This is a genomic window from Geminocystis sp. CENA526 (assembly GCF_050753365.1).
Classification (GTDB): Bacteria; Cyanobacteriota; Cyanobacteriia; order Cyanobacteriales; family Cyanobacteriaceae; genus Geminocystis.
The window spans coordinates 1-46,014 of sequence record NZ_JBLZFY010000024.1; the positions used below are offsets into that span (position 1 = coordinate 1).

Annotated in this window: 41 protein-coding genes and 1 tRNA gene; 21 read left to right on the plus strand and 21 right to left on the minus strand. The window is 35.0% G+C overall.

The window, feature by feature from the left end; translation table 11 throughout:
• Positions 1–264: 264 nt before the first annotated feature.
• Positions 265–2,046: an ABC transporter ATP-binding protein gene (locus ACN4EE_RS08930; protein ID WP_431706082.1), complete on the minus strand. Its 1,782-nt coding sequence runs from the start codon at positions 2,044–2,046 to the stop codon at positions 265–267.
• 256 nt (positions 2,047–2,302) lie between these two features.
• Between ACN4EE_RS08930 and ACN4EE_RS08935 the strand changes: the two genes are divergently transcribed.
• From ACN4EE_RS08935 to ACN4EE_RS08945, 3 genes are all read left to right on the plus strand, one after another.
• Positions 2,303–2,545 carry a hypothetical protein gene (locus ACN4EE_RS08935; RefSeq protein ID WP_431706083.1) on the plus strand — a complete coding sequence of 81 codons (243 nt, stop codon included), beginning with the start codon at positions 2,303–2,305 and terminating at the stop codon, positions 2,543–2,545.
• A 135-nt stretch (positions 2,546–2,680) separates the two neighbouring features.
• Complete coding sequence (locus ACN4EE_RS08940) at positions 2,681–3,178, plus strand: DUF3122 domain-containing protein (protein WP_431706084.1); 498 nt, start codon at positions 2,681–2,683, stop codon at positions 3,176–3,178.
• Between the two features lie 214 nt (positions 3,179–3,392).
• Positions 3,393–3,911: a carbonic anhydrase gene (locus tag ACN4EE_RS08945; RefSeq protein WP_431706085.1), complete on the plus strand. Its 519-nt coding sequence runs from the start codon at positions 3,393–3,395 to the stop codon at positions 3,909–3,911.
• Between the two features lie 394 nt (positions 3,912–4,305).
• Here ACN4EE_RS08945 and ACN4EE_RS08950 read toward each other — a convergent pair whose 3' ends face one another.
• On the minus strand, positions 4,306–5,067 hold the full coding sequence (locus tag ACN4EE_RS08950; protein WP_431706086.1) for a hypothetical protein: 762 nt from the start codon (positions 5,065–5,067) through the stop codon (positions 4,306–4,308).
• 283 nt (positions 5,068–5,350) lie between these two features.
• On the opposite strand from ACN4EE_RS08950, the gene ACN4EE_RS08955 reads away from it, so the two are divergent.
• Both ACN4EE_RS08955 and pedR read left to right on the plus strand, forming a co-directional pair.
• Positions 5,351–5,995, plus strand: a complete 645-nt coding sequence (locus tag ACN4EE_RS08955) for a class I SAM-dependent methyltransferase (RefSeq protein WP_431706119.1) — start codon at positions 5,351–5,353, stop codon at positions 5,993–5,995.
• Between the two features lie 76 nt (positions 5,996–6,071).
• Positions 6,072–6,335 carry a photosynthetic electron transport-dependent transcriptional regulator PedR gene (gene pedR, locus ACN4EE_RS08960; RefSeq protein ID WP_431706087.1) on the plus strand — a complete coding sequence of 88 codons (264 nt, stop codon included), beginning with the start codon at positions 6,072–6,074 and terminating at the stop codon, positions 6,333–6,335.
• A 103-nt stretch (positions 6,336–6,438) separates the two neighbouring features.
• Here pedR and ACN4EE_RS08965 read toward each other — a convergent pair whose 3' ends face one another.
• Both ACN4EE_RS08965 and ACN4EE_RS08970 read right to left on the minus strand, forming a co-directional pair.
• Positions 6,439–7,350 (minus strand): Rpn family recombination-promoting nuclease/putative transposase, encoded by a 912-nt coding sequence (locus ACN4EE_RS08965; protein ID WP_431706088.1) that lies wholly within the window; start codon positions 7,348–7,350, stop codon positions 6,439–6,441.
• Positions 7,351–7,718: 368 nt separating this feature from the next.
• Positions 7,719–9,287, minus strand: coding sequence for a cation:proton antiporter (locus tag ACN4EE_RS08970; protein ID WP_458575032.1), 1,569 nt, complete (start codon positions 9,285–9,287; stop codon positions 7,719–7,721).
• 373 nt (positions 9,288–9,660) lie between these two features.
• Here ACN4EE_RS08970 and lpdA point away from each other — a divergent pair, with 373 nt between their 5' ends.
• Positions 9,661–11,079: a dihydrolipoyl dehydrogenase gene (gene lpdA / locus ACN4EE_RS08975; RefSeq protein ID WP_431706090.1), complete on the plus strand. Its 1,419-nt coding sequence runs from the start codon at positions 9,661–9,663 to the stop codon at positions 11,077–11,079.
• Positions 11,080–11,212: 133 nt separating this feature from the next.
• On the opposite strand, the gene ACN4EE_RS08980 is transcribed toward lpdA, so the two are convergent.
• A complete protein-coding gene (locus tag ACN4EE_RS08980; protein ID WP_431706091.1) occupies positions 11,213–12,175 on the minus strand; it encodes a glycosyltransferase family 9 protein in 963 nt (320 codons plus the stop codon).
• Positions 12,176–12,379: 204 nt separating this feature from the next.
• Between ACN4EE_RS08980 and ACN4EE_RS08985 the strand changes: the two genes are divergently transcribed.
• On the plus strand, positions 12,380–13,600 hold the full coding sequence (locus ACN4EE_RS08985) for an L-lactate MFS transporter (protein WP_431706093.1): 1,221 nt from the start codon (positions 12,380–12,382) through the stop codon (positions 13,598–13,600).
• A 149-nt stretch (positions 13,601–13,749) separates the two neighbouring features.
• Positions 13,750–14,478 (plus strand): dienelactone hydrolase family protein, encoded by a 729-nt coding sequence (locus ACN4EE_RS08990; protein WP_431706094.1) that lies wholly within the window; start codon positions 13,750–13,752, stop codon positions 14,476–14,478.
• A gap of 119 nt (positions 14,479–14,597) precedes the next feature.
• On the opposite strand, the gene ACN4EE_RS08995 is transcribed toward ACN4EE_RS08990, so the two are convergent.
• The 4 genes from ACN4EE_RS08995 to ACN4EE_RS09010 form a co-directional block, all read right to left on the minus strand.
• A complete protein-coding gene (locus tag ACN4EE_RS08995; protein WP_431706095.1) occupies positions 14,598–14,777 on the minus strand; it encodes a hypothetical protein in 180 nt (59 codons plus the stop codon).
• The gene (locus ACN4EE_RS09000; protein ID WP_431706096.1) at positions 14,770–15,051 is read right to left on the minus strand and encodes a BrnT family toxin; all 282 of its coding nucleotides are present in this window, start codon (positions 15,049–15,051) and stop codon (positions 14,770–14,772) included. The genes ACN4EE_RS08995 and ACN4EE_RS09000 overlap by 8 nt, the downstream gene beginning before the upstream one ends.
• A gap of 80 nt (positions 15,052–15,131) precedes the next feature.
• Positions 15,132–15,770, minus strand: a complete 639-nt coding sequence (locus ACN4EE_RS09005; protein WP_431706097.1) for a TVP38/TMEM64 family protein — start codon at positions 15,768–15,770, stop codon at positions 15,132–15,134.
• Between the two features lie 86 nt (positions 15,771–15,856).
• Positions 15,857–16,978, minus strand: coding sequence for a glycosyltransferase family 4 protein (locus tag ACN4EE_RS09010; RefSeq protein WP_431706098.1), 1,122 nt, complete (start codon positions 16,976–16,978; stop codon positions 15,857–15,859).
• A gap of 401 nt (positions 16,979–17,379) precedes the next feature.
• Between ACN4EE_RS09010 and ACN4EE_RS09015 the strand changes: the two genes are divergently transcribed.
• The 4 genes from ACN4EE_RS09015 (at position 17,380) to ACN4EE_RS09030 (ending at position 22,087) form a co-directional block, all read left to right on the plus strand.
• A complete protein-coding gene (locus tag ACN4EE_RS09015; protein ID WP_431706099.1) occupies positions 17,380–19,221 on the plus strand; it encodes an FAD-binding protein in 1,842 nt (613 codons plus the stop codon).
• A 150-nt stretch (positions 19,222–19,371) separates the two neighbouring features.
• Positions 19,372–20,055 (plus strand): serine O-acetyltransferase, encoded by a 684-nt coding sequence (cysE, locus tag ACN4EE_RS09020; protein WP_431706100.1) that lies wholly within the window; start codon positions 19,372–19,374, stop codon positions 20,053–20,055.
• A gap of 158 nt (positions 20,056–20,213) precedes the next feature.
• Positions 20,214–20,411, plus strand: a complete 198-nt coding sequence (locus tag ACN4EE_RS09025; RefSeq protein WP_431706101.1) for a heavy-metal-associated domain-containing protein — start codon at positions 20,214–20,216, stop codon at positions 20,409–20,411.
• Positions 20,412–20,521: 110 nt separating this feature from the next.
• Complete coding sequence (locus ACN4EE_RS09030; RefSeq protein ID WP_431706120.1) at positions 20,522–22,087, plus strand: S8 family serine peptidase; 1,566 nt, start codon at positions 20,522–20,524, stop codon at positions 22,085–22,087.
• 115 nt (positions 22,088–22,202) lie between these two features.
• Here the strand turns inward: ACN4EE_RS09030 and ACN4EE_RS09035 are convergent, their stop codons facing one another.
• The 4 genes from ACN4EE_RS09035 to ACN4EE_RS09050 all read right to left on the minus strand — a co-directional run bounded on the left by ACN4EE_RS09035 (position 22,203) and on the right by ACN4EE_RS09050 (position 25,342).
• Entirely contained in the window at positions 22,203–24,356 is a 2,154-nt protein-coding gene (locus ACN4EE_RS09035) for a polyribonucleotide nucleotidyltransferase (RefSeq protein ID WP_431706102.1), read from the minus strand.
• Between the two features lie 178 nt (positions 24,357–24,534).
• Entirely contained in the window at positions 24,535–24,738 is a 204-nt protein-coding gene (locus ACN4EE_RS09040; RefSeq protein WP_431706103.1) for a hypothetical protein, read from the minus strand.
• Between the two features lie 62 nt (positions 24,739–24,800).
• On the minus strand, positions 24,801–25,031 hold the full coding sequence (locus ACN4EE_RS09045) for a DUF433 domain-containing protein (RefSeq protein ID WP_431706104.1): 231 nt from the start codon (positions 25,029–25,031) through the stop codon (positions 24,801–24,803).
• A gap of 158 nt (positions 25,032–25,189) precedes the next feature.
• Positions 25,190–25,342, minus strand: a complete 153-nt coding sequence (locus ACN4EE_RS09050) for a DUF6888 family protein (protein ID WP_431706121.1) — start codon at positions 25,340–25,342, stop codon at positions 25,190–25,192.
• A gap of 826 nt (positions 25,343–26,168) precedes the next feature.
• On the opposite strand from ACN4EE_RS09050, the gene ltrA reads away from it, so the two are divergent.
• The 4 genes from ltrA (at position 26,169) to ACN4EE_RS09070 (ending at position 30,925) form a co-directional block, all read left to right on the plus strand.
• Positions 26,169–27,635, plus strand: a complete 1,467-nt coding sequence (gene ltrA, locus ACN4EE_RS09055; protein WP_431706105.1) for a group II intron reverse transcriptase/maturase — start codon at positions 26,169–26,171, stop codon at positions 27,633–27,635.
• A 137-nt stretch (positions 27,636–27,772) separates the two neighbouring features.
• Complete coding sequence (locus tag ACN4EE_RS09060; protein ID WP_431706122.1) at positions 27,773–28,039, plus strand: HNH endonuclease; 267 nt, start codon at positions 27,773–27,775, stop codon at positions 28,037–28,039.
• A gap of 196 nt (positions 28,040–28,235) precedes the next feature.
• Positions 28,236–30,125, plus strand: a complete 1,890-nt coding sequence (locus ACN4EE_RS09065; RefSeq protein ID WP_431706106.1) for a DNA-directed RNA polymerase subunit gamma — start codon at positions 28,236–28,238, stop codon at positions 30,123–30,125.
• A gap of 143 nt (positions 30,126–30,268) precedes the next feature.
• Positions 30,269–30,925, plus strand: coding sequence for a phosphate ABC transporter permease (locus ACN4EE_RS09070; protein WP_431706107.1), 657 nt, complete (start codon positions 30,269–30,271; stop codon positions 30,923–30,925).
• 27 nt (positions 30,926–30,952) lie between these two features.
• Here the strand turns inward: ACN4EE_RS09070 and ACN4EE_RS09075 are convergent, their stop codons facing one another.
• The 6 genes from ACN4EE_RS09075 to ACN4EE_RS09100 form a co-directional block, all read right to left on the minus strand.
• On the minus strand, positions 30,953–31,942 hold the full coding sequence (locus ACN4EE_RS09075) for a glycerate kinase (RefSeq protein ID WP_431706108.1): 990 nt from the start codon (positions 31,940–31,942) through the stop codon (positions 30,953–30,955).
• Between the two features lie 77 nt (positions 31,943–32,019).
• Positions 32,020–34,542, minus strand: coding sequence for an exonuclease domain-containing protein (locus ACN4EE_RS09080; RefSeq protein ID WP_431706109.1), 2,523 nt, complete (start codon positions 34,540–34,542; stop codon positions 32,020–32,022).
• Positions 34,543–34,668: 126 nt separating this feature from the next.
• Positions 34,669–35,004 carry a XisI protein gene (locus ACN4EE_RS09085; RefSeq protein WP_431706110.1) on the minus strand — a complete coding sequence of 112 codons (336 nt, stop codon included), beginning with the start codon at positions 35,002–35,004 and terminating at the stop codon, positions 34,669–34,671.
• Complete coding sequence (locus ACN4EE_RS09090) at positions 34,992–35,411, minus strand: XisH family protein (RefSeq protein WP_431706111.1); 420 nt, start codon at positions 35,409–35,411, stop codon at positions 34,992–34,994. The genes ACN4EE_RS09085 and ACN4EE_RS09090 overlap by 13 nt, the downstream gene beginning before the upstream one ends.
• A 321-nt stretch (positions 35,412–35,732) precedes the next feature.
• Entirely contained in the window at positions 35,733–36,251 is a 519-nt protein-coding gene (locus ACN4EE_RS09095; RefSeq protein WP_431706112.1) for a hypothetical protein, read from the minus strand.
• 179 nt (positions 36,252–36,430) lie between these two features.
• Entirely contained in the window at positions 36,431–37,447 is a 1,017-nt protein-coding gene (locus tag ACN4EE_RS09100) for a hypothetical protein (protein ID WP_431706113.1), read from the minus strand.
• An 83-nt stretch (positions 37,448–37,530) separates the two neighbouring features.
• On the opposite strand from ACN4EE_RS09100, the gene ACN4EE_RS09105 reads away from it, so the two are divergent.
• Both ACN4EE_RS09105 and ACN4EE_RS09110 read left to right on the plus strand, forming a co-directional pair.
• Positions 37,531–38,757 (plus strand): hypothetical protein, encoded by a 1,227-nt coding sequence (locus ACN4EE_RS09105; protein WP_431706114.1) that lies wholly within the window; start codon positions 37,531–37,533, stop codon positions 38,755–38,757.
• Between the two features lie 648 nt (positions 38,758–39,405).
• The gene (locus ACN4EE_RS09110; protein ID WP_431706115.1) at positions 39,406–40,887 is read left to right on the plus strand and encodes a glutamate synthase subunit beta; all 1,482 of its coding nucleotides are present in this window, start codon (positions 39,406–39,408) and stop codon (positions 40,885–40,887) included.
• 81 nt (positions 40,888–40,968) lie between these two features.
• Here ACN4EE_RS09110 and lipA read toward each other — a convergent pair whose 3' ends face one another.
• A complete protein-coding gene (gene lipA / locus ACN4EE_RS09115) occupies positions 40,969–41,847 on the minus strand; it encodes a lipoyl synthase (protein WP_431706116.1) in 879 nt (292 codons plus the stop codon).
• Between the two features lie 165 nt (positions 41,848–42,012).
• Here lipA and ACN4EE_RS09120 point away from each other — a divergent pair.
• A tRNA-Ser gene (locus ACN4EE_RS09120) sits at positions 42,013–42,099 on the plus strand.
• Between the two features lie 178 nt (positions 42,100–42,277).
• Here ACN4EE_RS09120 and ACN4EE_RS09125 read toward each other — a convergent pair.
• Positions 42,278–43,852 carry a virulence-associated E family protein gene (locus ACN4EE_RS09125; RefSeq protein ID WP_431706117.1) on the minus strand — a complete coding sequence of 525 codons (1,575 nt, stop codon included), beginning with the start codon at positions 43,850–43,852 and terminating at the stop codon, positions 42,278–42,280.
• 397 nt (positions 43,853–44,249) lie between these two features.
• On the opposite strand from ACN4EE_RS09125, the gene ACN4EE_RS09130 reads away from it, so the two are divergent.
• Together ACN4EE_RS09130 and ACN4EE_RS09135 are read left to right on the plus strand one after the other, a co-directional pair.
• Complete coding sequence (locus ACN4EE_RS09130; protein ID WP_431706118.1) at positions 44,250–44,441, plus strand: transposase DNA-binding-containing protein; 192 nt, start codon at positions 44,250–44,252, stop codon at positions 44,439–44,441.
• Entirely contained in the window at positions 44,441–45,631 is a 1,191-nt protein-coding gene (locus ACN4EE_RS09135; protein WP_431706123.1) for an IS4 family transposase, read from the plus strand. The genes ACN4EE_RS09130 and ACN4EE_RS09135 overlap by 1 nt, the downstream gene beginning before the upstream one ends.
• Positions 45,632–46,014 lie beyond the last annotated feature (383 nt).

Consider the following 46,014-nt stretch of genomic DNA (forward strand, 5'->3'; position numbering starts at 1 on the left):
TGATTAAAATATTGATATAGCGAAGTTTTGTGGCTCTTCTACAGTAATGATAAATTAGGAGAAAATAAATGCTATAACTTTTATTAAATAAGGCTTACATCAGAATCAAAATTTAATTTTTATAAACTATTAATTTTGAAATTCTTGCATGAGTGCCTCTTGCATGAGTGCCTACCTTCATCAATAATTTATCACGACGAGAAGTAAAAGAACCAGTTTTGTTGGGTTACGCTTCTCTAACCCAACCTACAAGTTAGGTGTATTCTAGTCAAAATGTGCATTTCCTGTTTGCACTTGCCATAAACCATAATAAATACCTTGTTTTTCTACTAATTCTTCATGTTTTCCAGCCTCAACAATTTTACCTTTTTCTACCACATAAATACAGTCAGCGTGACGTATAGTTGACAATCTATGCGCAATCATAATGGTAGTACGATTTTCTGTAATATGTTCTAAGGATTTGGCGATCGCAGCTTCGGTGTCATTATCTACGGCAGAAGTCGCTTCATCCAGTATCAAAATAGGCGGATTTTTGAGAATTGCCCTGGCAATAGAAAGTCTTTGTCGTTGCCCTCCTGAAAGTTTTTGACCTCTTTCCCCCACGATCGTATCATATCCTTGGGGTAACTCCATGATAAAATCGTGGGCTTCTGCCATTTTCGCAGAGTGAATAATATCACTTTCCCTAGCGTTGGCGTTACCATAGGCGATATTTTCTCTGACGCTACCGTGAAATAAAAAGACATCTTGACTAACTAAACCAATGGCACGGCGCAAGTCGTACAGTACAATATCTTTAAGATTGATGCCGTCAAGGGTGATGTTTCCTGACTGAATCTCATAGAATCTCAGTAATAACTTAACAATAGTGCTTTTTCCCGAACCTGTCGAGCCAACAATGGCAATGGTAGAAGTGGCAGGAATCCTCAAGTTGAAATTCTCGATAACTGGCTCTCGATCGAAATAGGCAAAACTGATATTATTAAACTCAATCTCCCCTTTCACACTATGTAAAGGTAAAGGCAAATCTCCCGAATGAATCGTCATAGGAGTATCTAAAACATCCATCACCCTTGCAGTGGAAGCCATCGCCCGTTGATACAAGTCGAGGGTTTGCCCTAATCTAGTCAGAGGCCAAAGTAACCGTTGCGTCATAAAAACCAATACGCTATAAGTACCCACCGCCAAGTTACCCTTTTCTACTTCCAAACCGCCAAAAAGCAATATTCCCGTAAATCCTGCCAAGATGATAAACCGAATCAATGGCACAAAACCTGCACTCAGTACGATCGCTTTTTGATTACTTTGCAGATACGCTTCACTATCTTTGCGGATACGTTCAATTTCGTATTGTTCTGTGGTAAAACTCTTAATAGTGGTGATACCCGTCAAATTATTAGCTAGACGACTATTCAACAAACTGACTTTTTCCCTAACTTCTGCATAACGAGGAGTTAACAATTTTTGAAATGCGATCGCACCCCAAATAATAATGGGGATAGGAATTATCGTCATCCATGCCGTATTAGGAGTCAAAAAGAAAAAAGCACCACTGATAACAACAACAGTAGTTAAAACCTGTAAAATTTCATTCGCCCCAACATCCAAAAACCTTTCTAACTGGTTAACATCATCATTAAGAATAGCTAAAAGCCTTCCCGTGCTGTTATTTTCAAAGTATTCTAACTCTAAATTTTGGATATGACGATAAGCATTCAGCCTTAAATCGTGTTGAATATTTTGGGCAAGGTTACGCCATAACCTCTCATAAGCGTACTCAAAAACCGATTCTAAAGTCCATATTAACACCGAGAACAGGGTTAAAACTAATAATTGGTCAAAAATCTCCTTAACACCCAACTTAGCGATAAAAGAGTCTTCTCGTTGGACTACCACATCCACAGCCGTACCAATTAACACAGGGGGGGCTAAATCAAATAACTTATTCAAAACCGAACAAGTTACAGCTTGATAAATAGAAGTTTTATACTTATGAGAATACTTCAGTAAACGGGATAGAGGATGAATAGTTTGAGATGTCATCAAGGTTAAGTAATAAATAAAAAATAAAAGTGCGATTTGTTTAGGAATGCGAATTTAATAACTTATTAAAGTTTATCGTCATTGCGAGGTCACGAAGCAATCTCTAACATCAAACTTGTCTATTTTACTTAATCTTCATTCCTTATGAGAAACTAGATTGATAATCTAAGGGTTAACTGATCAACTATTTTAATCTTGAGTTCGACATTTAGGTTAAAATGGAAAATAAACATATTAGCTTTAATATACATTTATTATGCCTCCACGTTGGCCTCGTCAACCCGATCGACAAAATGACCCAGAATATCGTAAACTAGACGATCGAATGAATTTTGCTGTTCATGTTGCCTTATTTATTGCCTGTAATTCTGGGGTGTGGTTTTTCCACATTTTCAATCATCCCGAATGGCTATGGGCGAATCAATTTAGCTTCATCTGGGGTGGATTTTTATTACTTCATCTTATTTATATCACTTCGATCGCTGATTATTCTAAATAAGATAAATTTACTAATTGAGAGAGGGAAAAGGGAAGAGTTGTTTTCAAACATTCGTCAAAATACAAGTTAAATGCGTGTTAACTGACAACGAAATTTGATGAAGATTGAAGGAAAAAGTAACATTATAATTATAAGATGATGAAAAAAAATTTTTTTAAAATAATTATCGTCAGTTTTTTATTAATAATTACTATCAATTTTAGTTTTATTAATCCTTCTTTTGCGACAATTAAATCCCCTATAGAAGACAATGGAGGCATAGTTTATCAAGCACGAAATCGCCTTACGGATAATGATGGTAATGTTTGGCAATTAGTGCTATTTAAACGCTTAGAAACGGGCAAAAATCCTGAGATAAATTTAAGATTAATTGCTTTTCCTGATAGTGTTAACTTTATTCATCCTCAAGAATTAATTGTCTCTACTCTTAATAAAGAAGATATAAAAGCACAAGATGAATTTGCCGAAAAAGCTCCTAATAATAGTGTAGGGCAATATGATTTTACCGAAATTTTACCTAAAATTAAGGATGAAAAATCTATCTATTTATTACTCCCTTTAAAAGAAAAATCTCTGAGTTTAAAAATTCCTTATCCTATATTATTAGAGTGGCAAGAAATTTCTAATAAATGATATGTTAAGAGGTTCGATCGAACTCTCATTTATAAGATAATAATAATAGGGAAAAAATGTTTGATGATTTTTACTTAGAATTAATAAATTTGTAGATTGGGTTGGCTATAGCGTAACCCAACAAAAAAGCCCTTTAATTCATTAATAACTAATCCAAAATCTGATATGAATTAACACTTCAAAACCTCTAAAGAGGTTACTACCAACATTAAAAATGAGCAATATTTGTAATTGTCAAAGAAGAAATTTTATTAAGTTATTCTTAACAGGAAGTGTCGGCTTATCTTATTGGTTATCATCTTCTTTATTAGCTCAAGCTGATTATAAAGCAAAGGCTTTAGTATTGAGTTGTATCGATTTTCGTTTTATCGATTTTGAGCAAAATTTTTTAAAAGATAACAACTTAAATCATCAATTTGATTGGTTAAGTTTAGCAGGGGCATCTTTAGCTTTAGCAGATTTTCCTAGTCATGCTGATACAGTAGTTTTTTGGGAACAATTAGACTTATCTTATCAGTTACATCATATCGAAAAAGTGATCATTTTAGATCATCAAGATTGTGGTGCTTATGGCACTAAATTTGATGTTAAATTATCGGAAAATCCTGTACAAGAATTGTCTATTCATCAGCAATATTTAAGTAAAGCAAAGTCTGGGATTCAAGAAAAATATCCTAATTTAGAGGTAGAATTATATTTTGTTTATCTTGATGGAAAATTTAAAAAATTATAAATAGAGTCTGCAAAAAAAGTATGTTAATGAAGCAAGATTTTTTATTTTTTCATTCTCAAAAATGTTAATTTACGAAATTAATTAGACGTACAAAATTCATAGGTTTTTGACTAGCAATTAATCAATTAATATGCAAAAATCTGATTTTTTAAGGCAAAGGCAAAAAATGTACCTCATAATTTTTAAAAACGCTATAAGTATAGGTTTAATTTAGTCGCTTTAGCAGACTTAAGCTATGAGCCATGAAATTTATTTCTTGGCAGTTTATGATACACTACTAACTTTTTGTCTATTCACAAATTATTAATTTTGTCAAATTTTCTGTAACAAATTAACAAAGCTAATAGCTAAAATCGGCTAAAACGATTAAATAAAATTTAATTTAGCATTCTGATTAATTTTCAATCATTTTTGTCATTAAAGTAGATAAATCTTCTTCTCTGATATTGATATTTTTTAAAATATTGTTAGTAAAATAAGTTAACTTTTCATTATCAAAAGGAATAAAATCTTTAGGATTAAATAACAAAAAATCGTCATAACTCATTTTTTCTACATATTTCCAAAATCTTTTCATCACAAAATAACAAAAAATTAACGGTAATTGTTGCTCTATGGTTTCCACTTCTGAATTACTATTATTAATAGTTTTAATCTCTAAAAAATAATCATTTCGATCGAAAAAAGTTAAACTGCATTTAGGTTCATTTTCATCAAAACAAATCGACATTTTACGCCAACAATCCCATTCAATAAATTGATATTTATTTTGATTTAAGTCTTGAAAAATATCATCATTTTCTAAAATTAACCCCTGTTGAGTAAAGATTAAAAAAGTTTCGATCGAATCCGTAACAACTTTTTGATTACCAAATTTTTGTCCTAATAATACTTGAAAATGAGAACCATAAAATAAGACAAAATTAGTTTTCAAAAAACAACAATTAAGGATATTAGCAACAGAAAGATGTTGATTATTTTTATCAATTACAAAAGCCGAAAGAGATTTATTTTGCCCAGAATTATCACGAATTTTAAACAAAGGAATTAATTGCTCAGTTTCCAATACTAACAAAAACTTAATTACAAAACTAGGATATTGAGACACATCAGCGAAAATCGAAGTCAAAAGATGGTGAGAAATAGACTTAATCATTGTCATAACTGGTTTTTAGTAGTTTCTATCGGTTTATCCAGTCAGTTATGCTGATTTATGCCATTCTCGAAAAAAATTTTTTTCCCTTTTCCCTCTCTCAAAAAAATGTGATCTCGATCGAAATTCCCTATCTATAATTAATTCATCAAGACTTACCCAGATAATAGAAGCGATTGAGATTGCTTAAGATTGCTTCGTAACCTCGCAACGCAAAGCGCCTTGCAATGACATCTTATTTATGCGTAAGTCTAATTTATTCAGAATCCCCAATCATTCCCACAATATGCTATTACAACCTCATCAAAGAACCAAATTAGATGATAGTGAAGATACCCTATTTTATTCTTATCCTCGTTTAGTTAACCATGTGGATGATCACTTTATCAATCAATTAACACAATTATATCGGCGAGAATTGCGAGAAGGAACAAAAATACTAGACTTAATGAGTAGTTGGGTATCTCACCTACCACCAGAAATGAAATTCAGCCATATAGAAGGGCATGGTATGAATGAAGAAGAATTAAAGAATAATCCTCGTTTAGATCACTATTTTACCCAGAATTTGAACAAAAATCTGCAATTACCCCTAGAAGATCAAGATTTTGATGCGGTTTTGTGCGCCGTTTCGGTACAATATTTACAATATCCCGAAGCGATATTTAGTGAAATTGCTAGGATTTTAAAACCCAATGGGGTGGCTATTTTCAGCTTTTCCAATCGAATGTTTTATCAAAAAGCTATTTCTGTATGGAGAGATGCGACCGATCGACAAAGACTACACCTAGTAAGATCATATTTTAAATCAATACCTGATTTTCAAGAAACGCAAATAGTAGCCACACAACCAGAATTACCAGCTATCTTACAAATGTTTGGTATAGGTGGCAAAGATCCATTTTATGGGGTTTTTGCCCGAAAAAAATAATTTATTTTTTCTCTGACGTTTTTCGTTACAATTTAGATATAAGACTGTCGGTAAAATCACGGGGTGAGAAATATTTATGAATAGTGGCAAAACGTCAGAATCCACTACTCTTTCCGAAAGAGAACAAGAAATATTAGAATTAGTTGCGATTGGTTTAACTAATAACGAAATTGGAGAAAAATTAGAAATCAGTAAACGTACTGTTGACAATCATATTAGCAATATTTTAACTAAGACAAAAACCGATAATCGAGTAGAATTGGTGCGTTGGGCTTTACAATGGGGTAAAATTTGCCTTGATGAAGTGAATTGTTGCGTTTTACCCGAAACTTCTGATTAACAACTCAAAAAATTGTCGAAATTGTTGAAACATTCTCACAAAAAAGAATATAATCCTCTTTTGTCAGTTTCTGATTCTAACTATTATTAAATAGTGGGTGCAATTAAGTGTTAATTTCTAACCAATGAATAACATCATCCAAAGATTGAAAATCAAAAATAGCATCCGCTAAACTTTCAATTTGAGGTAAAGATAAACCGTTAATTTTATCTTCTAATTCTTGAGAAAGATGATTAAATCGCCTTTTAATTTGACGATTAATTAATTTTTTGCCCTCTCTTTCTTCTCCTATTTCAATGCCTTCCTCCATCCAACTGGTGACGATTTCCATAACTTTTTCCTCCTTGTTTATTTCTGTTTGTTTTAATTCGGTATCAAATTCTTGTTTTTCTGTGGGATTTAATTTTAAATAGGTATCAATGAATCCTGAAATTAACTTTATTCTAGCAGGATCTAAACTTAAAGTTGCTAACATTCTCAGGCATTCTAATTTTACCTTAACTCTTTCTTCTGGTTTAAAATCCATTTTTGCCATTAAAGCCGAAGCAATGGGGTTAGGTTGAGACAAAAATTGTCGCCAAGGCAGTCGATTTAATTGGATAGTGGTAAAGTTAAATTCGAGAATTTTTTTATCAGGAAAAACAACTTGATATTGATTTTTTTCTTCTCTTTTTGGTTTATCATAAGAGAAAAGAACGATCGGATAAATGGGTAAACGATATTTTTGATCTAAACGGGCAAAATAATGAAACATTCGCCGTTCAAATTCTTTTTGATTATGGGCTTGATTCTCTATATGAATGAGGAAAAAACCATCTTCTTCTTGCCATTTTACTTGGGCTAAAAGATCAATTTTTCGTTTTTCTCCTGCGGTAACATCGGTAAAAACTTCTTCGGGAAAAAAGGTTAAAATTTCTTTTGATACAAATTGCAAAACTTCGGGAATAAATAATTCAATAAATTCCCAAAAAAATGTTTGTATTAGTTCTTTAAAAAGTCGATCGTGATCTACCATAGATGATAATTTAGATTTGTGGCTACTTTAGATTGCTTCGTTACCTCGCAATGACAGAATATCATTAGTAATAGTTAGGCTATCCCCCGTGATTTGGGCTTGGTTAACTAAGTTTTGGATAGTTTCGGGTAAGAATGATAGCGAAAAATTCTTATTTGTTTCCTATTCATATTTTGTCTGTTTAGATTGTTGAGTTATTAAGTTTTTAAACCTCACCAAGAAATAAACTTCATGGAATCAACCCCACAAAACCTACTTTTTGTCAAACTTTATGTTAAGATTTATTTCGCCAACGGCTTCATTCATTTCACCTATTACCTATTCTCTTTATCTCTCTCTAGACGACTTAGATGCGTTCTAGCTTATCATTAATCATCTTTTAAAGATAATAATTTCTCATTCAACTCTTGTAAGTAAGATTCTGCAAGATTATTAGGCAATAATCCTTTAAAGATAGCATCGTTGATAGCACTTTTTTCTGCTAAATAAAGACGGCGGCGCACCCCTTCTAAATAATCTTCTTCTTTTTCACTAGATTGTTTTAATCGTTGGTTATACATCTCTCGTAGGGTGGTTTCTGAGGAGGCAATTCGGGCTTGATAGGATGCAAATAATTCTTCATAGACAAACCTAGGCAAAATACCAGATTCTAAGAGAATTTTCAACTCTTCTTGGGCGGCTTTGGCAGTGATTAAATTTAGTTGCAATACTTCTAATTTTTGTCGTAAAGGGGAGGGTTGAGCAAGGTTTAACTTTTTGACAAACCAAGGCAGACTAAGCCCTTGCCCAATCAGAGATACAAATACAGTGGTAAATACTAGGGCAATGACGGACGATCGAGCTGGGAGATCATAGGGTAAACTTAAAGCTAAAGCCATAGATAATGAGCCTTTAACATTGCCTATAATCAAAACGTGTTGCCATTTTAACGGTAAAGGTCGATCGAACCATCGTAGAATAGCTAAAAGAGGATAAATTGAGAAAATCCGTCCAATTTGATAGGCAATAATAGCAATGAAAGCCGATGAAAGCCCCATAAAAATAAGACGAGGTTCAACTTCAAGACCTAAAAGTAGGAAAATAAAAGTATTAACCCCAAATCCTGCATATTCCCAAAAATTGAGTAGAGTCACCCTAATAGTAGCCGAAGTTTTGCGAAAACCTAGATTACTGATGACTAAACCAGCCGTTAAAACAGCGATAGCACTAGAAACTCCCAAAATTTGCCCAATTTGAAAAGTGCCTAAAGAAATGGCTACCGTGAGTAAAGTATTACTAAGGGCATCATCTAACTGTTTAAATAAACCAACACATAAATAACCCAATCCTAAACCTAAAACCCCACCTCCGATAAAAGCAATGAGGAATTGTACTACTCCTTGAAACAGAGAAAAAGAGCCAACCGTATTAATAGTTGTAATAATACTAATTAAAACTAAAGCTACCCCATCATTAAAAAGACTTTCCCCTTCTACAATGGTAGCTAATCGAGCAGGTACTGGTACAGTTCTAAAAGCCGCAATGACTGATACAGTATCAGTAATAGTTAAAATCACTGCCACCGCCGAAGCGGTAATCCATACTAAACCTAAACTAAATTTCAGTAAAACCGCCGTAATCGCCGCCGACAAGATCACTCCGGGACCTGCTAATAATAAAATAACTTTTATGCTGCTGCTTAATTTGCGAATATCGGTATTGATTGCCGCCTCAAAAATTAGGATAGGTAAAAACAGATTTAAAATAACTTCGGGATTTAAGCCAATGGATTCGGGTAAAGCGTCTTTAGGAATAATTAACCCGGCTAAAACTAAGCCAATAACATAGGGCATTCGCAACCACCTACTCACTAGAGCGACAAAAGTAGCTACTAATAATAAGATAATTGAAGTGGTAACTAAACCTGTAAAATGATCTTCGGTAAAAGATGTCGGTATATAAAAAAATTCTTCTTGAAAATATTGAATGAGTAGATAATTAGTCACAGTTTTGAATAGTTAATAGTTAATAGTTAATAGTTAATAGTTAATAGTTAATAGTTAATAGTTAATAATGAATACTAGGATTATCTATATTTTGTGTCAATTCTTTTTTAGTTTGTCAAAAATTATCTTCTGATTGTGCCTTTGCGTCTTTGCTAGATATATATAATTTACAAACTAGGAAAAAATAGTTATATAGCGTATTTCATGGTTACGAGGTACAAAAATCAAATTAAAGTTTGCCTGAAATTATTTTTTGCGTCAAATATCCCCTAAACCTTACAATAGAAAGGTTATCTAAGCATAATTTTTATACGAAAGAACGATTATGAGTAAGTTTGATTATGATTTAATCATTATTGGTGCTGGTGTTGGTGGCCATGGTGCCGCCCTCCATGCTGTTAAAATGGGTTTAAAAACTGCTATCATTGAGGCTGGTGATATGGGTGGTACTTGTGTTAATCGTGGTTGTATCCCTTCTAAAGCCTTATTAGCCGCTTCGGGTAAGGTAAGAGAGTTATCCCATAATGAGCATTTACAGAGTATGGGAGTTAATGTTGGTGGTGTTAGTTTCGATCGAAAACTCATTGCTGATCATGCTAACGATTTAGTGGCAAAAATTCAAGGGGATTTAACTAATAGTTTAAAACGTCTGAAAGTTGATATTATCAAGGGTTGGGGTAAAGTATTAGCATCCCAAAAAGTGGGAGTTATCACCGATAACGGCGAAAAAGTATTCACTACGAAAGAGATTATGTTATGCCCCGGCTCGACTCCTTTTGTACCTAGGGGAGTGGAAGTGGACGGTAAAACCGTTTATACTAGCGATCAAGCTGTCAAATTAGAATCTTTACCCCAGTGGATAGCCATTATTGGTAGTGGTTACATCGGTTTAGAATTTGCGGATGTTTATACCGCCTTGGGTAGTGAAATTACCATGATTGAGGCGTTAGATCAATTAATGCCCACTTTTGATCCAGATATTGCTAAAATTGCGGAAAAAGTTTTAATCAATAGTCGTGACATCGAAACCTATACAGGAGTTTTTGCCACCAAAGTCACCCCCGGTAATCCTGTTTCGATCGAACTAACTGATGCTAAAACAAAGGAAGTAGTAGAAATATTAGAAGTGGATGCTTGTTTAGTGGCAACGGGTAGAATCCCCGCTACCAAAAACTTAGGCTTAGAAAACTTAGGAGTCGAAACGGAAAGAGGCTTTATTCCCGTCAACGACAAAATGCAGGTATTGAAAAACGGTGAAGTTGTACCTCATCTTTGGGCAGTGGGTGACGCTAACGGTAAAATGATGTTAGCCCATGCCGCATCAGGACAAGGTATCATTGCAGTAGAAAATATGTGCGGTAATGAAAAATCGATCGATTATCGTAGTATTCCTGCGGCGGCTTTCACCCATCCCGAAATCAGCTATGTGGGATTAAGTGAGCCTCAAGCGAAGGAATTAGGCAAAAATGAAGGTTTTGAGGTAGCAACGGCTAAAACCTTCTTCAAGGGCAATTCTAAGGCATTAGCAGAGAAAGAAACCGACGGCATCGCCAAAGTAATTTATCGCAAAGATACAGGGGAGTTACTCGGTGTCCATATCATCGGGATTCATGCTTCAGACTTAATTCAAGAAGCGGCAAATGCGATCGCTAATAGAGAGTCAGTGCATCAATTAGCCTTTAATATTCATGCTCATCCCACTCTTTCAGAAGTACTAGACGAGGCTTATAAACGAGCGTCTTAAGTGAATAGTGGATAGTGTATAGTGGATAGTGTATAGTGGATAGTGTATAGTGGATAGTTTTTATTTTGCATTCTTAATTCTTAATTCTTAATTCTTAATTCTTAATTCTTAATTCTTAATTCCTCATTCTTTCTTAATTCTTCCAGATTTGCTCTAAAATCTTATCTGTAGGAATATCCCCAATCTTATCACTCAATGATTGAAGTCCAATAAATCGATCGAGCTTCTGAGGTAAGAGTTTTTTGGCTTGGGTAGGACCAAAAAGTGCGATCGTATAAGTACCCACCGCCACAGATAACTGCATCGGGGCGCTATCAGTACACAACATCAAATTAGCTCCAGCAATCACTGCCGCCAATTTCCCCATATCAGGAGGGCTAATAACTTTAACAGTAGGACATAAACTTAACACTTCATTCGTCCAAGTAATGTCATCAGGACCACATAATAAGACAATGGGTAAATCAGGTTGTCTCATCTGAATATCCTCAATCACCCGTTGCCATTTCGGTACAGGATAAATTTTATTGATACCCTGACGCACCGTTAAAGGACTTGCCCCCCCATGAATTAAAATATAACCAGTATCTTTAATGTTGAGACGTTTTTGCTCCGCTTCTGCCCATTCAATATCTTCTTTTGGTACATTAATACTAAGTTCAGGACAAGGAGTATGAATATTTAAAGCACTGAGAAGATCATGATACATTGAGGCAGTATATTGTTCGGTTTTCTTGGGTACGGTATTGTTAAGAAACCATGAACTATTAGTTTTATAACCGACACGAGTGGGAATACCATCAAGCCACAATAAGAAACTAACTGCCCAATTTTCCTCAAGGGTGATAGCTAATTCATACTCTCTATCTCTAATCATACCTAATAAATTCAGATAGTCAGCTAATCCATTACGATCTTGAAAATCGAATACCAGTACTTCTTGTACATATTTACACACACGATAGGTATTTTTCGATCGAGGTTCAACAATAACATCTATAATCGCCTCTGGATATTCTTCTTTCAGAGTTTTAAGGGTAGGAAAGAAAAGAATTTGATCACTAATTCCCCCCGGAATAAGAGCTAAAATGCGCATAACGATAACTAATCTAAATTATTTATATCAGCTTAATTCTAAAAGATTTACGCTCGATCGACCTATTTTGTTAAGATTATTTAGTGATTGAGATAGGGAATAGGGAATAGGGAATAGAGTTATTTGAAATACTGAAATTATGACGTAAAACTAACAATAATATAATTGATAGTAATTAAAAATAAGCTGAATTTTCCATTAAAAATGAATACTTCCGATTTAAAAGTTTTAGGATTTCCTGCACATCTTGGGCGATGGTTACTGATTCCAGCCGGTATGATGATTTTACTGTGTCTCGGTAGTGTTTATTCTTGGAGTATTTTTAGAAAACCCTTAGAAGAAGAATTAAATATTACTGCAACAGCGAGTTTACTACCTTATACGATCGCACTGCTTTTTTATGCCATATTAATGCCTATAGCGGGGTTTTATGTGCAAAAAATCGGCTCTCGAATCATGACGGCAATAGGTGCTGTTATCGTTGGTTTAGGGTATATTATGGCTAGTTTTGCTCCAAATGTAGGAATGATTACTTTAGCCTATGGGGTTATAGCAGGAAGTGGTGTGGGCATTGCTTATGGTGTACCGATGGCGGTGGTAGCTAAGTGGTTTCCTGATAAAAAGGGGTTAGCGGTGGGGTTAACCATTGTTGGTTTTGGGCTTTCTCCTCTAGTAACAGCACCTTTAGCGAATTGGTTAATCAATTTATACTCCGTTAGAAAAACCTTGAGAATTTTAGGTATTGCTTTTACTATCATTATTTTGCTTTTAGCTACCACATTAAAAATGCCTCCTGTTTCGTGGAATCCCTTAAAAGATAATAATGGAGGCAATGTTACGGCAGTCAAATCTTATCCCGTCACTATGGTAAAAAGTAGGGCATTTTATGGGTTATGGATTTGTTATGCCATTGGGGCATTAGTAGGGTTGAGTGCTATTGGTATCTCTAGCCCAGTAGGAGAAGAAATTATTAATATTGAGGCTAATGTAGCGGCTTTTAGTGTGTCTCTTTTTGCTTTTTTTAACGGTATTAGTCGCCCTCTCTTTGGTTGGTTGTGCGATCGATTTGCACCTCGCTATATTGCCATGACATCCTATACTTTAATTATCATCGCCAGTATATTAATGATTTCTGCCAAATCAGGTCAAATTACCACTTATTTAATCGCTTTTAGTATTTTTTGGTTTTGTCTCGGAGGATGGTTAGCCATGGCACCCACTATCACCCTGAGATTTTTCAATCCTGATAACTACGCCCAAAATTATGGTATCGTCTTTACTGCTTATGGTATCGGGGCTTTAGTAGGCACTCTATCCGTAGGACAACTGCGAGACTGGTTTGGTAGTTATACCTATGGATTTTATCCCATGGTGATACTAGCAGGAATAGGAATTTTTGTTGCCCAAAAAATGCTTAAAGAATAATGAATAATGAATAATTATAGGACTTACGCACCAATAACGATATTCTGTCATTCCGAGCGTAGCGAAGGAATCTCAATCCCTTGATTTTTGGTACAAATTCGTAACTTCCAAATTAATAAGGTGATTCAACAAACCCCTATTGAATATATATGAATATTACAACATCGATCGAAACTATTCCCAATCAAGAATTACTGATTAAGGGATTTTTAGCACAACCTGACAGCAATGAAATACTACCTGCGATTATTGTTGTGCAAGAAATCTTTGGAGTCAATGAGCATATCAAAGACGTTACTTGTCGTATAGCCAAAGAAGGCTATATTGCCATCGCCCCTGCTATATATCAACGTCAAGCCCCGAATTTTTCTGTGGGATATACCCCTGAAGATATTACCATCGGCAGAGTGTATAAAAATCAGACAAAAGCAGAAGAATTATTAAGTGATATACAGGCAACGATCGATTACTTATATACTTTACCTAATGTCAAAAAAACAGGAGTAGGTAGTATTGGTTTTTGTTTTGGTGGTCATGTAACATATTTAACCGCCACATTGCCCGATATTAAAGTCACAGCCTCATTCTATGGTGCAGGAATCACGGATTGGTGTCCCAATGAAAAAAATGCCACAATGACTCGCACAAAGGATATAAAGGGCAAAATTTATGGTTTCTTTGGAGAAAAAGATGCTAGTATTCCCTTTGAGCAGATCGATCGAATCGAAAATGAGCTACAGAAATATAACAAAGACTATCGTATCTTCCGTTATCCTAACGCAGATCATGGCTTTTTTTGCGATCGAAGGGCTAGTTATCATGAAGAATCGGCAAAAGACTCATGGGAAAAAGTTTTAGAATTGTTTAGTTTTCTCTAAGAAATAGAAATTGAATAATTGAGTTGAGTTGGATTGTCATTGCGAGGTTACGAAGCAATCCCTGAGATAGCTATGACAGAGGGATTATGGATTGATGCTAAATATAGTTTTCAAGAACATTATTTATTTCTAACGGTATTTGTCTTGGATTTGCGAGGATGTTCGATTCTTTTTGCTATCTTGAAAAAATCTTCATTAATTTCAGGTATATCGCTAAAATCAATATCCTCATCAGACATTTCCCAGACAATTTTTTGTCTTTCTTCTTTTGACATATCCGAAAAATTTTTCTTACTCATATAGTTTTCTTTCCTGTTTAGAGGCTTTTCTCGCTGAAATAATCCGAATTTTGTCTGCTCTTTCAGTATAAACTACAATACCTAAAATATACTTATTGATAGTTTCTAAATATATTTGACCTATTATGATAAATCGAGATTCACCATAAGCAAATCGATCGTCTTCAAAAATAATAGCGGATAAATCATCAAAAATTGACTGTGCTTCTTCAAAAGTGATTCCATGTTTTTGTTGATTACTAATATTTTTATTTATATCCCATTCAAAATTCATGTTTATTTTATCTAGTTTCTAGCGAACAAATCGCACTATTACCTATTACTTCCCTTCATCAAAATACTATGAGACAACGCCTAATTATTTCGATCGATCCTTTTTTTATACCATGTTGCACCACCAATTAACAAGCCAATTAATCCTAAAGAAAAAGTGATAGTTAACATATCTCCTTTACCTAAAGAAGAAAATCCAGCCCCCATCATTACAAAAGGTAAAATACCGGGTATAGTACCGAATATTGTGCCGACAAAATAGTCTCTTTCTTTAATAGAAGTTAAACCTGCACCAAAGTTAACAATTCCATAGGGAATAAGAGGTAATAAACGAATGGCAAAGATATAACCCATTCCCCCTTGTTTAATTTCTTTGTCTAACTTTTGCAGATGAATACCAAATCTTTTTTTAACCCAATTTCTTCCTAAATATCTAGCGTATGCAAAACTTACCACAGCCGCTATAATAGCTGCGATCGAAGTCCAAATCAACCCCCCCCAAAAACCAAAGATTAAACCGCCACTAAGATTTAAAGGAGTAGAAGGAAGAAGTAAGATAGTAGCTAAAATATAGAGAAAAATATAAATAATTGGAGCAAAAATGCCTAATTTTATTAAAATATTTTCCAATAATTGAGGATTAATTCCTCCCATAAAAAAAATAGTAATTCCTGAAATAATGATACAAATTAAAGTTAATATAATGAGTTTATTTTTCACAAATATAGCAATTATAAATATTTTTTTCTAATAAATTCAGAGGGAGAGGGGGAGAGAAAATAACAAAAATTCTTAATTTTTAATTCTTAATTCTTAATTCCTAATTGTGCATAAAGTTTTTCTAATTTCGTGAGATTATCCTTAAGAGTATATTTTTGTAAAACTCTATGTCTGGCTTTATTTCCTAATAGTTTAATCATTTCTGGATGATGGACAAACAAGGGTAAAATAGTTTTTAATTGACTTGTAACCTCATTTGTATCTATAACAATTCCTGCATGGGATAACACTTCACCATCGGCACCAGCATCAGTGGCTACACAGGCTAAACCACAAGCCATTGCCTCTAATAATGAGAGAGATAAGCCTTCCACTAAAGAGGGCAAAATGAAAACATCCGCCCCCCTTAAAATGTCGATACGTTTTTCATCATCGAGAATCGCCCCTAACCAAATTACTCCATCTTGCTCATTATATAAGGGTTTTAATGTGGGTGTTAAGTTACCATCTCCAATAATGATTAATTTACCATGAAGGTTCATATCGGCGTGTTTCCATGCCTTGAGTAAGGATTCCACATTTTTCTCTGTGGCAATTCTTCCCTGATATACATAAATTTGCTCTTGGGGATATTTTTGTTTAAAGTAAGAGTCTCCCTGACTATATTTTTGGCTATCCACGCCGTTGGGTATTATTGCTAATTTCTCAAAAGGTACTCCTAATTTCACTAATAAATCTCTTTGTAATTCAGAAAATACGATCGTACAGTCATATTTAGCTAAACAGGGGGCATAAAGTTGATAGGTTAAGTATTGAGTGCCAGATTTAATATTGCGCCAACGACTATCAAAAGGAGGATGAAAAGTAGCTACGAGGGGAATGTTTAATTTTTGACAAACTTCGGGCAGGGTAAAATCAAGGGGTGATAAGGTTAGGGAAGCATGAACTAAGTCTGGTTTTAATTCTTGGAGCGATCGTAATAGAATTTTACTAGATTTAGGTGCATGAATAGTATAAATTTGAGACTTGTAAAGAAAGGGAAGATTGACTTCTGCTAGATAATTTTCAGGGCTTGACTCTTCATTTTCTTGGCTAAAGTGAAGAAAACTAACTTGATAACCCCTATCTAACAGAGCGTTTGTAATTTCTCTGCTATAGGTAACGTTGCCACAAAAGGGAGATTTTTTTCCTAGCCAAGCAATGTGCATTCAATTGATCTTTTTTAATAAATGTTAACTTAAACAAAATTTTATTAAAGTTTGTCACTAATTATGACCTTAATTCCCTCATTGGTCAAATTATCATTCTTAACCATAGAAATTCAATAATTCAGTTAAGTTGAATTGTCATTGCGAGGTACGAAGCAATCTATAATATCAAACTTCTTTATTTTATTTAATCTTGATTCCTTAAAATAAACTCGTCTATTTTAGAAGTTACAGACTTGCACCAAAAATCAAAGGATTGAGATTCCTTCGCTACTCTCGGAATGACAGAATATCGTTAAAGGTGCGTAAGTTCCATATTTTATTAAATTCTCATTTCTTATTCCTGTCTTGAGCAAAACATTTTATTCTAAAATAGATAATTATTGTTGACGGGAAAAAAAATGTTAGAACATGATGTAATTATCGTGGGTGGTGGTTTAGCAGGATGTCGTGCCGCTCTGGAAATTAAAAAGCTCAATCCTTCTGCTGATGTGGCTTTAGTGGCAAAAACTCACCCCATTCGATCGCACTCTGTAGCCGCCCAAGGGGGTATTGCGGCAAGTTTACAAAATGTCGATCGAGATGATGATTGGAAAGCCCACGCCTTCGATACCGTCAAGGGTTCAGATTATTTAGCAGATCAAGATGCTGTAGAATTTTTAACAAAGGAAGCCCCAGAAGTTATTATCGAATTGGAACATTTAGGGGTGTTATTTTCTCGTTTAGAAGATGGTAAAATTGCTCAACGGGCATTTGGAGGACATTCTCACAAACGCACCTGTTACGCCGCAGACAAAACAGGTCATGCCATGCTACATGAATTAGTCAATAATTTACGCCGAAATCACGTCAAAATCTACGAGGAATGGTATGTAATGGAGTTGATTTTGGAAGACTCCCCTCTTATTAATCCCCCCCAACCCCCCTTCGTAAGGGGGGAGATAGAAAAGCCTTTAGTAAGGGGGGAGATAGAAAAGCCCTTCGTAAGGGAGGAGATGGAAAAGCCGACTAAAGAAGCCAAAGGGGTGGTAATGTTTAACATCCATGATGGACATTTACAGGTAGTTCGATCGAAAGCCGTAATGTTTGCCACTGGTGGTTATGGTAGGGTATTCAATACCACCTCTAATGACTATGCCTCCAGTGGAGACGGATTAGCCATGACGGCAAAGGCTGGTTTACCCTTAGAAGATATGGAATTTGTGCAGTTTCATCCCACTGGTTTATATCCCGTTGGAGTTTTAATTTCCGAAGCGGTGAGGGGAGAGGGTGCTTATTTGCGCAACAGCGAAGGAGAAAGATTCATGGCACGTTATGCCCCCAATCAGATGGAGTTAGCCCCTAGAGATATTACTTCAAGGGCGATTGTAACTGAAATACGAGCAGGAAGGGGAATCAATGCCGATGGTAGTGCTGGAGGGGTTTATGTGCATTTGGATTTAACCCACATGGGCAAAGAAAAAATCATGTCTCGTGTGCCGTTTTGTTGGGAAGAAGCCCATCGTTTAGTGGGTGTCGATGCGATATATGAGCCGATGCCCGTGCGTCCTACTGCCCATTATTGTATGGGGGGGATTCCTGTTAACACCGATGGTAGAGTGAGAATGAATGGAAATAAACTCACAGAGGGCTTTTTTGCGGGAGGAGAGTGTGCTTGTGTGTCGGTACATGGTGCTAATCGTCTTGGTAGTAATTCCCTCTTAGAATGCGTAGTTTATGGGCGTAGAGTGGGACGATCGATCGCCAATTATATTCTCGATCGAACTATGCCAGAAATAGACGAAGAAAAGTACTTACAAGCTAATGAAAAACGCATCCAAGATTTATTAAATCAAGAGGGGGATACAAGAATCAATAGTTTAAGACAAAACTTTCAAGACGCTATGACAGAGCATTGTGGCGTATTTCGTACAGAGGAAGTGATGACGGAAGGATTAAAGCAAATTCGACAACTTATAGCTAAATATGGGCAAATTTTCCTTGATGACAAACAAAGACAGTGGAATACCGAATTAGTGGAAGCACTGGAATTGCAAAACATTATTATAGTAGGGGAAATGATTTTAACCTCCGCTATCCACCGTCAAGAAAGTCGGGGGGCTCACTCTAGGGAAGATTATCCCACCAGAGACGATCGAAATTTCTTACAACATACCCTTGCTTCCTATTCTCCTGAAGGCGTAACCGTTGAATATATGCCCGTTGTGGTGACAATGTTTGAACCCAAAGAGAGAAAATATTAAGCTAGTTTGCATTAATTAGTAAAATAAGGGCTGAAGCCCTTACTACGAACAGATAAACTCTGTTGAAGCGATAATTTTCGATCGAACTCAGACAGATAAAAAGCTATGGTATAATGAAAAGACTAAAACCTTAATAAAAACTAGCTGATCGTGTTTTCATCACTTATCGCTGATTATAAAATTATATTTGAAAGAGATCCCGCCGCTCGTAACTGGTTAGAAGTTATACTTTGCTATCCCGGATTACAAGCCCTTGTCCTTCATCGTTTTTCCCATTGGCTCTATAATATGGGATTACCCGTTATACCCCGTTTAATGTCTCATTTTGGACGTTTTTTTACAGGTATTGAAATTCACCCAGGGGCGACTATTGGTAAAGGTGTCTTTATTGATCATGGTATGGGTGTAGTCATCGGAGAAACCACTATTATCGGTGATTATTGTCTTATCTATCAAGGTGTAACTCTTGGAGGTACGGGAAAACAAAGCGGTAAACGTCATCCCACTTTAGGGGAAAATGTGGTTGTGGGTGGCGGTGCAAAAGTTTTAGGAAATATCCTCATCGGTAGCAATGTCCGTATTGGTGCTGGTTCTGTAGTTTTAAAGGATGTTCCTTCTGATTCTACGGTGGTGGGTATTCCGGGGCGAGTAGTATATCGATCGGGCGTAAAAGTTGATCCTCTTGATCATAGCAATTTACCTGATTCGGAAGCTGTAGTTATTAAAACCCTTTTAGAAAGAATTGAGCAGTTAGAAAAACAAGTTACAGAGTTACAACAACAAGCCCTTGAAAAACAATTTTACGCTCCTGATAATTCTTTCATTGGAAAATAAGCAAAAATATAATAAATTAAACATCTTCAAAAAACAGGTTTGTAGTAAGGGCTTTAGCCCTCTTTACCATAAAATACAATCTATAAAATAAAAATTAAAACTTCATCAGGGTTGAATATTATTCAACCCCTACAACAAAATCTTGATATTTCTTACCTATGACAATTACTTTTAATGTGCCTTCCATTGCCTGTGATGTTTGTGCAAATACCATTACTAAAGCTATTCAAAATTATGATCCTAGTTCGATCGTACGGATTGATGTAAGCTCAAAGGTAGTAGAAATTGACACTAACAAAACATCTGAGGAAATGAAACAAGTTATCACCGATGTTGGTCATGAAATTAGTAATTAAGATAAAAAATGAATGTAGGGGTTTAATACATTAAACCCACCCCCATCAAAAAATATAATTATTTCCTCCCTCTCTCCCCCATTCTCGTCTTCATCATTTTTCCTATGGCGATGAAACAACAATTATTCTGGTTAACGGCTTTCAACGTGCTGACTTTTACCCTTCCTGTATGGAGTTTAAATGATTCTCTTTCGGAAAAAGGTATTGATGTTTTAAGATTGCACGAAGCCCCTTATAACTTACAAGGGCGTAAAATTGGTATCGGTCAAGTGGAAATTGGTCGTCCGAAAAAATTTTCTTTAGATAAAGTTAGTCCACTACATAAAAGATTGCCGATCGCACGGCTTTTTTACCGCAATCAACCTGCTCAACCCAATGCCCATATTGATAATCATGCCATGATGGTGGCTTCAGTGATGGTAAATAATCACAAAAATTTGCGAGGTGTTGCACCCTTAGCTAATCTATATTCTGGGGCGATTGGTTCTCTCAAAACGGCGGCACAACCTGAAGAATGTTTGACTACTCAACATATAGCCTTACAAAATAATGTTCGATCGATCAACTTGAGTTTCGGGGAGTCTTTGGCAAGAGATACAAGGGAAAATGCTCAATTAGATGGTAACGCATTACTTACTCAATGTTTAGATTGGTCTGCAAGAGTTCATAATATTTTATATGTGGTGGCAGGAAATCAAGGCTTGGGGGGGATTCCCATTCCTACAGACAATTATAATGGTATTACCACCGCCTATAGTATGCGCAAAGGAGGAATTTTTAGTAAAGTTGATTTTGCTAATTTGAGTGTTTCTCCTGTGGGCATTGCAAAGGGCTTGATTCGTCAAGAGATTAATGTAGGAGGCAGAAGGGGGGTTAGTTTACTCGCCCCGGGTAGTAAAATTGATGTTTATAATGTGGATGGTAGAATAGAACGGGTAAGTGGTAGTAGTTTCGCCGCTCCTCACATCACGGGTTCGATCGCACTGTTACAGGAAGCAGGTAATAATTTTTTACGACAAAACCCTAATACATGGACAAGGGATTTTCGTAATCATCAAGTAATGAAAGCAATTTTACTTAATTCTGCTGATAAATTGAAGGATCAAGGAGATGATAAATTATTAGGTATGACTCGTAATGTTTATACCCAAAAAAATCAAACTTGGTTAGAAAGTGATGCCTATAAAAATCCTGAAATTCCCTTAGATATGCAGATGGGAACAGGACATTTAAACACCATGAGAGCTTATTATCAATTAAAAGCAGGTCAATATAACTATGATGAAAAAGTACCTATTATGGGGTGGAACTATACTCAAATTGAAGAAAACAATTTTCAAGATTATATTATTAAACAACCTTTAAAAGCTGATCATTTTATCTCTATAACTTTAGCATGGAATCGTTTAGTCGAATTAGATGATGTGAATAATAATCAACAATATGATATAGGAGAAAAATTTATCGATCGAGGTTTAAATAACTTAGATTTAAAGTTAATTACCAATGATCAAGAAGAAAAAATAGTTTGTTCATCTGTGAGTAAAGTGGATAGTGTAGAGCATATTTTTTGCCCCATACCCAAAACAGGAGAATATAAAATTCGAGTGCAATTCACCGAAAAAGTCAATAATCCGATGCAATCCTATGGTTTAGCATGGCAATCATCTAAATAGGCGTTGCCGAAAAAGTCTTTTGATAAGGATAGTTAATAGTTAATATTTGTTAACTACGCTAGTCTCCTAGTCTCTATCCCTCATTCCTGATTCCTGATTCCTCATTACCTTGAGGTTAAATTTGGGATTCTTGACGGGCGATCGCAGCCTGTTCGGGGTGAATGCCTAAACGGGTTAAGTTTAAACGTCCTTTTTGATCAAAGCCACGAATTTTGACGACAATTTCATCTCCAATACTGACTTCATCCTCCACTTTACCGACACGATGATCAGCTAATTGAGAAATGTGAATCATTCCTTCTTTACCTGGTAATACTTCCACAAAAGCACCAATATCGATGATACGAGTTACCCGTCCTAAATACACATCCCCCTCGTTGAGTTTACGAGTCATGGTTTGAATGATGCGTTTTGCTTCTTGCGCCCGTTCGGCTTGTACGGCACAAATGGTGACTGTACCATCATCGCTGATGTCGATTTTTGAGCCTGTTTGTTCTGTAATACCTTTGATGGTTTTACCACCCGGTCCGATGACTAAACCAATCATTTCAGGATCGATTTTCATTGTCATTAAACGAGGTGCGTAAGGAGATAATTCTTTGCGGGGAGTGCTGATGGTTTTCATCATTTCGCCGAGAATATGCAAACGGGCTTCTTTTGCTTGTTTCACTGCCGATGCGATCGTCTCAATTTTTAGCCCCGTAATTTTCATATCCATTTGTAAAGCAGTGATACCGCTATCTGTACCTGCTACTTTAAAGTCCATATCCCCTAAAAAGTCCTCGATACCTTGAATATCCGTTAAGATGCGAATTTCGTCACCTTCTTTGATTAATCCCATAGCAGCACCACTAACGGGCTTGGTGATAGGTACTCCAGCATCCATTAAAGCTAACGTTGAACCACAAACAGACCCCATAGAAGTAGAACCATTAGAAGACAATACTTCGGATACAACTCGAATTACATAAGGAAAATCTTGTTGAGGGGGTAAAACAGGGGTGATAGCCCTTTCTGCTAAAGCACCGTGACCGATTTCTCGTCTGCCGGGGGGGCGCAGAGGTTTGGTTTCTCCCACAGAATAAGGGGGGAAATTATAGTGGTGGAGGTAACGTTTCTCAAAGTCGGGATGTAAGTCGTCCGCTAAGTCTTGAGCGTCTCCAGATGTGCCTAAAGTTGCGATCGAAAGTACCTGAGTTAAACCTCTTTGGAATAAACCGCTACCATGAACCCGTGCAGGTAATAAACCGATACGGGAAGAAATAGGACGTACTTGATCTAATTTTCGTCCATCGACTCTCACACCATCTTCAATAATTTGACGACGCATGAGTTTTTTGGTCAGTTTTTTAAACAAATTGGCAAGAAGTTTAGCATCTTCGGTGATGGCTACTTTAATTTCATCTTCATCGGATAAAGCGTTAATAGCTTCTTCCACACTAGCTTGAATAGCGTCTAAGGCTTCATCCCGTGCGGTTTTATCGTAATCAAAATGAGTGAGAACTTGTTTAATTTCTTCGGTGGCTTTTTCGTTAATAAAATTAACTACCAAAGGATTATCTTCTTCTTTATTTTCGACTTTGATGTCAATGCCCAATTCTTGAATTAAATCTTTTTGAGCTTGAATTAACTCTAAAATTGCCTCATAACCAAATTCGATCGCTTCGATAATATCCTGTTCAGGTAACTGATTAGCACCTGCTTCTACCATCACAACGCCATCAGGTGTACCTGCTACCACTAAATCAAGATCACCGTTTTCGATTTCTCGGAAGGTGGGGTTAATGATAAACTCATCATGAACTAATCCTACCCTTACCGCCGCCATAGGTCCACAGAAAGGAATTTGAGCCACTAGAGTTGCGATCGAAGCCCCTGTAACCGCTAACACATCGGGGGGTACTTCTTCATCCATAGACAAAGTTGTAGCAACGATTTGCAAATCATCCCTTAACCAAGAGGGAAAAAGAGGACGTAAAGGTCGATCGATCAAGCGACTGGTAAGGATTGCCCGTTCTGGAGGTCTGCCTTCTCGGCGTAAAAACCCACCAGGGATACGTCCTGCCGCATACAATCTTTCTTCATAGTCCACCGTGAGAGGTAAAAAATCAATACCTTCTCTGCCTTTAGTACGAGTGGCAGTCACTAAAACTGCGGTTTCACCAGCTTGAATTAAAACCGTTCCACCAGCTTGAGGAGCAAATAATCCGACTTTAATTTTTATATCTCTTCCTTCAAAAAAAGAAATTGACTTATTATATTCTTCCATTCAACTTTTTTCCTTATTCTTCGCTTTTCTCTATACAGGATGTAATTCTAACATTTTTAGGTCAATGAACATCAATAATTTATTGTCGATTTGTAACAACCTACCTCAAGTTAATTAACTGACGTTACCCACCATAAACCTTCAAGTACTAAATTTTCTAAAAATAAAGCAGTAGAAACTATAATTTTTGTTCAAATTCTGCCAGTTTAAAGTCGGTTTCTGTGGATTGGTTTTTTCCAGCAAACATACCGAAATAAATTATATGTTTTGACTTTTTTTCTAAGATATTTTTATTACTAGATAAAAAAGTTATTAAAACCTCACTTTGTGATATATCTTCGGGAATTTCTTTTACCTTTACCGTTTTTATATATTCCTTCAATAGTTTTAAACATTTTTTTGATTAAAAATACTTTCACAAATTTATTTTATCAATAAACCAGATTAGATTAAACATGGAGGGATCATCAAACGACGTTCACGATCGACCGCATAAGCAATACAAGCCTTTAAATCTTCTCTTGTTAAATCGGGAAAATCATCAAGAATTTCTGCTTCCGTCATGTCAGAAGCCAGATATTCAAGTACCTCATAAACTGTAATCCGTAAACCACGCACACAAGGCTTACCTCCTCTTTTATTAGGTTCGATCGTAATATAGTTTTTATAATTCATGGTTATTTTTTCATAACAAATAATTGGTCTATGTTTTCAGCAAAGTTTTTTAATCCCCATAGAATGATTAATATTAATTTCGTTGGGTTTCGTGTCTCAACCCAACCTACGATCTCCTTTAAAATTAATTATTTTCTTTGTTGATTTTAGTAATAACATCAGCTGTCAATTAAAATTTGGATATTTTCACTTGCCAAAATGAAAATCTGACCTATTCTCTCATCTAAACGAACTATATAAATAGGCAAATACATTGTGGTTAAAGTTTGACAAGCAATAAAACAACTGAGAGTTTGTAATTCAGTAGGAATATAGTTTTCCTTCTATATAATTTGATAATCGTATAACTATAAATAATATGGCAAAATTTCAATCCTTAGGCTCAAAAATCGATCGAACTTTTAATAATCCCACTTCTCTAAAATCAAGTAGGTTGGGTTAAACGAAGTGCAACCCAAACATCCACAAAATAATCCTATTAAAAACTCGATATTGCATAAGTCTAGTCAAAAAATGATATTATAAGTATTTGTGACGTGCGACCTGCAAAGTTGCATTTAAGAGTCTTGAGTAATCAAGCTAGGGAGTCATCCCCTACGTTATCGCCCGAAGGTGCGTTCCGAGTAATTGGAAGGTATCACAGCTAGAGGGTTAAAGGTCATTATAGCGAAAAATCTAACAATCAAAATAATGGCTAGATAAAGGTGAGCATGAAGTCGAATAATGTGTCCGAAGCCTCGTTAATCTATGCTCTCTCGTTAAGGTTAGATTAGGGAGAGAATGAGAGAAAGGTACATGGCTGTTACAACTATGTACAAAAAGTGTATAATCTAGTTTATGTTATACATTGATGACCATAATCTCTTCGGGGTAAAGCATTCTTCTAAACTCATCGTATCTCAAAAATGCGGAACAGGGTAAACCCTATATGTTCTTATCTTTGATAAGTAAGGAGTTAGCAATAATGAATGACGACATAGAGGGCAGAAGATGTTAGAAAAAGCGAACGCCGTTATCCCGCAAGGGGGGGGGGAATAAATAACCCAACGGATAGAGAATATACTTAATCCGAAAGGATGCTGACTTCTAACAGGTGTTTATCGCTCTATTTACAGTCGGAGAAAGTTTTGAATTATTATGGAAAAGATAGATAAAGGTCAACCTTTAATCGTAACTAATAAGGATATAATCTGGAATGACATTAATTGGAAAATACAGATTAACAACGTCCAAAGACTCAGAAACCGTATCTTTAGAGCAACTACTGAACTAAGAAATACCTTATCAGTAAAACGGAATCGTGGACAGAGAAAACTGCCACCACCTACTAAGGAACAACTTGTGAAAGCCAAGTCCTTAAAAAGAAAAATCGGAAACCTTCAAAAGTTATTAACTCGTAGCTTATCAAATATACTGGTATCAGTCAGAAAAGTTACACAGGTTAATAATGGCAAGAATACAGCAGGAGTAGATAAAATTTTAATCACTACACCTGAAAAGAGGGAGGAACTAATCAAAATAATACAAGGAAACTTGAGAAAAGGTTACACCCCCAAAGCCATACTTCGTAAGTTTATACCCAAGAAGAATGGGAAAGTCAGACCACTAGGGATACCCACAGTATATGACCGTTGTATTCAAAACATGGTGAGAAACTCATTAGAACCCTATTGGGAAGCTCACTTCGAAGGAAGCAGTTACGGTTTTAGACCATGTAGGAGTACCCATGATGCTATTGCCAAGATTTACTCTTTGGCAAGACCCAACAAGACAAAAAAATGGATTGTTGATGCAGACATAGAGAAATGTTTCGACAAAATCACACATGAAACATTATTAGATATTGTAGGTAATTTCCCCTACAGGAAATATATCGAACAATGGCTCAAATGTGGAGTTATGAATAATAACACTCTCGAAATGTCTCAATCAGGTACACCTCAAGGGGGTGTTATTAGCCCCCTTTTGGCAAATATAGCACTACATGGTATGGAAGAAGCACTCGGTATTAAATACAATAATCGAGGAGAGATAATAGGCAATAGGGCAATAGTCCGATATGCCGATGACTTTGTAATCTTCTGTGAAAGCAGGTTAGATGCCGAACTATCCATTAAGGATTTAAAACCCTTTTTGAGCAAAAGAGGATTAAACCTGTCGGAAGCGAAGACCAACATTGTACATATAACAGAAGGATTTGATTTCTTAGGTTATAATATCAGACAATACAAAGTCAATAACACGAAAACGGGTTATAAATGTCTCACAAAACCTTCCAAAGAATCAATTAAAAACGTAAAATATAAAATCAAACAGATATTCAAGGAATGTCTCAGTAAACCATTAGACCTACTTATTCAAAAAATTAATGAATTAATAAGAGGTTGGGGAAACTATTACCGAAATGCAGTAAGAAAGTCTTTTCACATCTTGACAATTACATCTTCAAAAGATGTATTCGATATGTTAAAAGGACTCACCCGACAAAACCTAAGAAGTTTACTAAACAAAAATACTGGGGGAGATTCCAACCCAGTAGGGATGACAAATGGGTCTTTGGCAATAAAGTCAATGGTAACTACATTACAAAGTTTTCATGGATAGAAATAAAACGCCATGAACTTATTGAGAAAACCAACTCACCAGATAACCCAGAATTAAGGGAGTATTTTGCCAAAAGGAAAAAGAAACTAGACAAGCTGGAATCTGAAAAATTCAACGCAAGATGGAGAAAAATTGCACTGCAACAAAACTTCACTTGTCCACACTGCCAACAGTCGTTGTTTAACGGTGAGTCAACGGAAACCCATCACATCATCCCAAGAGCTTTAGGAGGAAGTGACAACACTAGAAACCTAGTAATACTGCATTATTACTGCCATAAGGCTCAACACAAAGTCGCTGTGAGGGCAACACAGAGACCTAAAACGGACACACCCAAAGAACAATACTCTAAGGAGAATTTAACAAAGGAAATGTCAATCAACAAGCAACTTAGTTTATTCTAAAAGATGAACATAGATAATATTCATCACTGAGATAAACAGTAGTTTAAATGCTTGAGCCGAGTGCTTGGAAACTTGCACGCTCGGTTCTTAGGGGAGAAAAGGGGAGTAATCCCCTCTACTTACCCGATTAATAATTGCATATCACATTATCAACTAACAGAATACAATAAAAAGGTTGAGTAAGCTCGGAAATCCCATGAATGATCAACAACAGAGACAGTTCGACTACGTTAAAATAGGCATCGCATCCCCCGATCGAATTAGAGAATGGGGACAAAGAACATTACCTAATGGTATTGTGGTGGGGGAAGTAACCACTCCCGAAACCATTAACTATCGTACCCAAAAACCAGAAATGGATGGGTTATTTTGTGAAAAAATATTTGGTCCTTCTAAAGATTGGGAATGTTGGTGTGGAAAATATAAAAGAGTTCGTCACAGAGGTATCGTATGTGAACGTTGCGGTGTAGAAGTAACAGAATCGAGAGTTCGTCGTCATCGCATGGGTTATATTAAATTAGCCGCCCCCGTCACCCATGTTTGGTATTTAAAAGGTATTCCCAGCTACCTGAGTATTTTGTTGGATATGCCTTTAAGGGATGTAGAACAAGTAGTTTATTTTAATTCCCATGTGGTTCTTGATCCGGGTAATGCCACTAACTTGAGTTATCGTCAATTACTATCTGAAGATCAATGGATGGAAATTGAAGAACAAATTTATGCCGAAGATTCCGAGTTAGAAGGTATTGAAGTGGGTATCGGTGCTGAAGCCGTAGAGCGTCTTTTACAAGACATTAACTTAGAGGAAGAAGCAGAAAAATTAAGGGAAGAAATTGTAAACAGTAAAGGGCAAAAAAGAGCAAAATTAATTAAAAGATTAAGGTTAATTGATAATTTTGTCGCTACGGGTTCTAAACCAGAATGGATGGTTTTAAGCGTGATTCCCGTGATCCCTCCTGATTTGCGTCCTATGGTACAGTTAGATGGTGGTCGTTTTGCTACTTCTGATCTTAATGATTTGTACCGCCGTGTTATCAATAGAAATAATCGTTTAAATCGTTTAAAAGAAATTCTTGCTCCTGAAATTATCATTCGTAACGAAAAAAGAATGTTACAAGAAGCGGTGGACGCTTTAATTGATAATGGCAGACGAGGACGCACGGTAGTAGGTGCTAACGGCAGAGCGCTCAAATCTCTTTCTGACATTATTGAAGGTAAACAAGGACGTTTCCGTCAAAACTTACTCGGTAAAAGGGTTGACTATTCTGGACGTTCTGTAATTGTAGTCGGTCCTAATTTGGAGATATACCAGTGTGGTTTACCCCGTGAAATGGCGATCGAACTATTCCAACCCTTTGTCATTAACCGTTTAATCCGTTTAGGTATCGTCAATAATATCAAAGCGGCGAAAAAATTGATTCAAAAAGCTGATCCAAGTATTTGGAAAGTATTAGAAGAAGTTATCGCAGGACATCCCGTCTTGTTAAACCGTGCGCCTACCCTTCACCGTCTAGGTATTCAGGCTTTTGAACCTGTATTAGTAGAAGGTAGAGCGATTCAGTTACATCCTTTAGTTTGTCCTCCTTTTAACGCTGACTTTGACGGAGATCAAATGGCGGTACACGTTCCCCTTTCGATCGAAGCACAATCGGAAGCAAGATTGTTAATGATGGCTTGTCATAACATTTTATCTCCTGCGACGGGTAAACCAATTATTGCGCCTTCCCAAGACATGGTATTAGGTTGTTATTACTTAACCGCCGAAAATCCTGACGCTGTGAAAGGAAAAGATACTTATTACGGTAACTTAGATGATGCTTTACGAGCTTATGAGCAAGGTTTAGTGGATTTACACGCCTATATCTGGGTACGTTTTGAGGGTGAAGTCGATAGCGGTAAAGATAGTTACGAGTTGCAAAAAGAAGAAACCTTAAGCGATGGTAGCGTCTGGAAATATTATAAAGGACATAAAGTAAGAGAAACCGCCGATGGTGAGCAAATTGCCCAATATGTTCATACCACTCCGGGGCGAATCATTTACAATAAAACTATCATTGATGCTTTAGACTTCGATGTAGTCCATTAAGAATGAAGAATGAAGAATGAAGAATGAAGAATGAAGAATTAAAAATAAACATATTTTACCCATTACCCATTACCCATTACCCATTACCCATTACCTATTACCTATTACTTCCCCTCATCTAAAAATCTACATTCCGCCTATTTATGTTGATTCCATTGAAACAAGAAGCTATTAACGATTTAATTCCACCTATAGCCACGGGTAGTCAATATAGTCACTATTGGGCTAATTTTCCGACTTTTTTAAAGAATTTATTTATCTCCTTTGTGGGGGTTTTGTTTTTTTGGCTTTTAGGCTCTTTTTTTGGACGCTCTGGAGATAATCTATCTTTAATATTTAGAATTATTGCAGGATTTTATTGGTTATGGAGTCCAATATATTGGGCAAGTGTTCGCAATGGCAAATTTCGCAGTTATCGTTATATCAGTTTTTGGCGTGGCAAGGTTTTAGATGTTTTTTTAACAGAAGAATTGGTAAAGGAAGAATCGGCGATCGATCGACTGGGAAGGGCTATTATTGTAGAGAATCGCCGTAAAATGTTTAATATTGAGATAGGGGATAAAAGCGGATTTCGGGCAACCATTACCACCCCAAGACAAAGGATTCATAAAGTAGTCGATCGAGGTCAAGCCGTAGAAGGGTTATTATTATCTAATGATCCAGATTTTATGCGTATTGCTCAAATTACCGATGTTTATATACCTCGTCATAAACTGTGGTTAGGAGAGTATCCTTACATTCGTAAAGATATTTTTTTAGATTTGCGCTTACAATTAATGAAAATATATGCCCGTTATTAACCTCAGTAAATCATAAAATAATCGAATTTATTCTACAGCAAAACGTTGAATAGATTTGATGGTTCGATCGAACTTAATATTAACAATTAAATTGGCATGATTTAACAGAGGCGGAATATAAATTTCTGGATGTAAAGCCTTCCAAAAATAGTGAACAAATTGTTCAATTTCTGAGTCAGTCATACCCATTTTTGTTTTTTGTATCATTTTATGTTCAGCTTCTTTTCGCCAAGGTAAACTATAGCGATAATCTTCAGGTTTAAGTATCAAAAAATAATCTAATTTTTGCCAAAGGGGGAGATATTCTTTCAATCTTTGATTGTTGTCTAAGGCGAATTGTTTATCTTCCTCTGTCACGATGGGATAAGGAGGATTGATAAAAGCCGTTTCCTCTACTGGTTGCATCCCCACAAGCCAACCTTCAAACAGAATTATATCAGCTTGGGTGACAATTTTTGGGGAGATTCGATCGCCCATACCGTTATACAAAGACTTGTCAAAACGAGGAATTTCAAGGGGATAATCTTCCATTGCAATGCGATGAAAAATATCCAATCCTAATAATACATCATGGGTACTTGGTACACCACGCCAAATTAAGCGGGAATCTGTCTTTAATAATTCTTGACGTTCATGATAAGTTTTATATAAATCATCGATAGAAAGCTCGATCGAACTTAATTCTAAACATTGCCAAATATGAGTTAAAATTTTAGTTAAAGTGGTTTTTCCCGTGCCTTGTCCTCCTAATATCCCCACAATTAAAGGAGTTAATTGTTTTTGTTTTTTATCTGCTAAATCTAAAGCTAAAGGAAGCCAAAAATACCAACAAGTTTTGATAATATTTAGATTATTATTTATTGTTAATTCTGATAATAATTTTTTAATTTTTGGATAAATAACAGGAAATAAACTTATTTTTTTTGTCAATAATTCTTCAGAAATATAACATTTTAAAGGTGAAGAATAATTTAATTCATCATCAATTAAAAATTGTAATAATTGTTCAGTTTCCATACCATTCGATCGAATTTTTCTATATGAGTTGTCAGAATTTTATCCATTTTACTTCCCTTAAACAAAGGAAGAGTATTTTAGTTTGTAGCAAAAATTTCCTTTATTAACCAATAATTTGCATACTTATTTAAAACAACTTTAATAGCATCAACTATACTAACTTCTAAATCATTTTGATTAATGGCTACTATCATTTTATAGATTGATTCAAAGATAACTCTTGCTTCTTTATCTATTGTCAAAAATTGACCATTATTTGTATAATTTAATTGTGCGATTCTATTTCTACCACCTGTAGCAGTAATTTCGCCTTCTTTTTCATCTCTTAATAAATAAAATTTTATTTGAGGGTAAGAAATAACTAATTCATTAAAATTTTTAATTCTATTGGTAAAAACTGAACCACCACTATTGAGAAAACCTACGGCTAATTTTAGCTTATTTTTGACTATTAATAAATGTTGAGGAATTACCCTTTTACCTAAAGCCAAATGATCTAAATCTATACTTGAATCATAGCGTTTAAATGCCTCCATAATTCTTACTAATTTTCCATACTCATCATCATCGGTAATAATATAAGGATTGTGATAATTGTCAGCAATTAAACGTTCATTTTCTTCTAGGTAATTTAAAATGTTTTTTTCTACAGATATGAGTACATTATTTTCGGAAGATGTTTGTTGAATATTTTTAGCTTCTGTTATGTTTTTTTCGTCTATTTCAAAGATAAAATTAAGTTCTTCTTTTTTCTCTTGTAATTGATTTTCACTTTCGATAATATTCTGGGTTTCTGTTAACAATTTTTCTAAATGATTATCAGTTAATAAGGGTTTGCAAATATCGGCAATTTGTGTTAAAGCATTTTCTAAACTAACTAATCTTTCTTCTACAGAAGCCTTATTAATAGAGGGTAATTCTTGAGGTAAAGGTAAGTTTAACACTCGATAATGATAGTAGTCGGATGCTTTATTAATTACTTTTCTGATGGAAGATTGTCTTAAAATTACTGGTAAATCTTCGGGCTTAAATAACTTCTCTAAAGTTGTACCTACTTTTTCGCATTTCATGGCTAACATTTTTGTTAATTCATCTGCCGAAGGAGTTTGTAAAATTAGTTGATTAATCGATAATCTGTCAATGGTAGAATCGTCAAAATATCCCTGAAAACTTTGCCATCGATCGGGGAAAAGATTAACTACAATTAAAGAATGGGGAACATGGGTTATAATTTCTCTTAAAGCATTACCAAAACTGGTAAGAATGTTGGGTTGATGAATGAGATATTCTAATTGATCAAATATAATAATTAATGGTTCATCAAGAGTAGATAATTGCCCAAATAAACGGATTCCTTCTAAAGCAAAATCTTCCCTGCTAAGATTATCTTCTTGCCAATTATTTAAGCCGATTTCTTCACAAATTTGACTGTCTAATTCGTTGCCTGTTAACCATCTTCTAACTTTATCTTTGGTTTTCGCATCTTTATAACTACAATATTTAATGATACCTTTTAGTATATTTGGCGCATAACCACTGGCAGAATAATTATTTTCCCACCATTGAGTCATTTTCGTTTCTATATATCTCCAATTATCTCTATTTTTTTGAGTATTTTCTCCTCCTAAACGATCGTATAAAGTTAGGCTATCATTTTCTAATTGTTTAATTGTTTGCTCTAATTTTTGAGTTTTATCTTCCTGCTGAATTATTTTTAAAATATTCACAAAAACACGGGCTAAGAGTAAGTCTAATTGAGTGCGTTGAGTGTCTTCGATGTTCACTTTTTGGGCGAAACTTTCTAGTATTCTTGAATAAATATGGTGCATCACGGAGTTAGCATTGTTGGGTTGACGCACATATAAAAGGCGATTGGTTTTTAAGGTGGCTTTGGCTAACCGCATCATGAGGTGAGTTTTTCCGCTTCCTGCTTCTCCCAATATCAATGCGCCTCGACTCTGTTGGTTTTCTCTATCTTGTTTAATTTCTTCTACGAGAGATTTTAGGTGATAAAATTGGCTTTTATATATATGTTCAAAGTCTAAATGATTTTGATAAGGATCGTCCACACGACTGCTACTAAAGGGATTTTTGACTGAGGATGTTGTTATAATTTGTTCGACTGTCATAGGTGTATTATTTTCTATGGGGGCGTGAGAAGTTAAGTATAAGTATAATTGTAAGGTAAATTGTGCATCATAACGAGCGCGATGGGCTTTGACGGTGTGAAAATAAAGGTTATCCACTTGCAGAAAGAATCTACGACAAAGGTTGCCTAATTGATAACTGTGGAGGTTGGGGTGTTGTTTTTGTGCTAATTCAAGGGTGCAAATAAATTCTGCTAAGGGGAGTTTCTGTCGGCATTTACGAAAACTGTTATGAAGAATGGTTCGATCGTGCTGGACATTATGACAGATAATGGTTTGGTTAGATAAAATATTTTGTAAATCGTTGATAATTTCTGTTAGGGGTTTTTGATTTAGTCTATTTGTGCCTCTTGTTTTGACAAAGGCTTCATAAACTAACTTTCCATCTTGATTGATAATAGCTATTTCTCTGAGGGTATCACTTCCTTCGGTGTCGATGACAATAAAATTCATTGTAGAAACAAAATTACGAACTTATACTTGGCGAGGGCATAACTTGAGTTTGGTGAGGGTAGGCAAAAGGCAAGAGGCAAGAGGCAAGAGGCAACTATACATTTTGTCATATCTGATTTAACTAATTTAAGAAACAGCAAAACCAGTTAAAGCTCTAATTTCATTGGGTTTAAACGCCAATACAATATCTTGTTTCGGGATTCCCTCTTTCATTAATTCATCGGCAATACCTTCTTCTGTACCATCATGTTGAATCCATATTTTATTATTAATAATATCTAAATGTAATAAAGTCCCATAAATACGATAATCATTTTGCCAACCAGTTTCGATCAATAAATAATGATTATTTTCTGTATCAAAAATTAAGTCAATTTTTATTTCATTATCTTCTAAAAAGATAGCATATTCTTGATAAATTTTTTTAATAATTTGTTGGTATTTAGTAATTAAACAATCCATGTAATAATTTCCTCCAATTCAATATCAAAACTAAACAAACTAATGATTTTATCCTCAATTAATGTTTGTCCTGCCTCCTCTTCAAAAACATTTTTTCTAATTTTTTCTGGTACTGCTAAATATAGTTTATATTCAGGATAATAACGTTTTAATAAGTGATCATAAAGTACGAATTGCCCTACTGCTTCTTCTAGGTCTTTCATATCTGATGGACGAGTGAAACTTTTAATTTCTACGGCGATATTCTCTTTGTTTTTAGACGCACCAATTAAACGTTCTGCCCCTAAATCCACAAATAAGTTCTTCCCTCGTGCAAGTCTAATTCTTAGAGGATCATGAGTAATTGTCCAACCATCCTTAATAAGAGCATTTTTTACCGTATTATGATAAATGTCTTTTGCTGGCATAATTATTTATTATAACTATTTGTTGATTATTTTATCTTTTTCAAAAATCGATCGAACTCCCACCCACAAAAGTCGATCGAGCAGCGCCACTTCGTGATCAAACCCTTATCAATTATTGATTACTCAATGATTGTATTGTCTCTAAAATATCATTATCAGTTCCTCCTAAAGAAAAAAAAGTTTTGAGAATTTAATCGATCGAATCCCATCAGCATCAGAGTTAAAATCGCCCTTAATTTAATGCTTAATAAACTCAAAATTTATGACAGAATCGAATTGAATTTAATCCAGTTATTTAAGAGTTTAAAGAAGAAAAAATAATTAGATATTTTTATAAACAATTGCTCCATCACTATCTCGATTATAACCGTAAATTAATTGTTCTTGTTCTAAAGTCAATAAAGTTTCTTTAACAATTTGGGGGGTTAATTCTGTAGCTAAAATAATTTGTGATGCCGTCATTTCACCGTTATTTTCAAGGGCTTTTAAAATCATTAAATCTGCATTAGAAACAGGTTGAGAATGTGCAGAAATAGTATTCGTATATTGAGGAGAATTTTCCTGTAAAAGTTTAAATTTATCTCTTGCCCTATTAATATACATAATATTTTCTACGGTTGTACCAATGGTAAATAATGCGAAGAGACTATTCATCGTATCACTTTCCTCTGATCCACTCAACAGGATTCCATATATAATAGTGATGATAATTGCTAGAATATTACGATTGGTGTAAAAATAACCAATAGGTGAAATAAAGAATAAAATTCCTACAAGCCAACGATTTTTTTTACTTCTGATTTCGAGAGTTTGAATTTCTTTTACTGTGTCTTGAGTCATAATTTTTAATTCAGAGTTATTTATGTGTAATTTATATTATCATATTACATGAAAAAATTTTCAATACTTGAATTTTTCTGAGAACAAGTTTGGGGAAGCCTTGTAATTATTAGAATAACAATATGGTTATCCCGTTGCTTGATTCTGTCATGTTTTTTACTTTTTACTGTAACTCAAAGTTAACTTAAAATAAATAAAACACCCTCAATATTACGTTGTACCTTTTCTAATTCCTCTCGTTGAGAATCTAGCCAGAGTTTTTCATAATTCCTTTTTTCCTCTGTTTCCTCCTCATAACGTTGTTGTTTCTCTAATAAATCGTTATAAAATTTTATGCCTTCTTCAATTACATCCACAAGAAGGTTATTTAATTCATCAAAAATATTATTAATAAAATCACTGATGGAATTGTCAATATTCTGTTTAAACTTTTGAAAATTCTCTAAACTTACACCTATTAAACTCTTTTTATTCAATTCATCGATATAACTTTGTAATTTAGTTTTATAGTCATTAGTTTTGGTATTAATTCCTTCTGAACAATAATCGTATATATTTGCTAAAAGAGCATTTTTCTTTTCTCTTACCCTGTCTTTTGTGGAAGAATCTAAAAGAGAAATTATAGTTTCTAACTTGTCTAAATCTAGGGTAAAAAGTTCATCTTTGATAGGTATTAAACCATTTTGAATGACATTTTCTATAGTGCCAGAAACTTTAGTTTCAACTAAATAAATTAAATCTTTAATTAAATTATCTTTTTCAAACATATTAGTAGAGTTTCTTAGGGCATTTTTATTGGATTCAAAAAACCATTTTTTCTCTAAATTTTGGAAATTTTCTAGCCAAGATTGATGTAATTGTTCTAAAAATTGTGTTTGATTTATCTGTTTTAACTGTAAAATACGATGATCGCAACTACTAAATTCTCCTAATTGTTGTATAATTTCCGTTTTAGGTATATCTTCAATTCTAAATTTACTTTGCCAAACATCATCAGCATTTTCAATATCTTGTAAACAAACTTCATGGAATGATTGAAGTTTCGTTAAGAATGTTTTATATTCTTCGTAGCAGGGTTGCAGGGAATTACTTAAAGTTTCTGCTGAATTATTTAGTTCGATCGAACTATAGGGATTACTTTTGACTTGTTTAATTAATTGATTGATATTTTGTAGTGAGTTCAAATATTCTTTCATAAAATGTTGCTTAAAAACTCTATAATAATTTAAACAGAAAAAGCGACATATCAACGATTTTTTGACACAAGAGGCTATGACTTATGGATACATTCATCCCAATAATCACATCATCCGCTAATGCGGTTAAAAATTTGGCTGAAAATCCAGAATTTCAATCATGGGGAAATGCTTTATTAGAAGCAACTGTAAATCATTTTGATTGTCCGTTACTTATACTTCCAGCGACAATATTAATATATCGTCAGAATGGACAAATACAAGATACTCTTGATGAAACCTATAATACGATCGACTGTATTGACAATATAGCTAGTTGTGTCAGTAACGTAAGTAATAGCATTTGCTATTTAACAAATAGTGTAGCTGTATTGCAGTCAGGAATGACGATAATCGGAGTTGGTACTTTTGCAGGAGGAGGATTATCAGGGTTAAATTTATATCAAACACTACAGTTGAGAGAGGATGTTAGACATTTAAGACAGGAAGTAAAAGACGGTTTTATTGACTTGAAAAAAGCCTTTAGAAGTCAAGGGGATGAAATTATCAAGCGCATTGATGACGTTGCTAATGATATTAAATTTGAAGCGCATCGTTTGATTTTGGTTAAGGCTTATGGGGAGTTTCTGGAGGCGACTCGCTTGATAAAAATAGCTTTGACAGGGGATGAAAGTTTCAAAAATTCTACCTTACAAAATGCCCAGTTGATGTTAACAAGGGCTTTAGCAGACTATAATAATCCCCATATTTTTGATGGTGTGTGCGCCGCAGGAGAGTTGCGCCGTAGAGAGTGCGCTTGGGCGATTCAACAGGCTTTGATTATGACTTATCAGTTACAAAACCAAACTAATGCAGTAAAAGAGTCGATCGAGCATTTATCTGATAATATTATGCGTGATTTATCTAATATAGTCGATCGATGTGAATCCAGTCCAGAATTAGACTTTTTGTTTCCTGAAGTGTTACGGATTTATACCCAAGATTTACCAGCATTACAAATACAAGCCTTACCTGCGGATGAACAAAAACAATTATTACCGAGTACCATTGATGATAATAATGATAATGGCATTGTGGAAGAACCGCCAGAGCAAAAACTTTATGATTTGGTAAAACCTAAATCCCATTACGAGGCATTAAAAGATAGTTTACGCTTCACCCTGAAACCGTCATTGCGTGAGGAATATATTGATTATGTTCGTGAAAGAGCTTCGGCGATCGAATATAATGGTATTGCTTTGTTAGATTGGGCAAATGTCAGTAATTTGAATTTAGCTAATATTTATCATTACTTTAGACTACGAAAATAATTCCACAATCTTCCTGTCAGCCTATCTGCCTGTCTTCCAAGTCAGCCCTCATCTATTTTTAAGCCAAGACGCATTTAATCTTCCTTTTTTAGCTCTAAATTCTTTGCGGTGAAAAGTTTCAGATTTTCAACTAGGTGCGTCTTAGCTTATATCGAACTCAGGTAATAAATGATCCTGTTGGCAAAATATATCTTAACATAAACTTTGACAAACATCTCGATATGTGTATTGGTAAATATAGAGATTTTGGGGATGAAATGCTCTCGTAGTTGAAGGTGATTTAACCCAAGTTGCTAGGCGGATGATGTTAACCTTGTTAGACTCTTTTCCTTGAAATATTAAGAATCGTTAAAAAAAGTTTAAATTAATCAATAAAATAGTCAAAAAAAATCAGTAAAACGCTACACTTACTGTAAAAAGGTTAAATTCAAATTAGACGAAAATATTGTCAAATTTAGAAAACATAATCAATAAAACTAATCTCTTTTTTGCTCATTATCCATACTCGATCGACCATAGCAGATAGTTTATTATTAATGGCATTTTATGATACTAAATAGCAGAAAAGTTGAGATAATTTGTTATGATTTTCTGACAAAAAATAGTTAATTAACCTTGACAATAGTTAGATTTTATAGGAGAAACATAATGGGAAAACCCACAGGATTTTTAGAATTTACTAGAGAATTACCCGTTGATAAAGAACCCCTGGAAAGAATCCAAAATTGGGATGAATTTCACCTACACCTCCCCGAAGAAAGATTGCGTAATCAGGGGGCAAGATGTATGGATTGTGGTACTCCTTTTTGTCATACTGGAGAGCTAATCAGTGGCATGGCTAGTGGTTGCCCTGTCAATAACTTGATTCCTGAGTGGAATGATTTGATTTATCGAGGATTGTGGAAAGAAGCTCTCGATCGACTACATAAAACCAACAATTTTCCTGAGTTTACGGGTAGAGTTTGTCCTGCTCCTTGTGAGGGTTCTTGTGTACTAGGCATTAATAATCCTCCCGTTACCATTAAAAACATCGAATGTTCTATCATTGATCACGGTTGGGATCAAGGTTGGGTAACTCCTGAACCTCCTGAAAAACGGACAGGCAAGAAAGTTGCGATCGTGGGTTCGGGTCCTGCTGGACTGTCGGCGGCGGCACAACTCAACAAAGCAGGACATACTGTCACGGTGTACGAAAAAGACGATCGACCCGGTGGATTACTTATGTACGGTATTCCTAACATGAAACTCGATAAAGAAAAAGTCGTCATGCGCCGTATTCGAGTGTTAGAAGAAGAAGGTATTAAATTTGTTTGTAATGTTAACATCGGTCAAGACATTTCTGCTGAAACTTTAGTTAAAGAAAACGATGCCGTAGTCCTTGCCATTGGTGCAGGAAAACCCCGTGATTTGCCCATAGAAGGTCGATCGCTCAAAGGCATTCATTTTGCTATGGAGTTTTTAACAGCTAACACCAAAGCGGTTTTAAACGGTAATCAAGAGGGCTTAATTAGTGCTGAGGGTAAAGACGTAGTTATCATTGGCGGAGGAGACACTGGTACAGACTGTGTTGGGACATCAGTTCGACATGGTTGCACCAGTGTTACTCAATTAGAGATTATGCCAAAACCTCCAGAAATCAGAGCAAAAAATAATCCTTGGCCCGAATATCCGAAAGTTTATCGCCTTGATTATGGACAAGAAGAAGCAGCCGCTAAATTTGGGGATGATCCTAGAGTTTATACTACCACAGCCACCAAATTTGAAGGCGATGCCGAAGGAAACGTTGTCGCAGTCCACACCGTACAAGTAGAATGGGCAAGAGATGAACAAGGGCGCTTTATTCCTAAACCCATCGAAGGCACAGAAAAAAGACTTCCTGCGCAATTAGTTTTGTTGGCAATGGGCTTTTTAGGACCCGAACAATTCCTGTTAGAACAAATGGGATTAGAAAAAGACAATCGTAGTAACATTAAAGCTGAGTACGGCGAATATACTACTAGTATTCCTAATGTGTTTGCGGCTGGAGATTGTCGCCGAGGACAAAGCCTTGTGGTGTGGGCGTTTAACGAAGGGCGCGGAGTTGCTAAGGAGTGCGATCGATTCTTAATGGGTTACTCTAACTTACCATAGATTCAGATTATCTTATTCCACAGTGGAACGGGCATCTTGCCCGTAATTAACCTCATTTCGACATATAATATTCTGTTTTCACTATTTCCCTTTCTCCATTAATTCCCTGACTTCTTCGGCATGGTAAGAGCTACGAGTAAGAGGTGATGATACCACTTGCACAAATCCTAGATTTTCGCCGTATTCACGCCAAGAGTCAAACTGGGCAGGAGTGATAAACTCTTTCACTGCTAAATGGTTGGGAGAAGGTTGTAAGTATTGTCCAATCGTCATAATATTACAGTCAACGGCTCGTAAGTCTTCCATTACTTGTTTGACTTCGGCATCGGTTTCACCTAAACCTACCATAATCCCCGATTTTGTATAGATTTTTGACGATAATTCTCTAGTTTTTTGGAGTAACATTAAAGATCGATCGTACTCTCCTTGGGGACGCACTTTCCGATATAATCTTTTTACGGTTTCAGTATTGTGATTTAATACTTCTGGTTCACATTGTACAATAAGTTCTAAGGCTTCCCAGTTACCGCATAAATCTGGAATTAACACCTCGATCGTTGTGTGAGGTGACAAGTGACGAATTTCTTGAATACAAGCCACAAATTGACTTGCACCACCGTCAGATAAATCATCCCGATTAACGGAAGTAATGACAACATGATTTAACTTTAAGCGTTTTACGGCTTCTGCTAATCGCAATGGTTCTGTCGCATCAAGTCCTCTAGGAGTTTTATCAAAATCTATGTCACAATAAGGACAAGCACGAGTACAAGCAGGTCCCATAATTAAAAATGTAGCAGTACCAGCATTAAAGCATTCCCCAATATTAGGGCAAGATGCCTCCTCACATACTGTATTTAAGTTTAAATCTCTTAAAATTTCTTTAACACTTCCTACTCGTTGAATTTGTGGTGCTTTTACCCTTAGCCAATCTGGTTTTACTGTTTTCAATACTGTCATATTTATTAATTCTGTGTTCAAATAATATAATGGTTTCCCCCTTCAATTATCTTATTTTAACAAGATTTAAGCATTTATACGGACAATCAAGATTGAAAACATTGCGAATATATCTGTTAATTTGAATTAAGTAAAAAATTTTGTTATAATGTAGTTTGACCTTCAGGAGAGATGGCAGAGTGGTTGAATGCGGTAGTCTCGAAAACTACTAAGGTGTAACAGCCTTCGAGGGTTCAAATCCCTCTCTCTCCGTGTTTTATAAGTCTATTTTTAAAAGGTTTTTCTATCATAGTCAGTGAATTACCTAACTTTATTCTCAATTTATTCTCAATTTATTCATAATCAGTATTGTTTTGATATGTAATTAAGTAAGTTTGTATCACTTGATAGATAACCAACTTTATTAAGTAAAAATGAGGATAATTTATAACTACTGATTAAAGTGATGATACAAAGTAATTAATTGATCATTAGATAACTCCATAATAGTTTTTGCCTTAATTCCTAATACTTTATTTACATATTTTCGTTTGTCATCTTTACTGGTTAAACCGATCTCAATTAATAAATCATTGATTAGTTTGATCAATTCATAAAAATCAATCTCAGTTGGCAATAAATCACCCTCATTTAAGTTGTCTTGATTTTTTTCAAGTTCATTACTGTTTAGTGATGATTCATCATTTTTTGCAGAAATTTGTAAAGTATGCGATTTTAATTGATCCGTTTGATCCTTTGATCCATCTATTGATTTATAAGGGTTTGAGCATGGATCAAATAAAGGATCATTTAATGGTTTTAATTGATCCATGCTTTTTTGCGATGGATCAAACTCTTTTATTTGATCCGTTTGATCCTTAGTTTGATCCTTATTGTACCCATTGCTGTATAAGGTTTCTGGTTTTGGATCAAATGGATCAATTAAATTCTCAAACCTTACAGAAAAATCAGTAGTAAATTCTTTGAGCCAAAGTCTGATTGTTTTTCCATCTTTTTTAATTGGTTTATTTTCCCATCCTTTTTTACGCAAAATTTGACCTATTTTAATCTCATGACCACGATTAATATCTTTCAATTCAAATTGAAAAACTTGTTTCAAAATATCTTTACCACTAATACCAATTGTTTCAAAACCTTGTAAGTAATTATCAAGTTCTGGACAATCCCATGTACTCTGATATAAATACTCTTTGTTTAACTGTTCACTTTGTTTTTGATACTTTTCTTCTAAGTACCAAAATTCACCTTCCAAAAATGCTTTTTTAGCTTGATACCAGATAGCATCACGAAATTTAATTACCTTATCCGTATCAATTTGGGTGTTAACTGGAATAACCCAAAATCTTCTATTACCAGTAGTATCCACTAAAAATTCACACTCATTAACTGAACCAACAATCACACATTGACGTTTAACGGTACGACTTGATCGTGCATAAGGTTCTCTGAAAGTGTCCACTGACTTACTTAAAAAGGCTTTTAATTCACCACTTGCCTTTTTACTGGTAATAGTTTCAAATTCTGCTAACTCACAACACCAATTTTGATGAACAATTAAAAGATTATCTCTGTCAGTACCCACAACTGAGTCAGTAAAAAAATCATTCCCATATAGCACACGAAAGAATGTACTTTTTCTGATACCTTGTTTACCTTGTAAAATTAATGCTGTATCTAACTTACAACCAGCTTTATAAATTCTAGCTACACTACCAATAAGAGTGCGATAAACCATTTCATCATAGATTTTATCAGTAGTACCAAAAAATAATGATGATAGGTTTTTAATGTCTATTTCTTCATTGTTATTAGACTCATTGAGATTATCCAAATAGCACTTAACGGGGTGATAACTATTTTCTTTGGCAATCATCATTGCTAAATCATAGGTAGTGTTTTTATTTAGATTTACACCATAATCTTTATGAATCTCTAAATATAAATGATCTAAAAATGCTTCTTCACCATCTAATTCAACTATCTTTTTAAGCTCATTAAATTTCAATCTTGATGAATAGTCATTATTTAAAATTTCTCTTGTTTGTGCGATGTTATCTAACTTTTCTACTTTTGCACTTTTCTCAGTTTTATCAATAGTTTTATCAGATAGTGTGTTATTAGTTTTAGATTGTTTTTTGTTCTGATAAAGTGTTTGAATTTCTTGATTATTATTCCAATACCATGCTTTTATACAGTTATCAATTTTCTCTGAATCTAATGATGATTTAGGGTTACTTTTTTTGGCACTATTAAAAATTCTCTCACAGTCTTTAATGGTTAATGGTGGTGAACATTTCCCACAAAAATCAGCTAATAAATCATCTATCCCTTACCGTTATCTTCTGAATCCTTTATGATAATTGAATCATAACACCTAACCTAAATCATCGGAGATAATTGTAATGCAATCTTGGGCAGAACAAGAATTAAAAGACACAGGGCTACCAGATAAAAGATTAAATCAGCGACTAATCAAAATTGTGGAACAGGCTATACAACAACCATCTGGATTCCACAAGCCAGTGAAACTTGGAGTGACACCAAAGCCACTTATGATTTTTGGAAGTCCGAGAGATTTGATTATGTTGATATAATTGAAGGTCATCGTCAAAAAACCCTAGAACGAGCAAAGGAAGAAGAACTGGTTTTAATGATACAAGACACCAGTGATTTCAACTTCACCCATCATCCAAGCAAAACTTGGAAAAAAGGATTTGGACAAACCTGTTCTCAAAATTATGTTCGAGGATTGAAAGTACATTCGAGTTTAATGGTCAGTACACAGGGAGTACCATTAGGAATTTGTGACTTACAAATTTGGACAAGAGAACCGAAAAAAAACCAAAAACAGCAACAAAAACTCTCAAAAAGTCTGAAGGAAAAAGAAAGTAAAAGATGGTTAAGAGGATTAGTGGATGCGGAACTAGCGGTATCACCCAAGACAAAAGTAGTAACAATAACAGATCGAGAAGGAGATATTTATGAGATGTTTGCTATGGAAAGAAGTGACAATTCTGAATTACTGATTAGAGCAAAACATAACCGTCGAGTGGAAAGTGAATTGAAATATCTATTTCCCTCACTACGTGCATCGGAATCTCAAGGAGAAATAGAAATTGTATTGCCCAAAACCGAAAAGAGAATGGCACGAAAAGCCATAGCAACAATTAGCTATACTCAAGTCAAGATTATCAGCCCCCAAAATTGTGTGAGTAAACAAGAATCAATATCGGTCAATGTGCTAAGTGTAGTGGAAGAAAATCCACCCAAAGGAGAAAAAGGGATAGAATGGATATTGTTGACAACATTACCGATAGCCAATTATGAGGATGTGTTAACTTATATTCGATGGTATACATATCGTTGGCTGATTGAACGTTATCATTATGTACTCAAGAGTGGATGCGGAGTAGAAAAACTACAATTAGAAACAGCCGAGAGAATCAAAAAGGCATTAGCAACTTATGCTATTGTAGCAAGTCGATTATTGTGGTTATTATACGAGAGTAGAAATAATCCAGACATGACCAGTGAATTAGTATTTAGTCAAGATGAATGGCAATCCCTATATTGTTACATACACAAAACATCAAGTCCCCCCAATGTAGCACCATCCATAAAACAGGTGATCATTTGGATTGCAAAGTTAGGGGGGTTTTTGGGACGAAAAAAAGATGGAGAACCTGGAATAAAATGTTTATGGAAAGGATTAAGACGTTTGTTTGATATTGCACAGAGTTGGATGTTGGCAAAATCACCTTCAAACAAAGATTTTAAGACTTAACGGTAAGGGATAGATGTCTAAACCAAGACATACGAAAATTGAGCGAAATTCATCAAATTTTGCTATCATAATATTAAGTTTTTTGATTTTTTAAGGAACTTAAGAGCGCTGAAACTCTTATATAAAAATAATTATATATTAAAAGCAGAAAAGGGACTGCATAATCCCTTAACTTTTTTAGAACTTGATTTTGCCGCTCTATGAAACTTACTCAAACTTGATCAAGAATGGTCAAGTTCCCACTCTTCATGGGATGGACGTTCACTTCCTGCTTCACCGAATCCCTAATAGACTTGCCATTAAGTTGGTTTGACTCTCCACAGGCTTTACTTTCCGACAAGCTATCGGTAGTTGGATATAACTCCAAATTAATACTAGCATTC

Excerpts from the sequence above, each read along its gene's own strand:
- ACN4EE_RS09085 (WP_431706110.1), bottom strand. The coding sequence starts at position 35,004 with ATGGATTGTTTAATTACTAAATACCAACAAATTATTAAAAAAATTTAT.
- ACN4EE_RS08950 (WP_431706086.1), bottom strand. The coding sequence starts at position 5,067 with ATGATTAAGTCTATTTCTCACCATCTTTTGACTTCGATTTTCGCTGAT.
- ACN4EE_RS08955 (WP_431706119.1), top strand. The coding sequence starts at position 5,351 with ATGCTATTACAACCTCATCAAAGAACCAAATTAGATGATAGTGAAGAT.
- ACN4EE_RS09105 (WP_431706114.1), top strand. The coding sequence starts at position 37,531 with ATGGATACATTCATCCCAATAATCACATCATCCGCTAATGCGGTTAAA.
- ACN4EE_RS09065 (WP_431706106.1), top strand. The coding sequence starts at position 28,236 with ATGAATGATCAACAACAGAGACAGTTCGACTACGTTAAAATAGGCATC.
- ltrA (WP_431706105.1), top strand. The coding sequence starts at position 26,169 with ATGGAAAAGATAGATAAAGGTCAACCTTTAATCGTAACTAATAAGGAT.
- ACN4EE_RS09090 (WP_431706111.1), bottom strand. The coding sequence starts at position 35,411 with ATGCCAGCAAAAGACATTTATCATAATACGGTAAAAAATGCTCTTATT.
- ACN4EE_RS08940 (WP_431706084.1), top strand. The coding sequence starts at position 2,681 with ATGATGAAAAAAAATTTTTTTAAAATAATTATCGTCAGTTTTTTATTA.
- ACN4EE_RS09035 (WP_431706102.1), bottom strand. The coding sequence starts at position 24,356 with ATGGAAGAATATAATAAGTCAATTTCTTTTTTTGAAGGAAGAGATATA.
- ACN4EE_RS09130 (WP_431706118.1), top strand. The coding sequence starts at position 44,250 with ATGCAATCTTGGGCAGAACAAGAATTAAAAGACACAGGGCTACCAGAT.
- ACN4EE_RS09015 (WP_431706099.1), top strand. The coding sequence starts at position 17,380 with ATGTTAGAACATGATGTAATTATCGTGGGTGGTGGTTTAGCAGGATGT.
- ACN4EE_RS09100 (WP_431706113.1), bottom strand. The coding sequence starts at position 37,447 with ATGAAAGAATATTTGAACTCACTACAAAATATCAATCAATTAATTAAA.
- ACN4EE_RS09095 (WP_431706112.1), bottom strand. The coding sequence starts at position 36,251 with ATGACTCAAGACACAGTAAAAGAAATTCAAACTCTCGAAATCAGAAGT.
- ACN4EE_RS09045 (WP_431706104.1), bottom strand. The coding sequence starts at position 25,031 with ATGAATTATAAAAACTATATTACGATCGAACCTAATAAAAGAGGAGGT.
- lpdA (WP_431706090.1), top strand. The coding sequence starts at position 9,661 with ATGAGTAAGTTTGATTATGATTTAATCATTATTGGTGCTGGTGTTGGT.
- ACN4EE_RS08990 (WP_431706094.1), top strand. The coding sequence starts at position 13,750 with ATGAATATTACAACATCGATCGAAACTATTCCCAATCAAGAATTACTG.
- ACN4EE_RS08945 (WP_431706085.1), top strand. The coding sequence starts at position 3,393 with ATGAGCAATATTTGTAATTGTCAAAGAAGAAATTTTATTAAGTTATTC.
- ACN4EE_RS09110 (WP_431706115.1), top strand. The coding sequence starts at position 39,406 with ATGGGAAAACCCACAGGATTTTTAGAATTTACTAGAGAATTACCCGTT.
- ACN4EE_RS09010 (WP_431706098.1), bottom strand. The coding sequence starts at position 16,978 with ATGCACATTGCTTGGCTAGGAAAAAAATCTCCCTTTTGTGGCAACGTT.
- ACN4EE_RS08935 (WP_431706083.1), top strand. The coding sequence starts at position 2,303 with ATGCCTCCACGTTGGCCTCGTCAACCCGATCGACAAAATGACCCAGAA.
- ACN4EE_RS09070 (WP_431706107.1), top strand. The coding sequence starts at position 30,269 with ATGTTGATTCCATTGAAACAAGAAGCTATTAACGATTTAATTCCACCT.
- ACN4EE_RS08995 (WP_431706095.1), bottom strand. The coding sequence starts at position 14,777 with ATGAGTAAGAAAAATTTTTCGGATATGTCAAAAGAAGAAAGACAAAAA.
- ACN4EE_RS08930 (WP_431706082.1), bottom strand. The coding sequence starts at position 2,046 with ATGACATCTCAAACTATTCATCCTCTATCCCGTTTACTGAAGTATTCT.
- lipA (WP_431706116.1), bottom strand. The coding sequence starts at position 41,847 with ATGACAGTATTGAAAACAGTAAAACCAGATTGGCTAAGGGTAAAAGCA.
- pedR (WP_431706087.1), top strand. The coding sequence starts at position 6,072 with ATGAATAGTGGCAAAACGTCAGAATCCACTACTCTTTCCGAAAGAGAA.
- ACN4EE_RS09025 (WP_431706101.1), top strand. The coding sequence starts at position 20,214 with ATGACAATTACTTTTAATGTGCCTTCCATTGCCTGTGATGTTTGTGCA.
- ACN4EE_RS09080 (WP_431706109.1), bottom strand. The coding sequence starts at position 34,542 with ATGAATTTTATTGTCATCGACACCGAAGGAAGTGATACCCTCAGAGAA.
- ACN4EE_RS08985 (WP_431706093.1), top strand. The coding sequence starts at position 12,380 with ATGAATACTTCCGATTTAAAAGTTTTAGGATTTCCTGCACATCTTGGG.
- ACN4EE_RS08965 (WP_431706088.1), bottom strand. The coding sequence starts at position 7,350 with ATGGTAGATCACGATCGACTTTTTAAAGAACTAATACAAACATTTTTT.
- ACN4EE_RS09075 (WP_431706108.1), bottom strand. The coding sequence starts at position 31,942 with ATGGAAACTGAACAATTATTACAATTTTTAATTGATGATGAATTAAAT.
- ACN4EE_RS08980 (WP_431706091.1), bottom strand. The coding sequence starts at position 12,175 with ATGCGCATTTTAGCTCTTATTCCGGGGGGAATTAGTGATCAAATTCTT.
- ACN4EE_RS09030 (WP_431706120.1), top strand. The coding sequence starts at position 20,522 with ATGAAACAACAATTATTCTGGTTAACGGCTTTCAACGTGCTGACTTTT.
- ACN4EE_RS09000 (WP_431706096.1), bottom strand. The coding sequence starts at position 15,051 with ATGAATTTTGAATGGGATATAAATAAAAATATTAGTAATCAACAAAAA.